49 protein-coding genes and 2 pseudogenes (1 of these 51 running past the window's edge) are annotated in these 57,671 nt (G+C 45.8%); 32 read left to right on the top strand and 19 right to left on the bottom strand.

Annotation, left to right across the window (positions count from 1 at the left end; translation table 11 throughout):
• Positions 1-710: the 3' portion of a GAF domain-containing protein gene (locus QUA58_RS15155; protein WP_333252435.1), read on the top strand. The gene continues 100 nt to the left of window position 1, outside the view; 710 of the gene's 810 nt are visible here — the last part of the coding sequence; its start codon lies off the left edge, out of view; its stop codon occupies positions 708-710.
• A 591-nt stretch (positions 711-1,301) separates the two neighbouring features.
• On the opposite strand, the gene QUA58_RS15150 is transcribed toward QUA58_RS15155, so the two are convergent.
• Positions 1,302-2,852 (bottom strand): PAS domain S-box protein, encoded by a 1,551-nt coding sequence (locus QUA58_RS15150; protein ID WP_333394660.1) that lies wholly within the window; start codon positions 2,850-2,852, stop codon positions 1,302-1,304.
• A gap of 517 nt (positions 2,853-3,369) precedes the next feature.
• Between QUA58_RS15150 and QUA58_RS15145 the strand changes: the two genes are divergently transcribed.
• From QUA58_RS15145 to QUA58_RS15115, 7 genes are all read left to right on the top strand, one after another.
• Complete coding sequence (locus QUA58_RS15145; protein WP_333394658.1) at positions 3,370-4,020, top strand: DUF3386 domain-containing protein; 651 nt, start codon at positions 3,370-3,372, stop codon at positions 4,018-4,020.
• Between the two features lie 280 nt (positions 4,021-4,300).
• Positions 4,301-4,537 (top strand): NifU family protein, encoded by a 237-nt coding sequence (locus tag QUA58_RS15140; protein ID WP_006632519.1) that lies wholly within the window; start codon positions 4,301-4,303, stop codon positions 4,535-4,537.
• 235 nt (positions 4,538-4,772) lie between these two features.
• Complete coding sequence (locus tag QUA58_RS15135) at positions 4,773-7,019, top strand: glycoside hydrolase (RefSeq protein WP_333394656.1); 2,247 nt, start codon at positions 4,773-4,775, stop codon at positions 7,017-7,019.
• Between the two features lie 230 nt (positions 7,020-7,249).
• Positions 7,250-9,823, top strand: coding sequence for a PAS domain S-box protein (locus QUA58_RS15130; protein ID WP_333394686.1), 2,574 nt, complete (start codon positions 7,250-7,252; stop codon positions 9,821-9,823).
• Positions 9,824-10,182: 359 nt separating this feature from the next.
• Positions 10,183-10,575 (top strand): response regulator, encoded by a 393-nt coding sequence (locus tag QUA58_RS15125; RefSeq protein WP_242715629.1) that lies wholly within the window; start codon positions 10,183-10,185, stop codon positions 10,573-10,575.
• A 462-nt stretch (positions 10,576-11,037) separates the two neighbouring features.
• On the top strand, positions 11,038-11,256 hold the full coding sequence (locus QUA58_RS15120; protein WP_190655558.1) for a hypothetical protein: 219 nt from the start codon (positions 11,038-11,040) through the stop codon (positions 11,254-11,256).
• Positions 11,257-11,362: 106 nt separating this feature from the next.
• A complete protein-coding gene (locus QUA58_RS15115) occupies positions 11,363-11,575 on the top strand; it encodes a hypothetical protein (protein ID WP_333394654.1) in 213 nt (70 codons plus the stop codon).
• Between the two features lie 193 nt (positions 11,576-11,768).
• Here the strand turns inward: QUA58_RS15115 and QUA58_RS15110 are convergent, their stop codons facing one another.
• The 3 genes from QUA58_RS15110 to QUA58_RS15100 all read right to left on the bottom strand — a co-directional run bounded on the left by QUA58_RS15110 (position 11,769) and on the right by QUA58_RS15100 (position 13,002).
• Positions 11,769-11,912: a chlorophyll a/b-binding protein gene (locus tag QUA58_RS15110; RefSeq protein WP_333082210.1), complete on the bottom strand. Its 144-nt coding sequence runs from the start codon at positions 11,910-11,912 to the stop codon at positions 11,769-11,771.
• Positions 11,913-12,313: 401 nt separating this feature from the next.
• The gene (locus QUA58_RS15105; RefSeq protein WP_015176458.1) at positions 12,314-12,568 is read right to left on the bottom strand and encodes a hypothetical protein; all 255 of its coding nucleotides are present in this window, start codon (positions 12,566-12,568) and stop codon (positions 12,314-12,316) included.
• Between the two features lie 74 nt (positions 12,569-12,642).
• Positions 12,643-13,002, bottom strand: coding sequence for a hypothetical protein (locus QUA58_RS15100; RefSeq protein ID WP_333172864.1), 360 nt, complete (start codon positions 13,000-13,002; stop codon positions 12,643-12,645).
• 518 nt (positions 13,003-13,520) lie between these two features.
• On the opposite strand from QUA58_RS15100, the gene QUA58_RS15095 reads away from it, so the two are divergent.
• The 3 genes from QUA58_RS15095 (at position 13,521) to QUA58_RS15085 (ending at position 15,653) form a co-directional block, all read left to right on the top strand.
• Positions 13,521-14,141 carry an NYN domain-containing protein gene (locus QUA58_RS15095; protein WP_333394652.1) on the top strand — a complete coding sequence of 207 codons (621 nt, stop codon included), beginning with the start codon at positions 13,521-13,523 and terminating at the stop codon, positions 14,139-14,141.
• Between the two features lie 93 nt (positions 14,142-14,234).
• Positions 14,235-15,005, top strand: a complete 771-nt coding sequence (rnc, locus tag QUA58_RS15090; RefSeq protein ID WP_333394650.1) for a ribonuclease III — start codon at positions 14,235-14,237, stop codon at positions 15,003-15,005.
• A 219-nt stretch (positions 15,006-15,224) separates the two neighbouring features.
• Positions 15,225-15,653, top strand: a complete 429-nt coding sequence (locus QUA58_RS15085; protein ID WP_194070672.1) for a DUF1824 family protein — start codon at positions 15,225-15,227, stop codon at positions 15,651-15,653.
• Positions 15,654-15,884: 231 nt separating this feature from the next.
• On the opposite strand, the gene glgA is transcribed toward QUA58_RS15085, so the two are convergent.
• The 5 genes from glgA to QUA58_RS15060 all read right to left on the bottom strand — a co-directional run bounded on the left by glgA (position 15,885) and on the right by QUA58_RS15060 (position 22,504).
• Entirely contained in the window at positions 15,885-17,312 is a 1,428-nt protein-coding gene (gene glgA / locus QUA58_RS15080) for a glycogen synthase GlgA (protein WP_333252444.1), read from the bottom strand.
• A 598-nt stretch (positions 17,313-17,910) separates the two neighbouring features.
• The gene (locus QUA58_RS15075) at positions 17,911-18,735 is read right to left on the bottom strand and encodes a S1C family serine protease (RefSeq protein ID WP_333252446.1); all 825 of its coding nucleotides are present in this window, start codon (positions 18,733-18,735) and stop codon (positions 17,911-17,913) included.
• Positions 18,736-19,086: 351 nt separating this feature from the next.
• Positions 19,087-20,058 (bottom strand): hydroxymethylbilane synthase, encoded by a 972-nt coding sequence (gene hemC / locus QUA58_RS15070; protein WP_333252447.1) that lies wholly within the window; start codon positions 20,056-20,058, stop codon positions 19,087-19,089.
• Positions 20,059-20,522: 464 nt separating this feature from the next.
• On the bottom strand, positions 20,523-21,551 hold the full coding sequence (locus QUA58_RS15065) for a hypothetical protein (RefSeq protein WP_333394648.1): 1,029 nt from the start codon (positions 21,549-21,551) through the stop codon (positions 20,523-20,525).
• Between the two features lie 392 nt (positions 21,552-21,943).
• Entirely contained in the window at positions 21,944-22,504 is a 561-nt protein-coding gene (locus QUA58_RS15060; RefSeq protein WP_333252449.1) for a hypothetical protein, read from the bottom strand.
• A gap of 189 nt (positions 22,505-22,693) precedes the next feature.
• Between QUA58_RS15060 and QUA58_RS15055 the strand changes: the two genes are divergently transcribed.
• The 5 genes from QUA58_RS15055 to QUA58_RS15035 all read left to right on the top strand — a co-directional run bounded on the left by QUA58_RS15055 (position 22,694) and on the right by QUA58_RS15035 (position 27,690).
• Positions 22,694-23,779 carry a T4 RnlA family RNA ligase gene (locus QUA58_RS15055; protein WP_333394647.1) on the top strand — a complete coding sequence of 362 codons (1,086 nt, stop codon included), beginning with the start codon at positions 22,694-22,696 and terminating at the stop codon, positions 23,777-23,779.
• 156 nt (positions 23,780-23,935) lie between these two features.
• Positions 23,936-24,784 (top strand): phosphatase domain-containing protein, encoded by an 849-nt coding sequence (locus QUA58_RS15050; protein WP_333394646.1) that lies wholly within the window; start codon positions 23,936-23,938, stop codon positions 24,782-24,784.
• Between the two features lie 205 nt (positions 24,785-24,989).
• The gene (locus QUA58_RS15045; RefSeq protein WP_333252453.1) at positions 24,990-25,232 is read left to right on the top strand and encodes a hypothetical protein; all 243 of its coding nucleotides are present in this window, start codon (positions 24,990-24,992) and stop codon (positions 25,230-25,232) included.
• 135 nt (positions 25,233-25,367) lie between these two features.
• Complete coding sequence (locus tag QUA58_RS15040) at positions 25,368-25,952, top strand: Uma2 family endonuclease (RefSeq protein WP_333252454.1); 585 nt, start codon at positions 25,368-25,370, stop codon at positions 25,950-25,952.
• A gap of 769 nt (positions 25,953-26,721) precedes the next feature.
• On the top strand, positions 26,722-27,690 hold the full coding sequence (locus QUA58_RS15035; protein ID WP_333394645.1) for an IS110 family transposase: 969 nt from the start codon (positions 26,722-26,724) through the stop codon (positions 27,688-27,690).
• Between the two features lie 59 nt (positions 27,691-27,749).
• Here QUA58_RS15035 and QUA58_RS15030 read toward each other — a convergent pair whose 3' ends face one another.
• The gene (locus tag QUA58_RS15030) at positions 27,750-29,285 is read right to left on the bottom strand and encodes a mercuric reductase (RefSeq protein WP_333394644.1); all 1,536 of its coding nucleotides are present in this window, start codon (positions 29,283-29,285) and stop codon (positions 27,750-27,752) included.
• A gap of 16 nt (positions 29,286-29,301) precedes the next feature.
• Positions 29,302-30,033: a TVP38/TMEM64 family protein gene (locus QUA58_RS15025; RefSeq protein WP_333394643.1), complete on the bottom strand. Its 732-nt coding sequence runs from the start codon at positions 30,031-30,033 to the stop codon at positions 29,302-29,304.
• 77 nt (positions 30,034-30,110) lie between these two features.
• On the opposite strand from QUA58_RS15025, the gene QUA58_RS15020 reads away from it, so the two are divergent.
• Entirely contained in the window at positions 30,111-31,139 is a 1,029-nt protein-coding gene (locus QUA58_RS15020) for an isochorismatase (RefSeq protein WP_333394642.1), read from the top strand.
• A gap of 270 nt (positions 31,140-31,409) precedes the next feature.
• Complete coding sequence (locus tag QUA58_RS15015; RefSeq protein WP_333394641.1) at positions 31,410-31,898, top strand: hypothetical protein; 489 nt, start codon at positions 31,410-31,412, stop codon at positions 31,896-31,898.
• A gap of 239 nt (positions 31,899-32,137) precedes the next feature.
• Here the strand turns inward: QUA58_RS15015 and QUA58_RS15010 are convergent, their stop codons facing one another.
• Positions 32,138-33,160 (bottom strand): cysteine peptidase family C39 domain-containing protein, encoded by a 1,023-nt coding sequence (locus QUA58_RS15010; RefSeq protein WP_333394640.1) that lies wholly within the window; start codon positions 33,158-33,160, stop codon positions 32,138-32,140.
• A gap of 467 nt (positions 33,161-33,627) precedes the next feature.
• Between QUA58_RS15010 and QUA58_RS15005 the strand changes: the two genes are divergently transcribed.
• The 7 genes and pseudogenes from QUA58_RS15005 (at position 33,628) to QUA58_RS14970 (ending at position 45,579) form a co-directional block, all read left to right on the top strand.
• Complete coding sequence (locus QUA58_RS15005; RefSeq protein WP_333252460.1) at positions 33,628-35,085, top strand: CHASE3 domain-containing protein; 1,458 nt, start codon at positions 33,628-33,630, stop codon at positions 35,083-35,085.
• Positions 35,086-35,612: 527 nt separating this feature from the next.
• Positions 35,613-38,381 (top strand): annotated as a pseudogene (locus QUA58_RS31540) (cation-translocating P-type ATPase).
• 235 nt (positions 38,382-38,616) lie between these two features.
• Entirely contained in the window at positions 38,617-39,204 is a 588-nt protein-coding gene (locus tag QUA58_RS14990) for a Uma2 family endonuclease (protein WP_333394639.1), read from the top strand.
• Positions 39,205-39,904: 700 nt separating this feature from the next.
• On the top strand, positions 39,905-41,290 hold the full coding sequence (locus tag QUA58_RS14985; RefSeq protein WP_333252463.1) for a CmpA/NrtA family ABC transporter substrate-binding protein: 1,386 nt from the start codon (positions 39,905-39,907) through the stop codon (positions 41,288-41,290).
• Positions 41,291-41,367: 77 nt separating this feature from the next.
• Positions 41,368-42,213, top strand: a complete 846-nt coding sequence (gene ntrB, locus QUA58_RS14980) for a nitrate ABC transporter permease (RefSeq protein ID WP_333252464.1) — start codon at positions 41,368-41,370, stop codon at positions 42,211-42,213.
• Positions 42,214-42,548: 335 nt separating this feature from the next.
• Positions 42,549-44,549, top strand: a complete 2,001-nt coding sequence (locus QUA58_RS14975; protein ID WP_333252465.1) for a nitrate ABC transporter ATP-binding protein — start codon at positions 42,549-42,551, stop codon at positions 44,547-44,549.
• 184 nt (positions 44,550-44,733) lie between these two features.
• Positions 44,734-45,579 (top strand): nitrate ABC transporter ATP-binding protein, encoded by an 846-nt coding sequence (locus QUA58_RS14970; RefSeq protein WP_333252466.1) that lies wholly within the window; start codon positions 44,734-44,736, stop codon positions 45,577-45,579.
• Positions 45,580-46,178: 599 nt separating this feature from the next.
• On the opposite strand, the gene QUA58_RS31535 is transcribed toward QUA58_RS14970, so the two are convergent.
• From QUA58_RS31535 to QUA58_RS14960, 3 genes are read right to left on the bottom strand one after another with little or no spacing between them, the layout of a single operon-like run.
• Complete coding sequence (locus QUA58_RS31535; protein ID WP_445243672.1) at positions 46,179-46,655, bottom strand: DUF6745 domain-containing protein; 477 nt, start codon at positions 46,653-46,655, stop codon at positions 46,179-46,181.
• Positions 46,621-46,956 carry a hypothetical protein gene (locus QUA58_RS31530; protein ID WP_445243673.1) on the bottom strand — a complete coding sequence of 112 codons (336 nt, stop codon included), beginning with the start codon at positions 46,954-46,956 and terminating at the stop codon, positions 46,621-46,623. The genes QUA58_RS31535 and QUA58_RS31530 overlap by 35 nt, the downstream gene beginning before the upstream one ends.
• A complete protein-coding gene (locus QUA58_RS14960; RefSeq protein ID WP_006632553.1) occupies positions 46,943-47,236 on the bottom strand; it encodes a hypothetical protein in 294 nt (97 codons plus the stop codon). The genes QUA58_RS31530 and QUA58_RS14960 overlap by 14 nt, the downstream gene beginning before the upstream one ends.
• Before the next feature lie 226 nt (positions 47,237-47,462).
• Here QUA58_RS14960 and QUA58_RS31525 point away from each other — a divergent pair, with 226 nt between their 5' ends.
• Together QUA58_RS31525 and QUA58_RS14955 are read left to right on the top strand one after the other, a co-directional pair.
• Complete coding sequence (locus QUA58_RS31525; protein ID WP_445301878.1) at positions 47,463-47,621, top strand: DUF6888 family protein; 159 nt, start codon at positions 47,463-47,465, stop codon at positions 47,619-47,621.
• Positions 47,621-47,827, top strand: a complete 207-nt coding sequence (locus tag QUA58_RS14955) for a DUF6887 family protein (protein ID WP_333394638.1) — start codon at positions 47,621-47,623, stop codon at positions 47,825-47,827. Before QUA58_RS31525 ends, QUA58_RS14955 begins: the two co-directional genes overlap by 1 nt.
• Before the next feature lie 126 nt (positions 47,828-47,953).
• On the opposite strand, the gene QUA58_RS14950 is transcribed toward QUA58_RS14955, so the two are convergent.
• The 4 genes from QUA58_RS14950 to QUA58_RS14935 all read right to left on the bottom strand — a co-directional run bounded on the left by QUA58_RS14950 (position 47,954) and on the right by QUA58_RS14935 (position 53,823).
• Positions 47,954-48,178, bottom strand: a complete 225-nt coding sequence (locus QUA58_RS14950; protein ID WP_333394637.1) for a hypothetical protein — start codon at positions 48,176-48,178, stop codon at positions 47,954-47,956.
• 18 nt (positions 48,179-48,196) lie between these two features.
• Positions 48,197-49,909, bottom strand: a complete 1,713-nt coding sequence (locus QUA58_RS14945) for a leucine-rich repeat domain-containing protein (RefSeq protein WP_333394636.1) — start codon at positions 49,907-49,909, stop codon at positions 48,197-48,199.
• A 188-nt stretch (positions 49,910-50,097) separates the two neighbouring features.
• Entirely contained in the window at positions 50,098-50,679 is a 582-nt protein-coding gene (locus tag QUA58_RS14940) for a Uma2 family endonuclease (protein WP_333394635.1), read from the bottom strand.
• 273 nt (positions 50,680-50,952) lie between these two features.
• On the bottom strand, positions 50,953-53,823 hold the full coding sequence (locus QUA58_RS14935) for a diguanylate cyclase domain-containing protein (RefSeq protein ID WP_333252473.1): 2,871 nt from the start codon (positions 53,821-53,823) through the stop codon (positions 50,953-50,955).
• Positions 53,824-54,338: 515 nt separating this feature from the next.
• Between QUA58_RS14935 and QUA58_RS14930 the strand changes: the two genes are divergently transcribed.
• The 5 genes and pseudogenes from QUA58_RS14930 to QUA58_RS14910 all read left to right on the top strand — a co-directional run.
• On the top strand, positions 54,339-55,022 hold the full coding sequence (locus QUA58_RS14930) for a class I SAM-dependent methyltransferase (protein WP_333252474.1): 684 nt from the start codon (positions 54,339-54,341) through the stop codon (positions 55,020-55,022).
• A gap of 321 nt (positions 55,023-55,343) precedes the next feature.
• Complete coding sequence (locus tag QUA58_RS14925; RefSeq protein ID WP_333252475.1) at positions 55,344-55,889, top strand: RNA 2'-phosphotransferase; 546 nt, start codon at positions 55,344-55,346, stop codon at positions 55,887-55,889.
• 71 nt (positions 55,890-55,960) lie between these two features.
• Positions 55,961-57,169: an AAA family ATPase gene (locus QUA58_RS14920; protein ID WP_333394634.1), complete on the top strand. Its 1,209-nt coding sequence runs from the start codon at positions 55,961-55,963 to the stop codon at positions 57,167-57,169.
• Entirely contained in the window at positions 57,144-57,290 is a 147-nt protein-coding gene (locus QUA58_RS14915) for a hypothetical protein (protein ID WP_333394633.1), read from the top strand. Before QUA58_RS14920 ends, QUA58_RS14915 begins: the two co-directional genes overlap by 26 nt.
• A 60-nt stretch (positions 57,291-57,350) precedes the next feature.
• A pseudogene (locus tag QUA58_RS14910) lies at positions 57,351-57,671 on the top strand (hypothetical protein); the annotation flags it as partial.

The raw sequence follows: 57,671 nt of genomic DNA, 5'->3' as shown, positions 1-57,671 counted from the left end.
TTAACAGTCTGGGAGAAACACTAGGTGTCAGCCGCTGTATCCTTTGTCCCTATGAAAGTTCTAGCCTGCAAGTCAAAGTAGCTGCTGAATACTGCCAAGAACCATTTTTACCGATGCTGGGAATGGAAATCTCGCTCACAGCAGCACCTCATTTCCTTCAAGCTCTAGCCACCCTCGAACCGGTGGTAGTAGACTCCTTTGCAGCTAATGACCATTTTGGGCCGCAGTCGCTGCTAGTGGTGGCTACCGCTTACCAAGAGCAACCTAACGGCATAATTAGCTTGCATCAGTGCAAAGGTCGATCGTCTGGGAAGGGTAATGCCGATCGACCTTGGACTCAATGCCAGATCGAATTCGCACAAGAACTTGCCGAGCAAGTAGGAAGTGCGATCGCCCTCGCCACCCTCTACCAAGAGCGCAGCAAGCGAGTACAAGGACTATCCCAGCTCAAAAAGCAATTTTTGTTGAAGGCCTCTCACGAGCTCCGCACTCCCCTAAATCACATCATCGGCTATCTACAACTAACCATAGACGACCAAGCTGACGATCCCATAGAAGAGAGAGATTTTATCCAAGAAGCTCACCGTTCGGCTATCCACCTTTCTCAGGTAATTTCCAATATCTTAGATTACATTGAGTTAAGTGAAGCTTGCCAAACTCACGCAGAGTTAGCCACTTTCAGGAGTCAGGAAAAATCTGGGCATCAGTAAACCTTCTAGTGGCGTATTTAACAAGTCTCATATTTACCCTTCCAACAAGTTTTACTCTGGAAAAAGCTGACACTTTATCGATAGATTCCCTCACTAAATTCGGTAGCTGGTTCATCAATTATTTTTAGGGAATTATAGTTTTATAGCAATCGCCACATCGGTAAGGACAGAAATAAGCTCATGAATAGATCCCTGACCCTTGTAGCATCAACGGTTTGATGCAGTTTAAAAACTGTCAACTGTCAACTGTCAACTGTCAACTGTCAACTGCTATACACAGTACAGCATAGCAACTACTACACGTAGTAGCCCGGTGTATTTATCAGATTATGTCCGCTCGAACGACTCCCATCAAATAGGTTATTTGACCGGAAAGGATATGGCAAGCATAAGATTGCACTTTCACACTTTTAATGCTTTTAACTTGTGCTTGATATAATTACCAGAAAAAATTGGTTTAAAGCCCCAAGCCTGATCGGGAGAAATTAAAAGAAGACTATTCATTACTCCAATCCTCTTCCTTCCAGGTAGAGGTCGCTACCCGTGCAGTCAACTGTCAACTGTCAACTGTCAACTGTCAACTGTCAACTGTCAACTGTCAACTGAACCACTTCCCTTTTTTTTCGGAGTTTTTTGAGGGCTGACATAGCGCGCCCAAAAAGGTTCCTCCATATCTTTCATCGCTGCTAGTTTTTGGCGCTCTTCCTCTATGCGCTTGCGTTCTGAAAGATTAGAAAATATGTTGATACTGCCGACAGCCTGACCGCCCGCATCTCGCACGCGTGCGGCAAACAGCCAAACATCGATCGAACTACCGTCTTTTTTCAACAAAGATATTTCCAAACCGTTTTGCGGCTTGCCATTAGACGCAGACTTTAGCAGCGCGTAAAAATCTTGCTTTTGGCCTTCAGGAATATTCGGTAAAGGTTTCCCTAAAACCTCAGCCGCAGTCCAGCCAAAAAGTTGTTCGGCGGCGCGGTTCCAAACAACGGTATTGCCGTCATTGCTGGTACAGTTAATCGCCAGCGGCGCCGATGCTATCTGCGCTTGCAAAACTTGGTTAACGAGTTGCAGTTTCAATTCTACTTGCTTGCGATCGGTAATTTCCTGACAAGCGCCCCACAAACGGACAACCCGTTCAGCAGTTTTGTCCCACACCACTTGCCAGTAGTCCCGCACCCAGCGCACCTCGCCTTTTTGATTAATAATGCGATACTCATTAGCTCCAGTGCGGCTAAAAGTACAGCCTTCTAACTGTTTAATTAACATTTCCCTGTCGTCGGGATGAACGAGTTCGGAGTTCCACCAACCAAACGATTCTAATTCTTCAGGAACGATCCCGGTGCAGCGCTCAAAAGCTTCTGTCGCCCACTCGCAGGCGAACTTGCCCTCGGGCAGTCCCTTAAAAGAATAGGCAAAATCCGAAGTAATTTGCGACATAACTCTGTAGTGGAGTTCCGACTCTCGGACTGCGATTTCAGCTTGCTTTCGTTCCCCTATTTCCCGCGAATTAATTATAATTCCCTGCACGCTAGAATCGGAAAGCAAACTGTTACCTATCGACTCCATGTAGATCCAAGAACCGTCAGCGTGGCGTTTCCGATATTCGATTGCCCCCCCAATTCCTGGAAATTCTAACAACTTACCAAAATACGTCTGCCAAGCCAGCAAATCGTCTGGATGGATTAACTCGCCGTGAAATTTGCCAATTCTTTCTTCTGGGTTGTAACCCAAAAGTCGCTGTAGGGCTCCGCTGTGGTATCGAACTCGCCCGTCGGAGCCAACAATGCTAATTAGATCGGGAGAATTACGCAGCATAGCTTGCAGTTTTGCTTCGCTTTTAATTAACCCTTGATTGTCCCTGCGATGCTGGCTGATTTGTTTTTCCAACTGCTCCCGTAGCTGTCTGATTTGCCCTACTTGCTGGGCTACAGTGCGTTCCAATAGGCGATTATTTTTTTCGATTTCAACCAGCTTTGCTGCGTTATATGTCGCGCTTTCAAACAAGTGGCTGCCTGCTATTTCATGTAGAGAATTTGATAAATTTCCCAAGATTTTTGTGAAAATTGCCTGTTGCGGATGTGGCAATTCCCTAGCTTGTTCCTGCAATGTTTCTAAGTGTTTGTAGACAGTTTCTAGCATTTTATTAAGGGGGGGGATCTAATAGTTGCCTGCGGGTGCAACCCCTAAAAAGCGGACACAAGTTTTTTCAACATAACCCATAATATCAATTCCGGCTGCGCCGGAATGATATCAAATCCGCGCTTCATCGTCGGGCGTAAAGTCGAATCAAGCTGCCAACAAATAATTCGCGCAATTTTCATTTTTTTGACTCACAGTCAACAGTCAACAGCGATGCCCTGAGCGAAGTCGAAGGGTCAACAGTCAACAATGATTCCGGTGCAACCGGAATCGATATAACTAAGACTGGTGTCTGGCGATCGACCGATCGCGCTCTCAATAACCAGGCATTTTGGGACTTTATTTTCAAATCATAGCAACCGATAGAGAAAGTAAATTCTTGTGGCGCCCTAATTGCCAGCCCAGCAGCACCCCCAAGAAGTGCTCGCCAGGAGTGCGGGTAACTCCCCTACCCAGTGAATGTGGGGCTTCTCGCGGTTAAGCTAAACTAGATGGGTGTCAAGAGAAAGAGGGATTTATGACAGAGCAAGCCAACGCTCGCGATTTGTTTCGCGCTGCTTACGAACACCGCTATACCTGGGATGCCAATTTTCCCGGTTATAGTGCCGATATTGAACTCAAACAGGGCGACGAAGTATATACGGGTCATGTTTCCATCAAACCCGACATGAGCGTGGAAGTCAGCGGCATTGAAGATGAGGAAGTGCAGCAGAGCGTTTACACCCAAATGCGGGACATTGTTACCCACCGCAAGCGCTCGACATTTGAAAAATCTCACGGCAAAAATAGCTTCACTTTGGGCGAGAAGGACAGCACCGACGCTGTGGATATTTTAGTGCAAGGCGACTCAATGGGGTCTAACTATAAAATCCGAGGTCTCTCAATTTGTCAAGTCAGCCGGGTGATGGGCCGCATGGCTTTCGTAATTGACACGCACAAAAGCTTAGAGACTCCCGAAGGTTCTTTGGCTAGCCACTACGATGCCGTTTTCCGCAACCCGCAAACCGACGAAGTCATCAAAGAACTCGAATTTGAAGATACCTTTGAGAAGATAGGCGACTATTATGTGATGACAAAGCAAGTAGTTCGAGCAAAAGAAAAAGGTCAACTGACAACAACCGAGTTCAACTACTCCAATGTCAAACTGCTAGAACCAGCAGTAGTGTAGCGCGATCAAAAACCCGATTTCTTAAATAAAACGGGTTTTTTTGGTTAACGTATCAGAATCAACTTGATTTGGCGGCAAGTAACGCTACGATCGAACTAGAGAGCGAATTGGGATCGAGCATCAGCGTGACAGAAACCGGGTTTCCTGCCGCGGGCTCACCTGAGTGCCTAAGTATTTTATCAAAAAACCCGGTTTCTTAAATCCCGCGCGGGTTGAGAATGCTGTCCTTGAGTCAAATCTAACTTTCATCAACTGCAAGAAATCATCACAGAGGCGAAATATGACACTAGCACTAACCAGAGATAACGTCGAAACAGTTCTCGATGAAATGCGCCCCTACCTGATATCTGACGGTGGCAACGTCGAACTCGTAGAAATTGACGGCCCAGTGGTACACCTGAGACTGCAAGGAGCTTGTGGCTCTTGCCCGAGTTCCACAATGACTCTGAGAATGGGCATTGAACGTCGCCTGCGCGAGGCTATCCCAGAAATTGCCGAAGTCGAACAGGTAATGTAATTAGTCAGTTGGCAATTGGCAGTTGGCAATTGGCAGTTGGCAGTTGACTGTTGACAGTTGACTGTTGACGTTTGACAGTTGGCAGTTGACTGTTGACGTTTGACAGTTGGCAGTTGACTGTTGACTGTTACAAATTACCAGTTGACTGTTGACTGTTACCAATTACCAAATTTAATTACCAATTACCCATTACCAATTACCAAATTCAATTACCAATTACCCATTACCAAATTCGATGTCTCACCCCCTTTACGTAGCCTTCATTTGGCACCAACACCAACCGCTGTATAAATCCCGAGTATCCGCTACAGCAAAAGAGGCTCAATACCGACTGCCTTGGGTGCGCCTGCACGGAGTCAAAGACTACTTGGATTTAGTGCTGATTTTGGCAAAATATCCCAAACTACATCAAACAGTAAACCTGGTTCCGTCCTTAATTTTGCAGATAGAAGACTGCATCGCAGACAGAGCATTAGACCCTTACTTGGCGGTGACATTAAAGCCAGTAGAAAATTTAAATATCGAAGAACAAGAGTTCATTTTAGAACACTTCTTTGACGCCAATTACCACACCCTGATTCAGCCACATCCCCGGTACGCTCAACTCTACACTCAGCGGCAGGAAAAAGGCATTCAGTGGTGTTTGGCAAACTGGAAATTGCAGGATTTTAGCGACTTGCTGGCCTGGCACAATTTAGCTTGGATGGACCCGCTGTTTTGGGACGACCCCGAGATTGCAGGGTGGCTGAAACAAGGACAAAATTTTAGTTTGGTAGACAGAAAAAAAATCTACTCAAAACAAAAAGAAATCCTCGCCAAAATCATTCCCCAGCACCGAAAAATGCAAGCTGAGGGACAGTTGGAAGTCACCACAACCCCGTACACGCACCCGATTTTGCCGCTGCTTGCCGATACCAACAGCGGGCGCATAGCTATTCCTAACATGACGCTGCCAAAACACCGGTTTGAGTGGGCAGAAGATATTCCCAGACACTTGAGAAAATCCTGGGAAATGTATCAAGAAAGGTTTGATTGTCAACCGCGCGGTTTGTGGCCGTCGGAACAAGCAGTCAGCCCGGAAATTTTGCCCTACATTGCTAAACAAGGTTTTAAATGGATTGTCTCGGATGAGGCAGTATTGGGGTGGACAATTAAACAGTTTTTTAACCGGGATGGGGCGGGGAATGTTTGCGAACCAGAATTGTTGTATCGCCCTTATCGTTTAGAAACTCCAGATGGCGATTTGGCGATCGTATTTCGAGACCACAGATTGTCTGATTTGATTGGGTTTACCTACGGTTCGATGGAACCGGAAAAAGCAGCGTCAGATTTGGTGGGACACTTGGAGGCGATCGGCAGAACTCTCAAACACCGACAGTCCGACGGCCAAACAGCTTTAGAAAATCCCTGGTTGGTGACGATCGCCCTAGACGGCGAAAATTGCTGGGAATTCTATCCCGAGGACGGCAAACCGTTCTTAGAATCGCTCTATGAAACTCTCAGCGACAGTCCAGATATCAAATTAGTCACAGTTTCGGAATTTCTCGACAAATTCCCAGCAACCGAAACAATACCCGCAGCCCAACTGCACACCGGTTCCTGGGTGGACGGTTCCCTGACAACTTGGATCGGCGATCCCGCGAAAAATCGGGCTTGGGACTTGTTAGGGGCGGCGAGACAAATGCTGGCCAACCATCCAGAGGCCACAGAAGAAAGCAACCCAGAAGCTTGGGAAGCGCTTTATGCGGCCGAAGGTTCCGACTGGTTCTGGTGGTTTGGCGAAGGCCACACGTCGAACCAAGATGCTATGTTCGACCAGCTATTTCGCGAACACGTAGCGGCGATTTACGAGGCTCTTGGCGAGCCCGTACCCCCGGAAGTGCGGCGGCAAGTAGAGGTGCATGAGGTTCAAGGCGACCACCAGCCGCTGAGCTTTATTCACCCGGTGATTGACGGTATCGGCAACGAACAGGATTGGGACAAAGCCGGTCGGATTGAAGTTGGCGGAGCAAGGGGTACGATGCACCGGAGTTCGGCAATTCAGCGGCTTTGGTACGGGGTTGACCACTTGAATTTTTACATTCGCGCCGACTTCAAGGCAGGGGTGCGGCCGGGAATTGATTGTCCTCCAGAGTTAAATTTGTTCTGGTTTTATCCCGATCGCACGATGAAAAACAGTCGGATTCCGCTGTCGGGTTTGCCCGACGAAGCACCGCTAAACTACCTATTCCACCATCAGTTAGAGGTTAATTTGCTGACGAAATCAATTGCGTTTCACGAAGCAGGAGAGGGGGATGAGTGGCAGCCCCGCCTCAGCCGGGCCCAAGTGGGATTGGATAAATGTTTGGAGATAGCAGTGCCCTGGGCGGATTTGCAGATTATGCCCGACTGGCAGGTGAGGCTGATTGCAGTTTTATCGGAAGGGGAGCGTTACTCTACCTGTATGCCGGAAGATGCTTTGATTCCGATCGGAATGCCGTAAAAAGACAGTTGACAGTTGACAGTTGTCAGTTGACAGTTGTCATTGGTCATTAGTTATTGGTCATTGGTCATTAGTCCTATTGTGTCCGGTCGTTCTACCGCTATAAAATTGGTTCGAGCGTTAGGACTTCAGTCCTCTGTCTTATGAGGACTGAAGTCCTCACTACAAACCTGAGACTGGGTGAATTTACCGAACATCACATCATTAGTCAGTGGGAAATTAACAAACTAATGAGTCGCATTTTGCTATTGGTCGATCGCCACCAACAACCTAATTTGCCGATCGCACACCTCAACATCGAGCATGAGGTGATTGTACTCGATCGCGCTTTAGATCCCAACTCCGAATTTCCCTTTCCCCAAATCGCTTTTGACTTGTGCATTCTCGACGAGGCAAATTTCGATCGCATCGGGCCGCTGGTAGAATCATTAAAAGCTGCCGCCGAGCCGATATTTTTACCGTTTTTGCTTGTTAGTAAATCCCAAACGCCTGCTCTTTCTGAGCAGCCATTTTCGCAGCAGGCAAAACAACTCGAACGCAGAATAGACGATTTGATAGTAAGTTTAAGTCCCGTCGAACCCACCCAACTGCACTTGCGGGTAGAGAATTTGTTGGCCCGCAGGCGGCTGTCGCTAGAACTCCACAGACTTCAGGAAGCAATTAAAGAAAGGACTTTTACAGAAAGTTTGTTAATCGATTCGCTGCAAACGGCAAACGAAAACCTGCAACGGGAAACCGCCAAGCGGGCGGAGGTAGAAGCTGTACCGCCAGAAAACTCCTATCTCGACTCGCTGATGAATGCCATGCCAGATATTGTCTGCTTCAAAGATCACGAGGGCAGGTGGCTGGAGGCAAATAAAGCGATATTGGAAGTGTTCGAGCTAGAAAAAATAGACTACCACGGCCTCACAGATTCTGAGCTAGGAGAATTCAGCAGTTTTTACCGCGAGGCCCTACAGGCGTGCGAGGTCAGCGATCGAGAAGCGTGGGCAAAAGGTAAGCTTTCTAGGGGGGAAGAAATGATTCCCCGATCGGACGGTACTGTGAAAATCTACGACGTGATTAAAGTACCCGTATTTCACCCCGACGGCAGACGCAAAAGTATCGTGATTTTGGGCCGCGACATCACGGAATACAAGCAAACTAGAGACGAACTCGTGCGCTTAGCCTCGATTGTCGAGTCTTCCGACGACGGCATCGTCAGCAAAACCCTCGCCGGGACAATTCAGAGCTGGAACGCAGGAGCAGAGAAGATTTACGGCTACTGTGCGGCGGAAATCAAGGGGAAGTCGATCGAGATTTTAGCCATACCCGAACGCCCCAAGGAAATGCCCCAAATTCTGGAAAATATTAGGGCTGGAGCCAGCATCGACCATTACGAAACCGTGCACTTGCGGAAAGACGGCCAACAGATAGATGTGTCTCTGACTATTTCTCCAATTAAAGACGCCACTGGAGCGCTAACGGGCATTTCGACAATCGCTCGCGACATCAGCGACAGCAAGCGAGTCGAAAAAGCCTTTGAACAACTCCGCCACCAAACAGAAATGATTTTGTTCTCCGCAGGAGAAGGAATTTGCGGGTTGAACAAACAGGGAAAAGTAACTTTTGTCAATCCGGCGGCGGTGAGAATGGCTGGGTGTGAATCGAAGGAATTGATTGATCGACCAGTCTATGAAAGCTTACACCGTTCACATGAAAAATTCTCAAAGGCGATCGAGCAACTGTCACCTGCAACAAACATCAATTCAGGCTCTGAACTTGTCCCACACTGCGCCGCACAGCAGGCGGACAAACTGCTGCCGAACCGGGTAAGTTCTCAAATTTTAGCCACCTTGGAAGACGGAGAGGCGCGGCGCGTCACCGATGAGATTTTTTGGCGGCGAGACGGCAGCAGTTTTCCGGTTGAGTACGTTGTTGCTCCGATGCGAGAAGAAGGCGAAATTATTGGAGCTGTGGTGAATTTTAAAGATATCACGGAGCGGCTTGCCGTCGAGCGCATGAAAGATGAATTCATCTCTGTGGTCAGCCACGAACTGCGGACGCCCATGACCTCGATTCACGGCGCCCTCGGCCTCCTCAACAGCGGCCTGCTGGACGCTTACCCCCAGAAAGCTAAGCGGATGCTGGAGATTGCTGTCACTAATACTGACCGCTTAGTGCGGTTGGTCAACGACATCCTGGATTTAGAGCGGATGGAGTCGAGTTACAGCACTGTCATCAAACAAACTTGCAATGTGGCTGAGCTGATGTTGCAGGCGACTGACGAGATGCAGGGAATGGCTCAGCAGGCGGGAGTTACTCTGTCGGTGAAGCCTGTGGGGGCGCAATTGCAAGCTGTTCCCGATCGGCTAATTCAAGCCTTGACAAATTTACTCAGTAATGCTATAAAATTTTCTCCCTCCGGCGCTACTGTTTGGCTGAGTGGGGAGTTGACCCACAATCTGGATGTGGCAGAAAAAGCAGCGCACAAGTCGGTGTCGTCTCCGTCTTTGTTGTCTCCTGAGCCTGCCGCCGCGCCTCCGCACTTGCCAGTTCCGAGCTCGTGGTACATCGTGATTGCTGTGAAAGACCAAGGGCGGGGTATTCCGCCAGACAAGTTGGAGATGGTCTTTGAACGCTTTCAACAAGTTGATGCTTCTGATTCTCGCCAGAAGGGAGGTACTGGTTTGGGGCTGGCTATTTGTCGCAGTATCGTACAGCAGCACGGGGGGCGGATGTGGGTGGAGAGCGTTGTGGGGGAGGGCAGCACTTTTTTCTTAAGTCTGCCACTTCTGAGGGAGGGGCTGGCAACTGAAAGTTAATTTCTACGCAGGTGTACCCAAAGTTACTGATTTTGTGCAGATTGTTTGTCGATGACTCGATAAAACAATCTCAGCCTTTTCTGCTGTTTGGGGACTGCGGGCAAAAAGCACAATTTGAGGTCGAAAAGCGGCTTTTTTTGGGTGGGATATTTTACAGCCACCGCGCCAGACGGTTAGGACGTTCTTAGTTGAAACCCTGGCTGTCGATGGCAACTTAGGTCTTCCTTGTTCCTTCTTCCTTCAACATTTGCTATACAGTTTTGAAAATTTACTGTACAGTCCGATCGGGTAAGATAATTTGCTTTACAAAATATTCACATTTGACCTCTAATCTGTGATCAGTTCTCATTACTAAAAAAATGTTAATTTTGACTGCCAAGCGCATCTTGGTTATTGACGATGCGGAAGATATTCGGGAAGTAGCTCAAGTCAGTCTTGAACTGGTGGGGGGCTGGGAAGTCCTGACAGCGAGTTCGGGCCGCGAGGGCGTTGCTAAGGCTCTTGCCGAACAGCCTGATGCTATTCTATTGGACGTGATGATGCCCGACCAAGACGGGCCTACTACTTTTCTACAGTTACAAGCTAATAATGCTACGCAGCACATTCCGGTAATTTTATTGACAGCTAAGGCTCTGGCTGGGGACAGGCGGATGTTCGCTGATTTGGGGGTGGTGAGCGTGATTGCTAAGCCTTTTGAACCGATGTTTTTGGCGGCTCAGGTCGCTGAGGCTTTGGGCTGGGAGCAAGAATAGATCGATCGCGCGCATTGAATTGTGCAGCTTTTCAAGCAGTAGTTTTGCAGGCAAAGAGAGTTAAAAAAACTTGGTTTCTTTGGTATGGTTCCTTAGATCCAATCGGGGCGATCGGACAGCATATATGTAGCGACTTAGGCGCCGTACCTTTCGTCCTGTCAGCTTAAGACTAAAAACCTCAGTCCGGTATCAGTTTCAACCCTGTCGGTATTGGGGTGAAATTGATACCAATTAGGGATGCCTAAATCCCTATGGGTAGTGAGTTCATTTAACCGAATTCGGCCTCAGCCATGAGAACAGTATTCCTACTGATGTATCGGGAAAATATAAGCTAGCAGGATTATTTTACTTTTTGTAACAACTCACTCGTCTTCATAAGTTCTTCAGGTTTTAGTTTTATGTTTAAGCAGAACGTCAGGGATCGCTCCTGACTGTTGGCAGACACATTGGGAGAAGACGACTATGCCCTCAGCTTACATTTTGCTACTAATAGTTTCTCTGGCAGCAGTCTGGGTTTACTGGCAAACCTCTCAAGATATTTTTGTTCTTGTGGCTTGGGCCGGGCTGGGTTGTTTTATTTGGGGTTTCTCTTGGGCTCCTTGGAGCGTTCAGCTTTTGATTGTGGTGTTACTCTTGGGCCTCCAAAAGTGCTACTTGCGCGACGCTCAAAGCTGTGAGTGAAAGAGATTTTTTATTTTGGTGCCTGGAATTGAGATGTGCAGGCATTCGTGAATCTCTCTAATGATTGGGTTATCGCTCCATATCTTCAAAAAAGGTTTAAAATATCATGAATAGTTGCCCTTGTTGCTCCTCTCAATTGCTCCGCCACGCTCGCCACAATCGCGTTTACTGGTTCTGCTCGCACTGCTGGCAGGAAATGCCGGATCTGTCGGAGATGATTTTACGTAACAGCGCCCGCACTCACAAACGCGACGGTTTGGTGAAGGTTGCGAATTTGACTCCTAAATTGAGGATTTTGGATTCCGTAGGAATTGCTTAGTTTGCTGGAGTTAGTCTCGCGATAAATATTGAGACAGAAAAAAGTTTTGATTGTGCCATCTGTTGGATTTTTTCATAAAAAATGCAAAAGCCCCTTCAGCGTGATGAAGGGGACTTATTAGCGGGGGGCTTTTGCACTTGTGATGGGGTCGATCGCCCGACTGAATTTCAGCTATTGTATGCAGTTAAGCTGATTACATCAAACCAATTTGAGAGAGAATGCCTTGACCGGTGAGGAATTCGGTAGCTAGACCGATAACGAAGCCCAACATTGCCAAACGGCCGTTCCAGGTTTCAGCAAACTCAGTGAAGCCAACTTTTGCGTTTTTGTTTTCCATGACCAGAAACCTCGTTTAATTTCAACCTTATGTAACTAAACTTAACACAGCAGTACAAAGTTTGCAACATATTTTTACATTGACTGTTCAAATGCCGGAGATCAGCGGGATGATCCCGCAGGGAGAGGGGCGATCCTCTTCGAGGGCTTCGCTAACGGGCGATCGCATCGGAGGCGAGAAACCCGGTTTCTTCTTGTATTTTTTGTGACTCGTCGCAAAATCTCGTAGAAACCGGGTTTCTGAGGTCAGGGCGCGTGGGTCGAAGGATATCAGAAAAATAATTTTTAGTTAATATAAAATAGCAAAAATCTAGTGACACTCCGCCTGGGGGGCCCCGGAAGAGCAAACCCTAATTGTTTCCCACACAGCATAATTCCGGGGCACCATGCAATCTGAATCTATTAGATGCGAAGGTATTTCACAAAAATACTCATCACCTCACCACTTTTAGCAGTTGGTAGCAGGGGACTCCAGACACCAACCTCAGCGTACCCGCGCGCGTGGAGTAGGTAAATTGTACTCCTGACAGCTTGGGGAGAACCTATCAGCAGATGTTTGAGGGGTTCTTTCTCAGGATTTGCTGCGTCGGGAGTTAGCAGGGACGCGGGAAGTTGAATGGCGTCGCTGCTGGAATTCGATAAAAAACTCTGTGTCACAGTGATTAAAGGCTTTTGCTAGTTGAGTGCTACATCCAAAAAATACAACACCCAGCCCGCTTGACACCACCAATTCAGTGTAAATATTCCCCTATTTTCTTAGATTTGTTTTTGATTCGTTCTAGTACCTCCTCCAAAAAGTCTTCATTTTTGCCAGCAACCTCTATCATCTCTCGCAGCGTGTCAGCGTATGACAAGGTACGCTTGTGGTGGTCTGGCATTTTTTCAAAACTCGGGCCCCACCGCTTGACGGCATCAATATTAACGCCTAAAACCTTTACCAGAAGCAGGTTGCAACGCGCTTTGTAGCCTCTGGCTTTTTCTTCTTCTTGTGTGGCGTGGAACCACCGACGGCAAAAATCCCAAGCTTCCATTGACTCACTCAGCCAGCTAAACCATTTGTCGCGTCGCGACGTTCTGCAAGTTCGCAACATAGGGTAAAAATTACACTGTTTTAGGATTATGGTATCATCCCATTTGGTGTAATATTTCCCCTAATAGACTATAGCTGACAATTGATGCGACGATAGTACGGAACGAAGTTCGCGATCGCACTCCGCAGGCTTCCTCCGCAGCAGTCGATCGGGAAGGGCGATCGGCGAAGCATTTTAGCAAAATTAGTAATAAATACTCATTGCATTTAATTGTTATTAGTGCTTTCCTAGTAATAAGGCTGATTTTTCAGCATCCAAAAGCGCAAAGCTGTGGGATGTTGTTGCAGCCGCAGGAGTTCTGGTTACGACCGATCGAGTCGTCAACCGTGAGACTGGATGGACAGCTATATATTTTGTTAAAAAATGAGCTAAACCTTCAGATTTTTAATCCAATGTTTAGCTGTGTATCCATTCTCACGGTTGACCACTCGTTCAGTCGTAACCAGAACTCCTGCGGGTTCTGCAACTTTAGACCCACCCCCCCAGTAACACTTAAAAAAAGTTACTGGCGGAGAGAGTTGTTAGATTGGGGAATTTCCAAAAGGGAAATCCTCTCTTCAATGCTTCTTGTGCGCCAGATGCCTGATTTAAATGCCGTTAAGCAAACTAACAAATCTGGATGTACTAAAATGACTCACACTCGTTTAGAAATTGGCAAACAAATCAGTCATCAACAGCCTTTAGTTTCGGTTTATTGGGATTATCAAAACACCCCACATAAAAACCTAGCAAACAACTTGTTGCTTTTTGCTGATTTATTGGGATATGTAGTCAACATAAAAGTTTACGACAATTGGAAAAAAGACAACAAGGTCGATCAAAAAAGGAAAAGAACCTTAGTTCATCTTGGCTGGGAATGTGTTAATGTATCCCAGACAATCCCAAATGCTGCTGACTTTAGTTTGTTGTTCGACTGTTCAGGTGAAGCAGCAATTAGTCCATATTTACATACATTTATCATTGTGTCTGGAGACGGCTATAGTGAAATCTTGATTCCTAAGCTGCAAGACAAGGGTAAAAAGGTGATAATCTTGGCTCGACGAGATAGTGAAAATAAAAATCTGGAAAGTCTCGCCAATGAATTCTACTTTCTGGATAAATTACAGAATTTGATCGAGGCCTACAAACAAGTAGCTTAAATCTCCCTGTAATTCGCCTAACCGCAGATAGCAAAAATCCAGTTTATTTGATAAACTAGATTCTCCAAACCTACCGCTATCTGCGGCTATTTCATGTCTACTCCCGCAATAGCCCTTAACTCTGCCCAAAATGACAAGTATCAAACTCCCATGCAATTAACTAACCCAACAAAAGAAATACAAATGACCCTTCCCGAATTCAACAATGACAAACTGCTGCGCCAAGCGCTCACCCATCGTTCCTACGTCAACGAAAATCCCACATTCCGCGAAGCAGACAACGAACGCTTAGAATTTCTCGGCGATGCTTTGCTGACATTTCTCAGCGGCGAATATCTCTACCAGCGCCATCCTGAAATGGCAGAAGATAGACTTACTCGCCGGCGTTCTGCATTGGTAGATGAAAAACAATTAGCCAGATTTGCTACCGAAATCAGTTTAGACTTAAAAATGCGGCTCGGAAAAGGAGCTTTGCGAGAAGGCGGGATTACCAACCCCAATTTGCTCAGCAGCACCTTTGAAGCATTCATTGGCGCTTACTATCTGGACACGGAAGATATGGACAAAGTTCGGGAGTTTGTGTGGCAAATGTTTGATTCTGTTCCCGAAAATGTTGTGGAAACGCGATCGACTGTAGACTCGAAAAATCGCTTTCAAGAATGGGTACAAGCCAACGGTGACACGACTCCCCCCAAATACGTGACAGTCCAAGAAGGAGGCACACCCCACAAGCCGGAATTTCTCGCTAAAGTGTATGTTGCAGAGAAACTCTATGGAGAAGGTAAAGGCAAAAGCAAAAAAGATGCTGAGAAAAATGCGGCTGAAGATGCGCTAGCAAAGCTGAAAAAACGCGGACTGATCTAAACTTGAAAACATTGGTAAAAACTACTAGCTTTTTTGTGGGATTCCGGCGTTGGCGCAGCCCTCGAAGACGATCGCCCAAAATGATTTCCCGATCCACAATTAGGCTATAATCAGGGCTGGCGCGACTGTTACCACCGTCGATCGAGGGTTGCAATAGCAGAAATTCGTTGACGAGTGCCAGATTGTCGATCGTACTTTTGGTAAATATCAGAGCAATTCATGTCTACTCAAAACCCGACTACCCTGACTGTTGAAGCAGCACAGCAAATCCTCAAAGATTTTACTTGTCTGGATATGCAATCTGTAGCGTCGCCGCTGGAAAAACAGGCGTTACGTCAAGCGATTTTGCTAGTAGCAAGTTTGTCGGATTATCAAATGCTGGGAGTTTGCGCTGCTTCGACGGATGAGGGTTTTTTAGCTTTAGAAACTTATTTGAAAGCTTTCGGATATCAAGCTGTTTTAGATCCAAATACTGGTTCGACCTTTACCGGTTCGGTTTATATTAAGTTCAATACTTTGAAGGGTTCCTATTATGTTGATGGTTATCCGGGAACTTACCGAGGAGTTTTAGTGTCGTGTCAATTTTCCTCGGAAGATGGAGTTAGCGGGACTTACGGCCATTTACCTCTCGATTTATTTGTTGATTAATTGGGCATTGGGCATTGGGCATTGGGCATCGGGGATTGGGCATTGGGGATTGGGGATTGGGCATTGGGCATTGGGCATCGGGCATTGGAGCAAAAAACTAACAACTAACAAAGAACAAATAACAAATAACAAATAACAACAGTCAACAGCCAACAGCCAACAGCCAACAGCCAACAGTCAACAGTCAACAGTCAAATGTCAACTGTCAACTGTCAACTTACTCATTACCAATTAACCCTTACCACCGCTCAATTCGGGTTCTGGTTCCGGTGCGTTTTCTTCGGGCGATATCCCCAAAATGTCGCTGTACAAATTGACATATTTCTTGGCAGAAATATCCCACCCAAAATCTTCTCTCATGCCGCGCTGTTGCAGTTCTTTCCACTTATCTTTGTAGCGGAAACCTTCCCAAGTTCTGATCATGCAGGTGAACAAATCGAGGGGTTCGTAGCGATCGAAACAGTAACCAGTACCAGTATTGTCGATCGGGTTATTGTGGGAAACGGTATCAACTAAACCGCCGGTGCGGCGCACCATTGGGACGCAGCCGTAGCGGAGGGCGAGCATTTGGCTGATGCCGCAGGGCTCGAAACGGCTGGGCATCAGGAAGGTGTCGCAGCCTGCGTAAACGCGACGGGAGAGGGCTTCGTTGTAGAGCAATTGAGTGGACATCCGACCGGGATAGCGGGCTGTCATTTGCCAGAGTTGGGTTTCGTAGTAGCGATCGCCCGTTCCGAGTACAATAAACTGAGCGTCGGTATAGGCCATGAACAGATCGAGCATTTGAATGATCAAATCCAATCCCTTCTGTTCTACCAGCCGCGTCACCATGCCGATTAAAAAGGCACCTTTATTCACTTCCAAACCGACTTCTTCTTGCAGGGCAATTTTGTTAGCTGGGCGCTTTTCTAGCGTATCAACACTGAATTGTTGATGGAGGTACTTGTCAGTTGCTGGGTTGTAAGATTCTGTATCAATTCCGTTCAAAATTCCCGAAACTTTGCCGCCGATGTAAGACAGCAAACCTTCCAAAGTTTCGCCGTAAGCTGGGGTTTTGATTTGCTCGGCGTAGGTTGGCGAAACTGTATTTACGCGATCGGCAAACTGTACTGCTGCAGCCATTGTATTGTGACCTTGCATATACCAAGGACACCAAGTCATCTGTTCCAAACGCCAGCGCCACGGCCCTTGATAAGCTAAATTGTGAATAGTAAAAACCGTGCTGATATCGGGGTCAGGCTTCATCCAAACAGGTATCATCCCCGTGTGCCAGTCGTGACAGTGGATAATCTGGGGTTTCCAGTAATTCCAGGCAAATTCAGCGGCAGCATTAGCAAAAAAAGTGAACCTCCAATCTTCATCTAAACCGCCGTAAACGCGGCGCGGCAAGAAAGATGGATGTTGCAATAAGTATAAAGGTACATCGGTTCCCGCCAAAACACTTTCAAAGACTGAGAAATTTTGGAACATCGCCGCCCCATTCCAAACAGGTTTTTTGGGAACGTCCATTTTGTCGGGAACGAAGCCGTAGTAGGGCATGAAGATGCGGACATCGTGTCCCATGCGCCGCAAAAACTTAGGCAAAGCGCCGACGACATCCCCCATGCCGCCGACTTTGGCGAGGGGTGCAGCTTCGGCGGATACAAATAAAATTCGCATTATTTTTGTGTGTTCCTTGAGATAGTTAGTCTAGATTCAGTTTAAATGGCGAGGGACACAATGTTAACGCAGCGTCCAAAAACAAGTATAAATCTCTATTGTCGGTGGTTAAGCAAAAAATATTAGCGCCCCCTTTAAACAGTTAGTCGAGGCTGTGAAGGAAATATCAAATCTTCAGTCTCAAATATCCAGTCTCAAATCGACTTTAAAGGTAGGAAGTATGGAGTTTCTGCCCTATCGGATACCTGCAGATAGTTGGGATACAAAAACTGCCAATTGCTAGAGCGATCGCACCTACTGTACCTGACTATCTATGTCGCTGGGGCGATCGTGTAAATTATTGTTACAAAAATTCGCACTGTGCGTAAAAATAAAAGGCTTTTTCCTAAATACCTACATCTCCTGAAATTTGGGGAGAAAAAAGCTATGGGGTTTTTATCAAATAACCCGGAACAATCATCCTCACCTCAGCGTTAAATTCAATTAATTGTTAATTTATGGGTGGGGTGGGGGCGGGTTTTGATCATTTGTCGTTTGGTGTCAAATATCTGGGTCAACCCGCCCCTACAAATCTGGAAAATCTATCAACAATTCCCGACTAATTTTGAGAATCTTCCTCAAAAGTTTCCTCAAATCCAGCTAAAAAGTCATCCAAAGCTTCAGAAGCGATCGCCAAATTAATACTATCAGCATCCTCCAATCCCCACACATTCACCCCAACCACTTGACCGGCCATATTAATCAGCGGCCCGCCGGAATTTCCCGGATTAATCGCCGCATCAGTTTGCAACACCTTCACCTCAGCAACCCGATCCTCTTCCTCCCCTTCCTCAGACTCGTCAGGTTCGCGAATTGCACTAATAATACCTTGAGTTAAAGTTGCAGCAAACTGTCCCAAAGGATTACCCACCGCAATTACCCGATCGCCCACTTTCACATCAAAAGATAACTCTAAAGGAGGATGTTCTTGGGGAGATTCCACTTGTTCCCCTGTTTCCGGATCGAAGGTAAAATCGCTAATCAAAAGTAATGCTAAATCTTCTTCAGCATTACCAGTAAACACCACCTCGGCCAATCTCAACTTTCCGTCATTAGTTTCTACTAAAACCTGTTCGATTTCATCTTCTTCATAGAAGTAATCTTCATCCGCAATATCTTCGATAACGTGATAGTTAGTGACAATTATGTCCGGCGATACAAAAAAGCCGCTTCCCGAAGAAATTTCTTGTTCTGTATCCCAATCCATCACGTAAACTGAAACTATCGACGGCAAGATTTGTTCGACGACATCCGAGAAACTTCCTGCTTGAGTTTTGAACTCTTTCAATTGCTGCTGCAAAGCTTTTTGGTCTGCCTGCATTTTGCGATAAAGTTCCTGAACTTTTTTCACTTCCAGCTTTAATTGAGTTGCTCTAGCGCTCATGTTTTTGCCTTTCCCTAAAATAGATTGCTGATTTATTTGGGATGTTTGATTGTAGATTTTGGATTGGTATGTTGACAAGAATCAGACTAAGACCCAAGAAACCCGGTTTTTCCGAAAAATCCTAGGCTTTGCACCTTGGCATCCATCCATAAACCTGGTTTCTCAACAGCAGTCCTCAATTAGTCAGATATTTGTGAAATCATCCGCAATTTTCTCTAAAATTCCCATCAAACACCTAGAAACATACTACTAATTTACTCATTTTTGTCAAAGCGAAACGCCAGTTATTATTTTTAAATAAAAGGCGATATTTCGCGTTTAAAAGCATTGACAAATAAATGCTGAATTGGTTTAGGAACCGCGTTTAACTTCGATAAAAATTTCCTCCAAAATTTCGCTGGCTCCCTGTTCGCGCAGGCGGTGAGCGAGGTCAATTCCCAGCATTTCAGCAGTCTCGGCAGCGCCGGAAACAGTATCTTTGACGAAGCGCTGGCCGTCGAGACTCGATACCATTCCGGTTAAGGTTAATTGACCGTTTTCTATTTTGGTATTGACGCCGATTGGTACTTGACAGCCGCCTTCTAATTCCCGCAGAAATGCGCGTTCGGCATAACATCTTTGGGCGGTTTCCGTATGTTCGAGAGCTTTGATCACTGCCATGATTTCTGTGTCTCCAGCGCGGCATTCGATGCCCAATGCACCTTGTCCGACGGCGTGAAGGGAGATTTCGGGAGCGATAACTTGGTGGATGCGATCACCCATTCCCAATCTTTCCAATCCTGCAACTGCTAAAATAATGGCGTCGTAACCGCCATCATCTAATTTAGCGAGTCGAGTATTGAGATTGCCGCGAATATCTTTAAATTCAAAATGAGGGAAATGGTGCCGCAGTTGAGCCAGCCGCCGCAGGGAAGAAGTGCCGATTACGGAACCTGCGGGGAGGGTATCTAGTTGCTTGTCTTTGTGCTTGGAGTGAACTACCAAGGCGTCAGCGGGATTTTCCCGTTCGGTGACGCATCCTAAAATTAAACCTTCGGGCAAATTGGTAGGTAAATCTTTGAGGGAATGAACGGCAAAGTCCGTTTCATTGTTGAGCATCCCCGTTTCTAATTCTTTGGTGAAAAGTCCTTTGTCGCCGATTTTAGCGAGGGCGACATCAAGAATTATGTCCCCTTGGGTGGACATGGTGTGGACTTCAAAAGTGTGTTCCGGGAAGTGTTTCTGTAGCTGTTCTTGCACCCAGTGGGTTTGCACTAGAGCGAGTTGGCTTTTGCGGGAACCGATGCGGACGGTTCGGGAGGGGGCAGATGTGGTTGGGGACATAAGATCGATTGGAGGATAGCTTGAAATCAGCCAATATATTGACCTGATCTAGCGTACCGCAGGTGGGGACTTTAATTGCTGGTTGGCACAATTAGGGGGATAAAACTGAGCCGATCGACCTGGAGAGCGAAAGGCAGCCGACGCTGTATGATTTGCCTAGGGTCGATCGGGCCTAAGCTGGTGCAAGCTGAAGAGTTTGCTCCCAGGTTGCAGGATTTGAGGAGAGAAATGTGGGAATAAGGGGAAAAGGGCAATGTAATTGCGATCGAACTTCTCAAGCCACCTAATAGCTTACCATCAACAGTGGACTTATTGCATAAATCACAAGTTCGATCGGTCAACCGCAGATGCCAGAAAGATAAACACCGATGGACGCAGATAATTTCTAGATTCTTTGCGAAAAAAGGCAATTCAAGTCTAGTGATAGCTATTACCAAATCTCAAATTTAAAATCTAAAATAGTATTAACGTGACCCAGCTTGAAGTGCAGAATTTGCTATTCCAACAACTGCTGACTGCCTTCCATTTTTGAGACTTACTCGGTAAAGTACACCCAGCCTTTGCCACTCTACATAAGAAATGCAGTAATTACCACAAGTCTGGAAATAAATTCCCCTCATTCCGCCTGCTAATTCAATGCTTCTATAAGTATCCCTAGGCAATTGCGATGGAGGCGAAAACGGTTCATTTTTTTTAGCTGTGATTGTGCCAAAAGCACAAGCTCCGCCGCGGCAGTCTTTGCCTAAATACATTTCAACAATGTAACCGTGGGAGCCAGCTTGCACATCAAAATCAAGTTGCTGAGTGTCAGATAAAGGAAGTAGGCTCGGTAGAAAAACAGGTACTCGTGTTTTGCCTTTGATTTGCTGAGAAATGTTACTTACTGGAAAACGAGTATTAGCTTGATTTGTACCTGAATTGTTGGGAATTGGGGGAAATTTTTGGACAAAGTTTCTCCATTGTACAACTCTAGTTTTCTCAACGTTCAGAGTAGGAATAGAATATTTTTCTACAGCAACAGATGGCTGGCCGCCTGGAAGGTCGAAATTGCGGCGAATTACTGTAATTTCTGGTTTCCCTAACCCGTAAGTTGTGGCTGTGGTACGGGCGAGATTGCAGCTAATTTTGAAGTTTCCCATGTCAATGTTGCCATTGGCGGCTCCGTATGACCAATTGTAACCGGCCCAAGTGCGATCGCGATCGCACAAAAAACGCGAAATCTCAAACATCTTGGCAATATGAACATCGTACAACCGCAACTTGGAGCTGCCGGCAGATTGTGTAGTATTGCGATCGGGCACAATAAATTGGGCGGATTGCCAGCCATCTTGAGAAGTATAATTAAACCAGCGAATTTCTGTGATTTGCGTTTCTGTCCTTGCTAGGGCTGAGTATGGTATCAAAACTGCGTTAGCGAAGCCATCGAAGAGGATCGTCAAAGCAGTAACCACACCAACAACAATCGCCCCAAATAGCCATCTTCCCCTCATCATAATTTCCCTCCAAGTAGATAAGTATAACAAACCATATTACATTCGGCTGCGGCTTGCTGTCGGTTAACATTTATAGCCTTTCTAAAACAGGTGAGAAGTCAATCGATTTTAAATTTAAGATACTTCGATTTCGCCCTACAAGTTTTAGATTAATGGATTGAGAAATTGAAGGATTGACTGCTCATATCCTGTCCGGTAGATTACCACCATAAAAAAGGTTCATAGCGCGGACTAAAGTCCGCATAATGAACAAAATTTTATCGTTGTCAATCGAACTGACTTGATATCAATACCTCATTTTTCACTCTAACTGCCATATCATACAATAACAGTAAGATACGCCCAAAAGACGCACCCTACATAATTATTTCCTGTATTCAAGACTGCAAAACTTAACGTTTTCTCGCTAAAATAGCAGAATTAGCTGTTAAAATTAAATCCGATTCTCCTCCGTTTTTAATTGATATGGTATACATAAACCCCTGGTTTTTCCACTGAATAGATGCCGTGCAGTAAGCACCGCAACCGTTGTGAAAAACTCCGTTCATTCCGCCGGCAAGTTTAACATTTTTTAAAGTCTTAGTTACCCCTTCTACTTTCTTAGAAAATTCACCGCCTTTTTGAGCTCGAACTTCCCCAAAATTGCAAGCTCCCGCACCCCGGCAATTTGCTGTATAATCTATTGAAATAGCATAGCTATTTGGTTGCGCTTGGCTGTAATAGTAAAGCTTCCGCGAAACAATAAGCCGAGTGGGAATAAAAATCGGCACTTGTGTTTTGCCTTTTAATTTTGCCAAGATTTGACTTACCGGGACAGCAGTACCCGCTACAGCCACAGATTGGGTTTCCGGCAACCGCTGCGACAATTCGCCCGCACCCAAAACTCGCGATACAGGTACTAAAGCAGTCAACACGCACGCAGCAGTCGCCAAAAGTAATAATTTATTGTTCACTGTTTTTGTCCTAGATGTTGAAACATTCCCTTTTTGTCCCCAACTGCATTCACCTATTTACAACGATACTCCACAATACAAAAATCATCAGATGGCTCCCAGAAAAAATAGTTTAATTTTTGTTTACAAATTCGCCAAAATATACAGTTGCCGATAAAATAGAGCAAGCGACAAACTTAGGAGTCGAACGTGGAACTGCAAGAGTATTTACGCCAGCACGGATTGGAAACTTTGTGCGAAACTTATCATATCAAAGTTACCCGCCACCGCCAATACCCCAATCTAGTCTGTTTGAAATACTCGCAGATAGAATCTCCCCTGGGAGAAAAAATAGTCCAGCAGTGCCGCGGTATTATTTTAGATGAGTCTCAAGATTGGCAGATTGTTTCTTATCCCTACGACAAATTTTTTAATTACGGGGAAGGCCACGCCGCGGCAATTGATTGGAGTAGCGCCAAAGTTTACGAAAAACTAGACGGTTCTCTGATTACCATGTATTTTTATCAGGGAGAATGGAGAGTTCAATCTAGCGGTACTCCCGACGCAGCCGGCGAAGTTAACGGTTTTGGATTCAGCTTTGCGGAACTGTTTTGGAAAGTCTGGAAAGAATTAGGCTATGAATTACCGGAAGCAAGCGATGAGTGTTTTATCTTTGAGTTGATGACACCTTATAATAGAATAGTAGTTCAGCAAAAATACAATGATATCGTGCTGCACGGGGTTCGCAATACTGAAACGTTGCGAGAAACAGATCCCCTTTTTTGGGCAAACAGATATGCCTGGAAAGTAGTCAAATCCTATCCTTTGACTAGCTGGAAAGAAGTTATCGAAGCATCTCAACATTTAGATCCGATGGATTCGGAAGGGTATATTATTTGTGATGCTAACTTCAACCGAGTTAAGGTTAAGTCTCCGCAATATGTCGCGATTTCCCATCTCCGCGAAGGATTTTCGACGCGCAGGATGATCGAAATTGTTTTGACGAATGAAGGAGAAGAGTTTTTAGCTTATTTTCCCGAGTGGATTGATTTGTATCAAAAAGTTAAGAGTAAATATGAATTGTTGGTTCAAGAAATCGAGGAAGTTTACCGACAGCACGAACAGATTGAAGTGCAGAAAGATTTTGCTTTGGCTGTGAAACATTTGCCGTATTCGGGGATTTTGTTTTCTTTGCGAAACCGCAGAGTTACGGGAGTCAAAGAAGCTCTCCGCGATGTTACGATTCATAAAATAGAGGAGTTGTTAGGTTTGGATTACATCCATTTAGGATTGTAAACTAACCGCTCGATGATTTGTAGTCGCATCAAGTAAGATGCGAGTGTACAATTTCCAGCCTCCCCAGTAGGCACAGGTGCGTCGCCATGAGATTGTCGATGAAATTTAGAGATTTTTGAGGGCGACGCACCCTACCAGTTACTATTATTTATTGCAATGAAAAGAGTTGTTGTACTTGTCGGTTTACCTGCTTCTGGAAAATCTCAATTCGCGCGAGACTTGCTGCTGTCTGAGCCTGCAAGATGGGTGCGGACGAATAAAGATTTGTTGAGAGAAATGGCTCATGCTTCTCATTGGTCGCCTGCTAATGAAAAGTTTATTTTGCAGTTGAGAGATACGATTATTTTGATGGCTTTGGAAAGCGGCAAGCACGTAATTGTTGATGATACTAATTTTGGGCCTCATATCGAGCAGATCAAACAGTTGGTGAAGGGGAAAGCTATCGTTGAGGTTAATGATTCTTTTCTGCAAGTTCCGGTGGAGGAATGTATTAAACGGGATTTGAAAAGACTTAATTCGGTGGGGAAAGATGTGATTTTGAAGATGTACAATAAGTATGTGCGGGTTCCTGTTGCGCCGCCGGAATATAACCCGGATTTGCCGGATGCAATTCTTGTGGATATGGACGGTACGCTGGCACTTCTCAATGGTAGAAATCCTTTTGATGCTTCAAAGTGCGATCGCGATTTACCGAATCAGCCCGTCTTAGATACCGTCCGCAAGTGGCAGTCCAGCGCTAATATTATTGTAGTGTCGGGAAGAACCGATGACTGTCAGCCTCAAACTGAACAATGGTTGCAGCAGTATGAGGTGAATTATCACAGTCTTTATATGCGGAAAACTGGGGATATGAGGAAGGATGCAATTATGAAGGAGGAGTTTTACTGGCAGCATATTGCAGGGAAACATAATGTGAGGTTTGTGTTGGACGATCGCCAGCAGGTGGTTGATATGTGGCGAAGCTTGGGATTGACGGTATTTCAAGTAGATGAAGGGGATTTTTAAGGCAGGGTTTGTTTGGGTTTGGCGATCGCAATTAGGTTAACATAGTTAAACGTAAAATGTGACATATCTTAAATGCGCGACATCCAAGAAACCGGGTTTCTGCGATAATCTCAACATCCCCACCAAATTTTACAAAGAAACCGGGTTTCTGACTCTCCACGCGCGAATCTACTTGCAGGATATAATATTACTTGGCAGTTAAATTATGAGAACCAAAATTAAAAAAGAAATTTTACAGTTGGTAGCTCAAAATGATGGTAAGTGGTATTGGTATCAAATTGACCGCTACCTTAGTATCCGTCATCCAGAAACGCCTGGTCCGTACTTTAACGAAATTAAAGCACTTAAAGAAGAAGGATTGATTGATGAGCGGAAATATTCGGGTTCTAAATTTATAGGAGACTGGATGACTGATGCAGGAAGAGCGCGATTACAAGAATTGGGTTAATTGAAAGCAAATTAATTATCTTTATGCTAATGCTAATTCGGTTTGCTATGTCGATTCAAAAGGTTTGTTTACTGCGGGTGATGCTCAAACCAACTTTAATGCTAAAATCAAACTAAGATTGAAAAAAAAATTGTTATGATAGCCATTCCCCAAGCACCCAAAAAAATGACCGTTGAGGAATACCTCGAATGGGAAGCTCAACAAGAGATTCGCCACGAATATGTCAACGGCGAAGTTTTTGCCATGACAGGCAGTACAATTCCTCATAACGATCTTGCACTCAACTTTTACACTGCATTGCGCCCGCATCTGCGTTCCAGAGGCTGTCGGATGAACGTGTCAGATGTGAAATTGCAAGTCAGTTTTCAAAGCCGTTACTACTATCCTGATGTGATAGTCAGTTGCGATCCTGAAGACTTGAATTCCCGCACATTCATTCAGAATCCTAAAATAATTGTGGAAGTTCTCTCCCCTAGTACAAGTGCTAAGGATAGGGATGAAAAATTTACTTGTTACCTGAAAATTCCGACTTTGCAAGAGTATATCTTGATTGATTCACAAAAGATTTTTGTTGAGCGTTACTGTCGGGGAGAAGGCAGAATGTGGCTGTACTATTCTTACAATGCTGGGGAGATTATCACTTTATCAAGTATTGGGTTTGATTTGCCGATCGCACTTTTGTATGAAGGTGTTGGATTTGAAACAGAAACAGAAACGTAAATGGGAATGTTGAAAACCGCACATTTCGTAGGGGCGGGTTCACCGAAATCTCGAACACAAATCGAACAATCTGTTAAACCCGCCCTCCACCGCCCAATTTTACATCAACATTTTATCCCATACATTAAGGCGAGATTTGTATTTGCGATCGGGTGGGGGCGGGTTTGCGAGATTATTCATTTTTCCCAGAGATGGTTGGCGAACCCGCCCCTTGTATCTTAAAAGAGTGAGTCAGGCGATTGCCACCTCATTGATTCGATCATACCGATAATCAGGCGATCGTACCGACAATCAGGAGATCGTACCGACAATCAGGAGATCGTACCGACAATCAGGAGATCGTACCGACAATCAGGCGATCGTACCGATGATCAGGCGATCGTACCGATGATCAGTTGATCGTACCGATGATCAGTTGATCGTACCGATGATCAGTTGATCGTACCGACAATCAGTTGATCGTACCGACAATCAGTTGATCGTACCGATCGACGAAGTGAATCTAAAGAAACAAGGAAAGTTTTGTAGAAACGGTTCTGTAACAGGCGAAAGTGTGAGCAAGAGGACATCAGAAATCGGTGAAGTTGGCCCGCCCCTTAGACTAAACAAGTCTGTTGTGTAGATAAGCTCCCATTACTGATGACAGGCGCACCAAGCTGGACAGTATCTTAGGCTCTCGATCGAACGATCGAGAAAGCCTGCATTCACAAGGTTAGTATTAATTGCCTGTCAAGTTCTTTAATAGATCGGAGTACATGGAGAGCAAATAATGACAACAGTCTTAGGCATAGACATCAGTAAAAAAGACTTTTATGTCTCATTACTGACCGAAAGTCGTGCGACTAAACCCAAAAAGTTTACGAACAATACTCAAGGGTTTGAGAGTTTACATAACTGGCTCAAACAACAAAGTGTAGTCGAACTCCATGCTTGCATGGAAGCCACTAGCATTTACGGCGAAGCCTTAGCCGAATTCCTTTATGGGGTTGGCTTTCAGGTAAGTATCGTCAATCCGGCTCGTATTAAAGGGTTTGCCAAAAGCGAACTTCTGAGAACTAAAACAGACTCCGTAGATGCAGCACTGATTGCTCGTTTTTGTGCGGCGATGAAACCATCATTATGGACACCTACTGCACCCGAAGTCAAGGAATTACAAGCCTTGTTACGGCGACTCGAATCAGTCACAGAAATGATGACGAGCGAACAAAACCGTTTGGAAACAGCTACGCCAACAGTTGCTGCCCTTACCGAGGAACATTTGGACTATCTAAAACAGCAACAACAACTAATCAAAAAACTGATTAGTGACCATTTTGACCAACACCCACATTTAAAACAACAGCGCGAGCTGTTAACCTCAATTCCTGGCATTGGCGATTTAACAGCTTCTATATTATTAGCTGAAATTGGTGATGTTTCCGATTATGATAATGCTCGTCAATTAGCAGCCTATGCTGGTTTAACTCCCAGCGAACGTACTTCTGGGACTTCGGTTAAGGGCAAAACTCGTTTGTCTTGTACCGGAAACGTCCGACTGCGAAAAGCTTTGTATATGCCAGCGGTAGTGGCGATGCGTTATAACCCTTTGTTGAAAGCGATGAGTGAGCGATTATTGGGTCGTGGAAAGGTGAAAATGCAGGTAATTGGTGCTTTGATGCGGAAGTTGGTGCATTTGGCTTTTGGTATTTTAAAGTCCCAAAAGCCTTTCGACCCCAATTATTTGACTGCTACCCCTTGACAGGTCAAGACAGTATCTACGGTTCAATTTTATCTGGTGTTGATTCGGTACATTTCAAATTACCGCGTCCAAGCCAGCCATTTATTGAACAAATTTTTCACAAACGGCGTTAACCGAGTGCGATTGTACGCATCCCCAGCTTTGCGAATTGCTTCCGCTTGCGTCGGATACGGGTGAATTGTGCTAGCAATCTTTCCCAAACCAATATTGTTAACCATTGCCAATGTAATCTCGCTGATCATATCGCCAGCGTGTCGCCCTACAATTGTTGCACCTAATATTTTGTCGCTGCCTTTCTTGACGTGAATTTTCACAAAACCTTCCTCTTCGCCGTCAATAATTGCCCGATCGACTTTATCGAAAGGAATCAAAAATGTATCGACATCAATTCCTTGGGCTTGAATTTCGCGATCGCCCATTCCGACGCGCGCAATTTCCGGATCTGTATAAGTACACCAAGGTATCGTCAAAGCGCTGAGCTTTTTGCGCCCGAAAAACAGAGTGTTTTGAATCACCATTCTCGCGGCAAAATCAGCAGCGTGAGTAAATTTATGCTTCATGCAAATGTCCCCAGCGGCATAAATGCGGGGATTGGTAGTTTGCAAATTGTCATTGACAAATACGCCTTTTTGTGTATCGTATTCTACGCTGACAGATTCCAGATTCAATCCTTCCACATTGGGCGATCGCCCCACACTCACAATAATTTCATCTACTATTACCGATGCTTCCTGGTTTTGCGATTGATAATAAATTACTTTGCCTAAATTTGTTTGCTCAACGCGAGATATTTGGGATTCAAGTATTAGTTGAATTCCTTCCCGCAGAAAAACCTGCTGCACAATTGTCGCAGCATCCGCATCTTCCTCGTCCAAAATATGAGCATTTTTGTGCAGCAACACGACTTCCGAACCCAGCCTGCGAAAGGCTTGAGCCAATTCGCAGCCGATTGCCCCAGCGCCAATTACGGCCAAACGCTGAGGCTTTTGAGTGAGGTTAAATACGGTTTCATTTGTCAAATATCCAGCTTCCTGTAAGCCGGGAATTTGTGGTTGTCGCGCCCTTGCACCTGTGGCAATTACTGCTTTTTTAAAGCGCAGAGTTTGACCGGCCACTTCTATGGTAGAATTGCTAGTGAAACTACCGGAACCTAAGAAAACATCGACTCCTAATTTGTGCTGGTAGCGTTCAACTGAATCCACATCGCTGATTCCCGATCTGATCCGGCGCATCCGTTCCATGACTGCGGCAAAATCTACTTCTGGAGTGTTAGAAACATTAACGCCAAATTTACTCGCATGCCAGATATCGCCGACAGCGCGGGCCGATCGAATCATGGCTTTTGACGGGACACAACCGACATTCAAACAGTCGCCGCCCATCAAATGTTTTTCAATTAAAGCAACTTTTGCGCCCAAACCTGCGGCACCCGCAGCAACAATTAATCCAGCGGGCCCCGCGCCAATTACTACTAAATTATAAGAACTAGCCGGCTGCGGATTCACCCAATCGGGCGGATGCAAATAGGAGACTAATTTCTGGTTGTGTTCGTCCATCGGGGGGACAGTTACGCGATCGACTTTTGACTGCGGCATTCACAAATCCTCCTAATTAAATACTTTCTTCCAAAGCTTTGCTGGCTATGCGAGTGATAAAGACAGTAACAGCGACTGTAGCAAGAAAACTGATAATATTAATCAACCATTTTATGGCGAAATCTTGAGGACTTGCATACAGAGTTTCCGTGCCTATCGCAGCAACCTCTCCCACCAAAGAACCGGAGTAAACGTACATAATTGTACCCGGTATCATGCCAAAGGAACCCAGCACGTAATCTTTCAAAGAAACCTGAGTAATTCCCAGAGCGTAATTCAATAAATTGAAAGGAAATAAAGGACAAAGACGAGTCAAAAAAACTATTTTTAATCCTTGTTGGGAAACAGCGCGATCGAGAGCTTTAAACTTGGGGTGAGATTCCATATATTTTACCACGCGATCGCGGCACAAATAGCGCCCGATCGCAAAAGCAAATACAGCACCTAAAGTCGAAGCCGCAAAGACGTAAACAGAACCCCACCACAAACCAAAAATCGCCCCGCCTCCCAGCGTCAGTACCGAACCCGGTACAAACAGCACAGTAGCCAAGTTGTAAGTAGCTACGAAAGCCACTGGCCCCCACCAGCCTAAATCCTCAATCCGCATTAACAGAGTTCTCAAAACATCTTGAACGTAGGCAGATCTAGTTGCTACAATCAAGAGAGCAAGCAAAAGTGCGATCGAAAAAAACAACACTATGCGTTTAAATTTTACCCTAGCATAATCTTGGATTCGTTCTTTTGCCATGATTAACCCGCAAATATTTATCAGCATTATACTCCAAACTTAAATTATTGCTGTAAACTACCCTACAAGCGATCGTCATGACACCAAAAGCCCAACTTCCAATCCCCGAACATTTTGACCCCAAAAAATTAGGCGAAGTCTGGCGAGTCCCCTACCCAGAACGTGCCGCCCAAGCGAAAAAGTGGGCAAAGCAGCACAGCATCCAGCCAGCATCCAGCGACAAAAACCGCATTTGTTTGCTGATAATCGATGCCCAAAATACCTTTTGTTTGCCCGAATTTGAACTATTTGTTGGCGGACGTTCCGGTAGCGGTGCAGTTGATGACAACCTGCGACTGTGCGAATTTATCTACCGCAATTTAAACGCAATTACAACCATTGCACCCACAATGGACACCCACACCGCCATGCAAATTTTTCATCCAATCTTTTGGATCAATGAAGCAGGCGAACACCCCCTACCCGCCGCAACTTCTATTACACTCGAAGAAGTAGAAAAAGGTATTTGGAAAGTCAATCCCGCCGTCGCCGATAGCATCAGCGGGGGCAATTTTTCAGCACTGGAAAAACAGGCTTGCCACTACGTCAAAAAACTTAGCGCCGATGGGAAATATCCCCTAACAATTTGGCCTTATCACTCGATGTTAGGTGGCATCGGACACGCGCTGGTTTCGGCGGTGGAAGAAGCAATATTTTTTCATACTATAGCGCGCAACAGCCAAGCACTTTTTGAAATCAAAGGCGGGAATCCACTAACAGAAAACTATTCTGTTTTGCAGCCTGAAGTTTTAGATGGATTCGACGGTTATCCGATTGCGGAAAAGAATGCTAAGTTTATTGATAAATTGCTCGATTTTGATGCAGTAATTATTGCCGGACAAGCCAAAAGTCACTGCGTTGCTTGGACAATTGATGATTTGTTAACGGAAATTTTGACGCGAGATCCGAATTTGGCAAAGAAGGTTTATTTGCTGGAAGATTGCACTTCGCCTGTGGTTGTTCCGGGTGTTGTTGATTTTACGGAACAAGCAGATGCAGCTTATCAAAAATTTGCGGCTGCGGGAATGAATATTGTTCAATCTACTGAGTTAATTCTGGGCGATTAAATACGAGTGGTTTCTCTTGGGGTTTTCAGTGGAAAAAAGTATACAGGATTAGGCAGAGGCGGTAATTTTTGTTTGCTTGGCACTCGGCTGCGATCGCATTTAACTGATAGCTTATGATATCATATCGGGTAAGCTGTTACGCATTCAAATTGGAAATTCTGGACAGGCTATAAGCCCGTCCCACAAGAGTTTTATTGATTTTTGACACACAGTTTAAATGTAGAATAGCTTAAATCACTTACGACAGAAGCGTAGTTAAGGAGTTTCCCGATGGCTGAAAGCGAAATTTATAGTGTTGTTCTGTTTCGGGATGCGAGTGTGCGAGCAATTTCAAAACTATCGGTGGCCATAGCCACGACTCTTCTGAGCACAGTTGTAACTGCAACCCAAGCCTACGCAGTTCCAGTTACCTACGATTTCACCATCACTGTTAGCAAAGGCGGGTTAGCGGGCAATTCATTCAACGGTTCTTTCACCTACGATGATGCGAAATTGAAGGGAAAAGGAGTGGAAGAATTGGGAATTGATGAGGGATTAATGACCTGCATGAATTACCTGGGACGCACTTACCGCGAAACCGATGATACCAGTTATCCTACCTTTCCCAAACTCAGATTTGAGGATGGCAAAATCGTGCAACTAAACTTCTGGATTCAGCCGAATCAGCGAGTTAATTGGTGGAATTTACCTGGATGGGAAGTCAAGCTGTCTGAGCCTAAAATGAGCGATTCAACTGTTCCCAATTGTCAAAAACGGTGAGGGGTTGCCAAGGTGTGATCGACCGTAAGAATATAGGAGGAATTAGATGCAACTGCCTACGCTTACGGTAATTTCATGCAGCCACCCTACCAAGGTGCGATCGTCGATCATCTGCTGGGGCGATCAAATATTGGCGATCGCTATGAACAAATGACTCAAAAAATGTTTGAGAAAAAACCGCATGATTCCTATTTTAGGTCGGTCAATAGTGCGTCTGCCCTTGATATTTTTTTTAATAACTATTTCCCATCCAATCTCGGCACACCCTCCAAAAAACTGCCGCTCAACATTAACTCAGTCATCCGGTCTAAGTTGCCGCTGACTTGCAATTTTTTATCTGTTTGAAAGCGCTCGATATCTGCTTTTAAATCGCCGCTATTATATCCTAATTTACTCAAATAGTCAATCGCTTGTTTGTCACTTAACAAGATATCCGCCGAACGGAAAATCGGCACGTATTCCTGCCGCCAAATCTGGGCAAAAGTTGCCCTATCTAAATAGAAAATCCTGCCCCGCGCCGGGTCTCCAATGGCAGCTACACTGTCATTCATTCCCAGCAAAGCCACCGCGTGCGGTAGCTTCCGAGGGCCGTCTAACAGCCAAACTGCTAGCACTCCGGGGCGATTAATTTGCTGAATTTGCTCCCAAGTCGGCGCTAGTTCGATCGCATTTACGCCCAAAGCTCTTGCTGCTATTATTAACTGTGGCATCGAAGTTCCCAAGCGACTCGTGCCGGCAAAACGCGCTACACTCGATTCCGTCGCATCCATTCCCCAACGCCTTAACACTGTTGCTAGGGCGGCGGGGGCGCAACTGCTGTTGGATGTTTGTCGAAATACACCGTTTGGCTGCAAATTATCTATTAAATCATCGTAAATGGGCGCCATAAAATAGTTTTCAGTGCCTGTAAATCCTCCCAATCCCAACAAGCAAATTAAAATTACTGCGATTACTTGCGATCGCGCCGTCAACCAACTTATACTAAACCCAATACCGCAGACTCCCATCAGCATCACTCGTAGCAAAGTCCAAGTAACTCGCATCCCGTGAAAGCGCCACTCGATCGGCAAAGCAGGCATTTGAGGCAGATTTAGAGCCAGTAGCAGCAAGGCAATATAAAAACCCAAAAACAGCAGGGCGATCGAATTTCTGCCCTTAAACAAATCATTAGCCGTCACTCCAGAGCGAACTAACACTCGCCCGAACCGCATTCCCCAGACAAACAGCACCGAACCCAGCACCAGCGTCACTACTATTTCCATGAACTCAAAATTTTGTTGCTTAACTAGGTTGTAACATTTATGCGATCGACTTGAACCCCAATCAATAGCGGGAGAGAGGAAGAGTGAGAGAAAGGAAGAGTGGGGAAGAGAATTTGACGATGTTTGGGTTTCCTTCCTGAATTTATCGCTACAATCGAATAAACAGGATTTATCCAACAAAATCGCAGCAGGTAAAACCACCATCAATCCTAAAGGCTTTGACCTGCATAGCTTGCTCGACATTAAGTTTTACCAGATTTTTCTTGATCAGTCTGAGTCAATGGTTGAGTGAGTAAAGCAAGGAAAGCAAAAAGAAGCGCTGGAAGTTTTTTTTCACAAAAAAAGGGGCATTAATTCTGAATGACTATTAGGAATTAAATAACTACTTGGGTTAAAAAGAGCAGGAATTTATTGATGCTGTAACTTACCCACAAAACCAAATAACTACTCAAGGAGTAAAAAGTGAAATGTCGCAAAATATTATTCGGCTTAGTAAAGTAGTTCCGTTGGGCTTCGGCTCCATTTTTTTGTTAATGATTAGCATCGGATTAGCCACTAAATTGAGTATGGATAATTTAGCCGAAGCTATTGAGTTGCAAACGCACACTTATGTAGTTAAGACAAATTTGCAAGCCATAGAAAAAAATTTAGTGGATGCTGAAACAGGACAGCGCGGGTTTATATTCACTGGTAAGGAGGAATTTTTAGAGCCTTACAAAAAGGGAACCGTCGCCTTTAATCAAACAGTAAATGAGACAAAAGAGTTAATAAAAGATAACCCTGAACAAGTTAACAAGTTGGAGGAAGTTGAAAATCTGGGTCAGCAAAAACTAGAGGAATTAGCGGAAACTATATCCTTGAAAAGAGCTGGGAAAGAACCAGAGCTAAGAGCCTTGGTGATTTCAGGTAAAGGCAAGATATTTATGGATGAAATCAGGGATAAGCTGGCAGAAATGCTTAAGCTAGAAGATAATCTACTGCTTCAAAGAACAAAAATAGCAAAACAGTCGGAGCAATTAGCGACGACTGTTTCTATAGGAGGTACCGTTGTTGCTGTAGTATTGGGTTCATTTATTGTATTATTTGTTTTTGATAAAATTATCCGACCAATCAATCAGGTAGCAAATACGATCGCCAGTTCTTCCACAGAGATTGCGGCCACAGTGGAACAACAGGAACGCACAGCCGCACAGCAATCGAGCTCTGTAAATCAAACGACAATCACAATGGATGAGTTGGGCGTGGCTTCCCAACAATCAGCCCAGCAAGCCCAAGCTGGTGCGGAATCTGCACGGCAAGCTTTAAAGATCGCTGAAAAGGGAACCCTAGCAGTGGAGCAAACCCTGGAATCGATGATAATTTTGAAAGAAAATGTCGGGGCGATAGCGACACAAATTCTGAAATTGAGCGAACAAACCCATCAGATTGGCAATATCTCTACTGATGTCACAGATTTAGCCAATCAAACAAATATGCTGGCCCTGAATGCCTCAGTAGAAGCAGTCCGGGCGGGCGAAAACGCCAAAGGTTTTACTGTCATAGCCACAGAAATCCGCAAACTAGCAGACCAAAGTAAGAAATCAGCCGAGAAAATTAACCGCCTAGTCGATGATATCAAGAATGCGATAAATTCCACCGTAGCGGTAACAAAGGAAGGTACTAAAACAGTAGAAGAAGGAACCAAAATCAGTCAAGAAACGGCAGCAGCTTTCTCGGAAGTAGCAAAGGCTGTTAACAATGTGGTATTGAACAATCAACAAATTTCTCTAACTGCTCAACAACAAGCCGTGGCAATTCAACAAGTAGTGGATGCGATGAACAGCCTCAACCTAGCAGCAAAAGAAACCGCTAGTGGGATTACTCAAACCAAAATAGGCACTCAACAATTGAACGATGCCGCCCAAAATCTCAATTCTATTGTCTAAAGGGCGCTCAGTTTTTTGGGCTAGCAGACTAGCAATTGATAGCATTGAGTCATGAATTGATCTGGCAGCCCTCCCAGCTTGTCAAACAGCCGGCATCGAAGTCAAAACGATCGCAGGCGATGGCATCGCGACAGCCAGGGCGAGGGAATTTCTGCCCTTAAATAAACTGCGATCGATAACTCCTGACTCGTGCTCAATAATGAATCCGTGTATCCGTGACTTCCGTGTCCTCCCTTTTTTCAACCGCACCTAAAATTTGCAAAATGTCAAGGGATTCGATCGACTTTTCCCCACCTTAACCACCCAGTCCCAAACAAGATGTAGCGCCGCAAATAATTCCCCAAATTTCTTGCCACAAACGACCACATCCGTTGTAATATAGATGTAAGTCACAGCCCGTTAAAGTAATCAACCAACAATTAAGCCGCTCAATATATTCACGCTCCAACGAGCGCTGAGTTGTATTGAGCGTGCCTATTAAGGAGCGATCGAAGCTCCTCACACACCCCCAATATTCAGGAAGAATCATGCCATCAAGAGCCGCCAACGATGTAGACGTAGCAGAGCAATATTGGCACTACCTAGAAATATCCAAGGTTGCAACTATCTTAGGAACCAACCTGGAAAGCGGTTTATAACCGACAGAAGCCAACCATCGCCAACAGAAATTCGGGTCCAACGAACTAACAGTTAAAGCAGGGAAACCAGCCTGGTTAAAATTCATCCTGCAATTCAACCAACCCCTCCTGATCATCTTACTGAGTGCCGGTTTAATCAAAGCACTGATTGGAGAATGGCTCAACGCTAGCGTAATTTGGGGTGTCACAACTACCAACGCGATTATCAGTTTCATCCAAGAAGCTGGGGCTGAGAAAAAAATCGATGCCCTAGCTAAAGCTGTCACTACAGAAGCCACAGTCATTCGAGGTGGCAAAAAATTAAGAGTTCCCTCAAAAGAACTCGTTGTTGGTGACTTAGTAACCTTGACTTCCGGCGACAAAGTACCGGCAGATTTGCGATTAGTTAAAGTGCGCGACTTGCAAATTGACGAATCTGGACTTACCGGGGAATCCGTTGCTGTCGAAAAGGAACTAGGACAGTCTGGAGACTTGGTTCTGCCACAAGAAACGCCACTAGCAGAACGGGATAACATGGCCTATGCGGGAAGTTTTGTCACTTTTGGGCAAGGTAGCGGGGTTGTAATTGCGATCGCCAATAAAACCGAAACCGGCAAAATCTCCCAACTATTAGACAGGCACATCGACCTCACCACGCCCTTAACCCGCAAATTCAACGAATTCAGTCAAAACTGGCTGTTATTCGTGTTGGGAATGGCAACCTTGACCTTCGCCGTCAGATTGGGGCGGCCAGTTCCTGCGGGAGTTTCAGCCTTTAAAGAAGCAGTCGAACCCGCAGTCGCCCTGATTGTCGGCGCAATTCCCGAAGGCTTACCCGCCGTCATTACCGTCACCCTAGCCGTAGGCGTTTCCCGGATGGCAAATCGCCACGCGATCGTCCGCAAATTACCCGCAGTCGAAACCCTAGGCGGCGCTACAGTCGTCTGTTCCGACAAAACCGGAACTTTGACGGAAAACCAGATGACGGTGCAAGAAATCTATTCTGGTGGCGAATCCTACTCGGTTACGGGTACGGGATACAGCCCTGAAGGGGAAATTCAGCTCAATCAACTGCCAATTAGTGTCAGTCAAGCTCCAACTTTGCAAGAATGTTTGCAAGCCGGAATGATTTGCAATGACTCTCACTTGGAATTTAAAGATGATGATTGGATTGTCGTTGGAGATCCGACAGAAGGAGCGTTAATTACTGTTGGCAAAAAAGCAGAATTGAGTCAGCAAGTTTTGGAAAAATCCATGCCACGACTGGATTCAATTCCCTTTGAATCTCAGTTTCAATACATGGCGACGCTGCACAAAACTCCCACTGGTGGCAAAGTTTTGTATGCCAAAGGTTCCGTAGAATCCATTCTGAGCCGCTGCGGTTCCAGTCTCGATACCCAAGGAAATCCCGCCGAAGTCGCGAGCGAACAAACTCACCATCAAGTCGATGAAATGGCAAAGCAAGGCTTGCGCGTCTTGGCTATAGCCAAAAAGGTAGTACCCGAAAGCCAAAATTCCGTCAATCATGCAGATTTGGAATCTGGGCTAATTTTCTTGGGACTACAGGGGATGATCGATCCGCCACGGGCTGAGGCGATCGCGGCTGTTCAAGCTTGTCAAACGGCTGGAATCCAAGTCAAAATGATTACCGGCGATCACATTGCGACAGCTAAGGCGATCGCCCGTCGCATGGGATTCCGCAAAACTAAACATAACAGGGAACTTGTCGCCTACACCGGCGCTCAACTCGCCGAAATGAGCAAAAACGAACTCGCCGAAGCCGTAGAAGCTGGTTCAGTTTTTGCCCGCGTCGCCCCAGAACAAAAACTCCGCCTGGTAGAAGCTTTGCAGCAAAAAGGCGAAATTGTGGCGATGACGGGAGACGGTGTTAACGATGCGCCCGCTCTCAAACAAGCTGATATCGGGATTGCGATGGGCAGTGGTACGGAGGTTTCTAAGGAAGCCGCCGATATGATTCTCACGGATGATAACTTTGCGTCGATCGAATGTGCGATCGAAGAAGGGCGATCGGTTTACAAAAATCTGCTCAAAGCAATCAGCTTCATTCTCCCAGTCAACGGCGGAGAATCGATGACAATTTTGCTCAGCACACTGCTGGGCCGAGAATTGCCGATTCTGTCGCTACAAATTCTCTGGTTGAATATGCTCAACTCGATTACGATGACTGTGCCGCTAGCTTTTGAGCCGAAGTCACCGGGAGTGATGCAGCAACAACCGCGATCGGCAAACGAACCTTTGCTGACTACAAATCGGATCAAGCGAATCATCGCTATTTCTCTTTACAACTGGACTATAATTTTCGGAATGTTTGAATGGGTGCGCCAAGCTCCTTGGGGAACGATCGAACTCGCCCGCACAATGGCTATTCAAGCTTTGGTAATGGGGAGAATTTTTTACCTGTTGAGTCTCAGCCAATTGTTGCCTTCTTTGATTGCTAAGTTTAGCGGTTCTAAGGAAGAAGTTAGCGGCGCTCCCGCTCTCGGTGTGGGAATTGTCCTGGCGGTGATTTTGCAGATTATCTTTGCTAATTCTCCGTTTGTCAATCAAATATTTGAGACTGCTCCGATGAATCTGGATCAGTGGCTAATTTGTTTTGGTGTAGCGCTACCGATGATCGGTGTTGCTCTGTCGGTGAACCGGTTCGACCCGCCCAACTAATCGAACTTGTAGGTACTGCCACCGATTAGTAATTTCGGGTGTTTAGAAACCCGGTTTCTTGAAGAAACCGGGTTTTTATGTTTTATATAGCGTTTCTCAAATAGATAAAGTAGGTTGGGTAGAGCGATAGCGAAACCCAACACCTGATTTTAAATAAAGAGTTGGGTTGAGGTCCCGAAACCCAACCTACATATATTTAGTCTATAATATTATCAACATAGAACGCCACTCAACTATGAACACAAATCTTCTCGAAAAACTCGATACTGAAACCGAACAACGCCTGATTTTACGAGGCATCAGTTGGCAGGACTATCTTACCATTGATTCTGTTCTCGAAGACGTACCGGGACTGCGCCTCACCTATTGCCAAGGACTCCTGGAAGTTATGACTCTATCTCCCAGACACGAACGCGAAAAAACAACCATCGGTCGCCTTTTGGAAACCTATGCCCTTGCTAAAGATTTGGATCGACATGGTTGCGGTTCTACCACCTATCGCAATCAAGCAAAAGCCAGGGGGTTAGAGCCGGATGAGTGCTATTGTGTCGGGGAATTAAAAGATATTCCAGATTTTGCGATCGAAGTCATTGTTACTAGCGGTGGCATCGATAAATTACAGGTTTATTTAGGTTTAAATGTGTCTGAAGTTTGGTTTTGGCAAGATGGGCAATTCTCGATTTATCGATTGTATAGTAGCAGGTATTTACAATGTGAGAATAGCGAATTTTTCCCGGAACTCGATTTGGTTTTACTGGCTAGCTTCGTTCAGCCAGATAATCAGCCCGCTGCGGTTCGAGAATTTTTTAATGGCTTGCATTGAATGCTAACTGTCTACTGGTTAGATTACCCACAATCAGGAGACGGCAGTGCCGTTTCCCTACAATTAATCACGGTAGGGACACGGCACTGCCGTCTCCTCTATCATTCCGGTGCAACCGGAATTGATATCACTCATGAGACCAAAATTTTGTCTGTATCCTAAACTACAATTAACCGCCACCTTAAAAAAAGTAGACATATATTAACAAAGTAAATGTGCGATCGCTCAGATATTTAGAGCTTATTGACAATCGATTTGAATTGCCCCCGATCGCCATTCGCTACAACCTTTACCCAGCAGGTCTTGGTTTGAACCAGTTTTGATAAGCAGACCCGATCGCCCTTCCTAACGGTTCGTTATCGATAGCGCACTCCTAAAAGATTTACTTATGAGTTAAATTTAATATTTGTTTTATAATTACAGCAAGAGTACGGTAAACTCAATGATTAAGCCAAGAAAATGTGGAGTTCGCTTTTTGCGAGTTAACGCAACTTGGTCGTTGGAGATATTGAGTTAATCAAAAGAGTCAAACCAGCAAGGAGAGTTGAAAAACTTATGGTAGCAATAATTTTTTTGCTCCTTCCTTGCCAATCTGCGCTAATAATAGTTCGCTAAACCCAATTAGCGAAGGAAAAAAGCACTTTGATAAACTTCAGTGATGTCGTTACAGAAGATTTATGAATAGGAGCGAACCTAGGCTATGACAAAATTTTCAGAGCAATTTTCCCGGCGTAAATTTATTGTTACCGCAGGTGCATCTGCCGTCAGTACAATACTCCTCAAAGGCTGTTTGGGAAATCCCCCAGAACCCGGTGCTACTGCCGGTGCTGACAGCCAAGTACCCGCTGCCACATCAGCAGTTGCTGTTGCCAACGAGAAAAGAGTAGAGGGTATCGAAACTACGAAAGTTATCTTGGGATATATCCCGATCGTCGAAGCAGCAGCTTTAATTATTGCCCAAGAAAAAGGCTTTTTTGCCAAGTATGGCATGACCGAAGTCACGGTTGCCAAACAAGCCAACTGGGGTTCGGCTAGAGACAACTTAGAAATCGGATCTGCAGGCGGCGGCATTGACGGAGGCCAGTGGCAAATGCCCATGCCTTATCAAATTAGTGAAGGTCTGATTACCAAAGGTAGCGTCAAAATTCCGATGTATGTTCTAGCCCAGTTGAACACTCAAGGAAATGGAATTGCGATCGCCGGAAAACACAAAGGCAAAGGCATCGGGCTCAAACTAGACCAAGCGGCCCAAGACTACATGAAAGGCCTCAAAAAAGCAGGCACACCCTTCAAAGCAGCCTACACCTTCCCCAAAGTCAACCAAGACTTTTGGATTCGCTACTGGCTAGCAGCTAACGGCATCGATCCCGACACAGAAGCCGAATTGCTAACAGTACCGTCAGCCCAAACTGTAGCCAACATGAAAACCGGCAGCATGGACGGTTTCAGTACCGGCGACCCCTGGCCCCTGCGGATCGTCCAAGAGGACATCGGCTTCATGTCCGCCCTCACAGCCCAAATCTGGAAAGATCACCCCGAAGAGTATCTAGCTATGCGCGGCGACTGGGTAGACAAACATCCCAAAGCCACCGAAGCCATGCTAGCAGGACTAATCGAAGCGCAGCAGTGGTGCGACAAACCAGAAAATCGCGCCGAATTAGTTGCCATTACTTCTGGCAGAAACTACTTTGACGTACCTCCGGCAGTTTTAACACCTCCCTACCAGGGCAAGTACATGATGGGTGACGGTCAACCAGATATCGACGATTTCAAAATGAGCCCGCTGTACTGGAAAGACGACCTCGGCAACGTTTCCTATCCTTATAAGAGTCACGATTTGTGGTTCTTAACCGAAAGCGTGCGCTGGGGCTTCCTGCCAACTAACACCTTGGCAGATTCTAAGACAATTATCGGCAAAGTCAACCGCGAAGATTTGTGGAAAGCCGCAGCAAAATTTGCCGGAGTTGCTGATGCTGACATTCCCAAAAGTACGTCTCGCGGCATTGAAAAGTTCTTTGATGGCAAAGAATTTAACCCGGAAAAGCCAGAAGATTACCTCAAGAGTTTGACCTTTAAAAAAGTTTGATGGGGTCTTAGCTTCCCATAATTTAGTCTCGAATTTTACGATCAAAAGAAATAGCGCAAACACAGGAGATTAATAGCATGGCTGTAAGTACAAATCGAAGGGATCGAGGCGCTGCACAAGGAGCGTTGGGAGAGTTTTGGCAGAAGAATTCACCAAATATTTTGCCGCCAATTTTAGGGATTTTGGGATTTCTGTTAGTGTGGCAATTCCTGTCGAGTACAGGACTGATCAAACTGCCGGGACCAATCAGCGTTTGGACTGACGAACGGACGCGGGTATTGTTGCTGTATCCTTTTATGAACTCCAAAACTTACGGAATCGGCTTGTTTTGGCAGACTTTGGCTAGTTTGGAACGGGTAGCAAAAGGCTACACTCTAGCCGCTGCTGTGGGAATTGCTGGGGGTGTTTTGGTAGGTACAAATCCGTTGCTGAACAAGGCTTTAGATCCGGTTTTTCAGTTTTTGCGGATGGTAGCGCCTCTGGCTTGGGTGCCGATCGCCCTGGCTGCACTGCAACAAAACGAACCTGCTGCTTTGTTCGTGATTTTTATCACCGCAGTTTGGCCGATTTTGATCAACACGGCTGAAGGTGTTCGCCAAATTCCCGATGACTATAACAACGTAGCGAAAGTGTTGCAACTAACTCGGAAAGAGTATTACCTGAATATTTTGTTTCCGTCGGCGCTTCCCTACATTTTTACAGGATTGAGAATTGCGATCGGGCTGGCTTGGCTGGCGATTATTGCAGCGGAAATTGTGATGTCGGGGATTACTGGTATCGGCTTCTTTATTTGGAACGCTTACCAGCAAAACTACATCAGCGAAATTTTGTTAGCGGTGTTCTACATTGGGGCTGTTGGTTTGTTCCTCGATCGCATGATGGCTTGGTTGCAGCACAAGATTGCTCCTTCTCAAGGCAAATAACTAACAGTTGACTGTTGACAGTTGACGGTTGACGGTTGACTGTTGACGGTTGACGGTTGACAGTTGACGGTTGACGGTTGACAGTTGACGGTTGACGGTTGACTGTTGACGGTTGACAGTTACAGGAATTACGAACTCCGAGGCTCAGAAACGAGTTTTTTAAACTATTGTTGAGGGATCAAACAAAGTATTTTGGTTAGTTTAAAGACCAGTTTTAGGCATCCAGGAATGTATTAACTATTAGCTGTTATGTATTAACAGCTAATAGCGAACAATCAACAATCAACAATCAATATCTAGCGAAATAACAAACCTACAAAAAAGGCAAGAAAATCATGTCTGTTTTGATTGCAGTAGAACAAGTCGGAAAAGTATTTAATTTGTCAGACGGCGGCACATACGTAGCCCTCAAAGGCATCGACTTAGAAATTAAAAAAGGAGAATTTATCTCCTTAATCGGACACTCCGGCTGCGGTAAATCTACGCTACTCAATATGGTGGCAGGTTTGGACTTGCCCACAGAAGGATTGGTGACGATCGACGGACAAAGAATCACCCAGCCGGGCCCCGATCGCATGGTAGTATTCCAAAACTATTCGCTGCTACCTTGGCGGACGGTCAGAGAAAACATTACCCTAGCCGTAGACTCGGTAATGAATGGCTTACCCAAAGCTGATCGCCTCGAAATCATCCAAAAACACATCGATATGGTAGGCTTGGGGCCCCACTCCGAGAAGCAACCGGCACTCCTCTCCGGCGGACAAAAACAGCGCGTGGCGATCGCCCGTGCTCTAGCTTTGCGCCCCAAACTGTTACTCTTGGACGAACCCTTCGGCGCTTTGGATGCTTTGACTCGCGGCAACTTGCAAGAAAAGTTGATGGAAATTTGCCAAGAGTACGAAATCAGCGCCCTGATGGTAACGCACGACGTGGACGAAGCAGTGTTGTTGAGCGATCGCATCGTCATGCTCACCAACGGCCCTGAATCGAAGATTGGCGGCATTCTCGAAGTAGACATCCCCCGCCCCCGCAAACGGATGGAAGTAGTCACGCACCCCAGCTACTACGCTCTACGTAGCGAAATGATTTACTTCCTCAACCAGCAGAAGCGCGTCAAAAAACTGCGGGCACGGAAAGTACCCGCGATCGCCCGCCACGGCCTCGAAAAAGTCAACCTCGAACTCGGCTTCATCCCCCTAGCCGCCTGCGCTCCCCTAGCCATCGCCAAAGAAAAAGGCTTATTTGCCAAACACGGACTCGATGAAGTCCACCTCGTGCGGGAAACAAGCTGGCGCGGCATCGTAGACGGCATCGCCGCCGGTTACTTAGACGCAGCCCAAATGCCCTCTGGGATGGCGGTGTGGTTGAGCTTGGGGGGCTACCAAGAGAAGCCGATTCCGACGGTTACAGCCCTCACCATGAGCCGCAATGGCAACGGAATTACCCTCGCGAGGCGCTTTTACGACCAAGGGATCTACACTCTGGCAGACTTTAAAGAAATGCTCCAGAGAACGCCCGCGCAAACGCACCGTATGGCGATCGTGCACCCTTCATCGATGCACAACCTGCTGCTGCGCTACTGGCTGGCTTCCGGCGGCATTGACCCGGATCACGATGTTTTGCTGAAAAACATCCCTCCGGCCCAGATGATCGTGGACTTGCAGGGCGGCACTATTGACGGTTTCTGCGTCGGCGAACCTTGGAATTTGCGGGCCTCGATGGAAGGAGTCGGCTTTACCGTGGCTACGGATTTGGAACTGTGGCCAGGACACCCGGCAAAAATTCTCGGAGTTCGGGAAGAGTGGGCGAATGCTTATCCCAACACTCACATTGCTCTAGTCAAAGCTTTGCTGGAAGCTTGCCACTATTGCGCCGATCCAAATCACGCCGCCGAGGTTTCGGAAATTGTCGCGGGAAGGGAGTACGTCGCTACTGATAAGAGTTACATCCAACTAGGCGACCCAAAATCTAATGCTTGCAACCTGGCTTCTCCGATGCGGGAATACGCCCACCACTTGTTCTCTGGAGATGGGGTGAACCGCCCAAGTCGCACCGAACAACTCTGGCACATGGTGCAGATGGCGCGCTGGGGCGATACTGTGTTCCCGCGCAACTGGGTGGAAATTCTGGAACGGGTGGTGCGAGTCGGTGCGTTCAGCACGGCGGCGCGAGAGCTGGGGATGGCTGATATTACTTACACTCGCGGTTCTCTCAGCTTGTTTGACGGCTCGGTGTTTAATGCTGACGATCCGATCGGCTATCTAAACAATCTCGCGATCAAACGCGATTTCACGATGGCTGAAGTGATTCTGGATTCTGGCCGCAGAGCTGCTTAGAGCGGTTTTTTGTTCGACAAAAACAGGGTAATTGCTAATTGTTAGTTGTTGGTTTTTAGCTGTTAATTGCTAGTGAGCAATTCCCTCTTCATGACCTCCGTTACATCCGTTAAATCCCGTACATTGCTCGCTCCCTAACTTCCTTCTTTCTTTGCGAATCACCCACTCACCATTTCCTAAACCCATGCTCAACACCACTAAAAACCAGACGAACACCAAAACTCAAATCCAGCCGGGAAAAGGCCGCCGCAAACCTTTTTTGGTGATAGACAATGTTTACAAAGAATATCCAAACGGTTACAGGGCTTTAGAAAACGTCAATCTGAATGTAGCTGAGGGAGAGTTTATTACTTTGATCGGACACTCGGGCTGCGGCAAATCAACACTGTTAAATATGGTGTCGGGTTTTAGCCATCCGAGCCAGGGCACCGTGTCGATTAACGGAGAGCCGATTACTAAGCCGGGCCCCGATCGCATGGTGGTGTTTCAGGGTTACGCTTTGTTGCCTTGGCGCACGGTGTTTGAAAATGTTTATCTGGCGGTTAATGCTGTATTTCCGAATAAGTCGAAGGTCGAAAAAAATGCGATCGTCAACGAGCATTTGGCGATGGTGGGATTGACAGAATCTGCCCAGAAAAGACCGCCGCAAATTTCGGGGGGGATGAAGCAGCGGGTTTCTATTGCCCGCGCTTTGGCAATTCGCCCGAAAGTGCTGATTTTGGACGAACCCTTTGGTGCTCTCGACGCAATTACCAAGGAGGAATTGCAGGAAGAATTGCTGAAAATCTGGAACGATCACCGCTGTACGGTGTTGATGATTACTCACGATATTGATGAAGCGCTGTTTTTGGCCGATCGACTGGTGATGATGACTAACGGCCCGTCAGCGACGATTGGCGAGGTTCTGGAGATTCCTTTTCCACGTCCGCGCGATCGGGTTCAAATGATGGAAGATCCAGAATACTACAATTTGCGGAACTACGCCCTAGATTTCCTGTTCCGTCGCTTTGCACATGATCACGATGCCTAATCAGTTGGGAAATCAAAGTTAAAGAGGAGAATTATGAGACTTCTCGAAAAATTTTAATTCTTGTGCGGAGTAGGGGTTGGGCATCCTGTCGGCTCAAGACGAGCTTTTTTGCAGAAGTCTATTGAAAAGTTGAAGCCCCAGCGTTCCCCGATTTCCGGGGAACATCGCTGCGGGCGCAATTTTCCCGATCCGGTTGGGTAAACTGAAGCTTAATGGTGGGCGAGAAGTTTTTTCGGACGTTCGGATCTTTTTCCCAGCTTTTACGTCTACCAGCGAAGAGACCCGATTGCCTAGCTGTCGGTAAGCTGGCATGAACTGAGCCCACCTTCGATCGAGGGTGGGCTTCTTCTTCATGTTATTAACTGTTTTTGGGCGATCGGTGGTTGGTGCATTCCACCCTGGGAACTGGCACACTGCGGGAACGTTTATCGGTGTTTCATGGGTTAAGGCTGTTGTCAATATAAAGGTTTTCAGTTGAGTGAACTACAGATGCTCGGCTAGGGAAACGGCTGAGCCTAAGTCCGGCGCGGGGTTCTGTGACTTTTAACAATTGGTATAAGAGTGATGATTGTAGCAAGACTTTTTTAAATTTGTATTACTCAGGTTTGTACGGAAAACTCCTCTGGGTCAATATCCCAATTTACCCAGCGAATTGCTTCTTTAGCTGATTCTATATCAGGCGGCACTCGCAACGCATGAATAAATCCCGTACTCGGACAGGTCATTTTTAACAAATAAACTGGCTTGGGATTACCCACGTCATCAAAATCATCGTCAAACTCGATGCTTAAGAGAGTGTATTCCTGCCAACTGTCTAATTCTGTCACCGCTAGTTCTTGACAAATGCGATCGTAAGTAATTCCCTGAATTAACGCGCGCCGAACTTCTGCATTCTGTTCCTTCAACACCCACTTAGACTGCCACTGGTGCGGGTGCAGCCTACCGTACCATTCGGGCAAAATCACGCCGTGATAGGCGTAAATCGAAACACCGTCGGCAAATTGTACCGCTGGTGTTCCTTCGGCGTGCAAGCGGTAGTTGCTATCTGCAGAAAGTGCGATCGGCTTTTCGCACACAACACAAACTCGCTCGAATGGATAAATCCAGCCGCAATCCCGCACAAGAGATTGAAAAACAATCCAATTTCTGCCGTAAGAATGAGGTAAATTTAGAACCAAAATGCAAAAATCCAACAAACTGCCAAATGATTTCCGGTGCTGTTTTGCCGATCACACTGTAAGCTGATTTAACTGTTTCCGCAGCTTGCGATCGATTTATCGGGCCAGTGGAAAGCGATCTCGCTCTCCACTTTTCCCGATAAACTGGAATCAAAGCTGCTTGTTCAGGCGTTAGTTTTTTAACCTTAGTCTGCGACATACCTCCAACCTTGTGGCTCATATTCCCGCTGAATTCGCACCATCCAATTACCTTCGGGAATTGCGATCGCATGGTGTTCTTCGTGACTCAATAAAGCTGTCGGTGAAAGCACCCGCAAGTACAGAGTGCCGTCTTTTTCGTACAGTTCAGCTTGTCCCTCAATAATCTGGTGAGAATGTCCGGTGACTTCACCTTCGGCGAGAGTTAGGTGAGGTTTTTTTTCTCCTTCGATTTTCGGTACGGGAGTGAGAATTACGTCGCCTTGTCGGATGGGTTGCATAGGTTTTTTCTCCATTTTGTTTGCTGGTGTCGAGCGAGCTTTTCTAGCGCCACTTTATACTACATTTGTAACACATAGCTGTCAAGAGCCACAAACCAAATTCCATAACTCTTTGCTGCACTGACAGGCGTTATCTTGGAAGGTGAAAGTCGCCTGGGTGAGGGCGGGTTTATAGATATTGTCGATGTGAATGAAAGATTGTTGGTGAAACCCGCCACTACAAATATTGTGGTTAATTTATGGAATCAGTTATTACTTGACATATTTGGCATTGCAACCTATTAACCTCATCTGTGTTGACGAGAGAAGCAAAAACTTGTTCGTATTGGCTGGATATGACGAGGAAATTGAGATTGAAATTGCTCCAAATGCGGAGGTAGTTTAATGAGCCAAGTAGATTATACTGCAATGTCAGATGGAGAATTGAAGCGTTATTTTCTTAAAAATCGCGGGGATAAAGCTGCACTGCAAGCCTACTTAGAACGGCGGAAAAAGCGCTCGAATTCAATTATAACAAAAGTGGGAGATTCGGATTTTGATACTAAGCTTGAGGCAGCCATTCGCCAGCAAATGCAAGAATATAAAGGTTAGTCTTCAGTCCGCGCACTTGGACGAAAGTTTGTGTAGGATAGGTTTCAACTGCCGACTCTTATCAACGAGGTTTCTAACTTGCCCTAAATTTCAAGTTGGCACCGAAAAATCCTCATAATCGACATCCTAATTCACCCAGCGAATCGCTCCCCTTGCAGATTGCATCTCAGGCGGAACCAGCAAAGCATGAATGAATCCGGTACTCGGACAAGTCATTTTTAACAAGTAGATTGCCTCTTTTTCAGGAACATCATCATCAGCATCGAAATTAGCAGGATCGAAGCCATCAATATCAGCATCAATTCTTAGCAGGGTGTATTCTCGCCAGCAATCTAATTTTGTGGCTTGCAATTCTTGGCAAATTCTGGCTTAACCAATTCCCTGAATTAACACTCGCCTTAATTCGGCATTTTCTTCTTCTAAAATCCAGGTAGATTCCCACTGATTGGGGTGAATTTGTCCGTATTTTGCGGGCAAGGTGACGCCGTGGTAGGAGTAGAGTTTGTAGCCGTCGCTAAATTCGATCGCGCTTTCTCCTTCTGCGTGCGGCCGATGTTCGCTGTCGAGGGAGAGTTTTAAAGGGCGATCGCACACATAGCAAACCTTGTCAAACGCAAAAATCCAGCCACATTCAACTAAAAGCTGCTTCAAGCATTCAAAAGCTTTTTGTGCATCTGGGTTGAGAACAATTCTAAGTACAGAGACACAGAAGTCAGCCACACAGATTTTATCCCACAGGGATGCCCGATTAACGATCGACGTTGAGTTGTCTCTACAATAGTCCCAAAAATCACGTTGCAATTCTTGTGTGAGCTGCCGCTCCCATTCTATTAATTGTGGCAAATACGAACTACTATATCTTATTAAGTTAAACGGCCTATATGCCGATTCTAGCTGTTCGTAAATAAGCTGGAAAAAAGCTGTTTTTGGCTGTGGTTGCTCACTTGTTAGTGCGAAATAATACAAGCACAAAAAAAATATATACCTAAACGGCAGACAGGCTGGTTCTAGCTGTTTGTAGATACGCTGAAAAAAATCATTTTTATTAGTGGGAGATTTCAATTTTTTTAACTGTGTTATGGCAGAGTGGGGACTCGAACAAAAAATAATTTTCGGGCAAGTCTTGCCGAGAGCTGTGTAGGCAAATTCGATCGCGGCTGCGGCACGAGTGCGATCGACTCGCTCTGTGGAATTGGCGATAGCTTTCCACAGATATTGGAGGGGTGTTAGGTCTGATAAAAGATTGTTAGGCAGAGACAGCTTTTTCAAATTGATCAGAGAGTGCAGGGGGGTGAGATCTGATATTTGATTGTTGTCCAGATTCAGCTCTATCAAATTGGTCAGAGATTGTAGGAGTGTCAGGTCTGATATTTGATTGTTTTCCAGATTCAGATATTTTAAACTGGTTAGAGATTGCAGGGGTTTGAGGTCTGCTATTTGATTGTTTACCAGATTCAGATTATTCAAATTGGTCACAGATTGCAGGGGTTTGAGGTCTGATATTTGATTGTTGTCCAGATTCAGATTATTCAAATTGGTGACCAGAGACTTCAGCGGCGTTAAGTTTGATATTTGATTGTTGTCCAGATTCAGATATGTCAAAATCGTCAGAGATTTCAGTGGCGTTAGGTCTGATATTTGATTGTTGTCCAGATTCAGATATATCAAACAGGTCAGAGATTTCAGGGGTGTTAGGTTTAATATTTGATTGTTGTCCAGATTCAGATATTTCAAACTGGTTAGAGAGTGCAGGGGTGTCAGGTCTGATATTTGATTTTTTTCCAGATTCAGATTAGTCAAATTGGTCAGAGATTGCAGGGGTGTTAGGTCTGATATTTGATTGTTGCCCAGATTCAGATTAGTCAAATTGGTCAGAGATTGCAAGGGTGTTAGGTCTGATATTTGATTGTTTTCCAGATTCAGATCTGTCAAATTTGACAGTATTTGTTCTAATTTATAAAAGCCAGACTTTCGTGCTGTTAACAACAGCACCTTAACTGTATGCTTCGCTTCTTGTGAAAGGCTGCCAAAGTGCAAGCGCCAGTCAGAAGTGGTCGTAGGGTTTGGTTGTTGAGAGGACATAGGGCAATAACCTCCTAGAAAAGTTGCTAAAATCTGATGTCGGTATCTACCTTAAATAACATATCTCTGGCGTTTTGGGGATTATGCCAGCGATCGCACGCACTTATTAACCACCCGATCGCGATCGCCAGTATTGCAATTTGTAACTCGGACTGCGGGCGATGTCGCACTCACAAAACACTTTTCATCTAATCTCCCGAAATGCCTCGCCTCCATTCTTTAACCGCTTCCACCCTTGAAGCAATCAGCAGACAGCGAGACAATAAATTAATATCTAAATCAGGCAATATTTCCCTTTGGTCAATTTTTTCATATCCGTGCGAGCGCAAATGATACAGGCTAAATACTCCCTCCTCCCAAAACCAAACTTCGGGGACTCCCAAGGCTTGGTAACGATTCAACTTGCTTTCGTTGCCGCTAGTAAATACAACTTCGATCGAGAGGTGTGCAATACCTCCCGATGCTTTGCCAATTAAGTAAGATTGGTCTGCTTGTGCAGAAGCTTTTCCTTCTTTTTCCTGGGTAAAGCTTCCTGTGGGAGTAAAATCGATTTCTTTTTTTACAAAATACGTACCCAGCAACAGGGCGATGACACCGCTGAAGACTTCATGTTCTTGCGAAACTGCCAAGATTTCTACCTCACCTTTGAAATAAAAAAGTCGGATGCCGGGGGAGTCAGAAAACCCCTGCTCGATTAGCTTGAATTGTTGCCAATCAATCGCGGAGTGAATTAGGCGCTGGTCTTTTGGTTTGTCTAAGGTTGCTGTCATGGCACGACCTCCTTTAACTATTTTCTATCAATTCCGGTTGCACCGAAATTATTGTTGACTGTTGACTGTTGACGGGCGGGTCGAAAACTGAATGGTTGAGTGTTAACTGTTGACTCTATTTTATTATTCCGATGCAACCGGAAACGATATTATAGCAATTTGAATTCGCACAACTTTGCAAGCACATTGGTATGGTGCGTCCGATCCAAAAAACTTGTTTAAATTGAAACTATAGATTTCTGACGCACCATACAAGTTGATTTAACTATTATATTATCCTTCAAATGCGGCAACCGAAACTCGATCGCGCCCTGCTTCTTTCGCCCGATAAAGCGATTCATCGGCGATCGCAATTAGCGCCCCCGGCTGCGACATCGGCGCCGGAATGCAGCAAGCTACACCCAAACTCAACGTCACGTATTCGCTGACAGCAGACTTAGCGTGAACTATCTGCAAACCCCGCACCTGTCGTGCGATCATTTCAGCTACGCAAGTCGCACCTTCAATATCCGTATTCGGCAAAACTACTACAAATTCTTCTCCACCGTAACGCGCTACTAAATCTGCCGGTCGCTTTACCGAATGTTGGATCACCGTCGCCACTTGCCGCAAACATTCATCCCCCGCTTGGTGACCATAAGTGTCGTTGTAAAGTTTGAAATAATCAATGTCGCACATAATTAAAGACAGCGGTGCTTCTTCCCTTGCCAAACGCCGCCATTCCGTATCGAGGTATTCATTAAAAGAGTGGCGGTTTCTTACCTCAGTCAAACTGTCGTAATTGGCCAAATACTGCAAGGCTCGATTCACTGTTTCTAACTGCTGTTTCTGCTGCTGCAACTGACGGTTGAGCTCCGCCAACTGCTGTTCGGCTGAGTGCGATCGTAACAAATTTCTCACCCTCGCCAGCAATTCCCTCTCGTCAAAAGGCTTGGAAATATAATCGTCAGCACCCGCATCCAAACTTTCGATCCGAGCTTCCATCCCCGATCGCGCTGTCAAAAAAATTACCGGAGTCGATTTCAATTCTGGCGTGTTCCGAATCTCCTTGAGCAAATCCAGTCCGTTTTGTCTGGGCATGATTTGGTCGCTCACAATCAAATTTGGCTGCAAAGTTTTGGCTTTTTCTAAACCTTCAACCCCGTCCATCGCCACAGCGACTCGATAGTACGGAGTTAATAAAGTTTGGAGGTAAGCCAGCAGAAAATTATTGTCTTCTACTACCAGCAACAGCGGTAATTCTCTGCTGTCACTTGTTAATTGTTCCAGATGATTTTTGTCGTCAAAACTGTTAGGTTCCGGTAGCAGGGCCTGGGGTGTGGTCGCCCGGATATTCCCCGAACCCCACTCTCCGGAGCCGAATCCAGTCAGTCCAGCCAATTGGGCGATCGCGCTCACCAACTGATTCGCTTCCACCGGCTTCGACAAATGCCTCTGAAACCCCGCCTCCAGCGCCGATGCCGAATCTTCTTCCTCAATGCCTCCCGTCAGCGCCACGGCCGGCAGCAGTTGCCTGTGCTCGGACAGTTCCATTGCTCTGATGCGGCGGATCAAATCGCAGCCGTCGGCTCCCGATACCGTCATATCGCTCACCAACACGTCAGGTCGCGACTGTTGCAACTCCGCCATCGCTTCGCAGGCGCTACCCACCGCTGTTACCTTGGCTCCAAATGCTTCGAGGCCAGTTTTGAGAAATTTCCGGATCTCGGCGCTGCTTTCCACCACCAGGACTTGCTTTCCCGCTAGGGGTTTGGAAACCGATCCGGGTCTGCTTTCACTTTGGGCGATCGCACTGCTGCGATCGTCGGGTGCATTTTTGTTGGCAATCGGTAGCAGCACCCCAAAGGTCGCCCCCTGACCGATACCGGGACTCGAAGCCCAAAAACTTCCCCCGTGCAGTTCTACCAACTGCTGCACAATTGAGAGCCCCAGCCCCAGCCGATTTTGTTCCTTGGTCTGGAAGTTGTCTGCAGGGCGGAAGTAGTCAAAGATGTGCGGCTGAAATTTGGGATCGATGCCGCAACCGCTGTCGCTGACCTGAATCAAGACGCCCGACGGAGTAGGCTCGATCCCCACTTGAACTGGGCCTGGTGTCGATTCTGGGGTGAATTTGATGGCGTTTGCAAGGAGGTTCCAGACTACTTGCTGCAAGCGTTCTGCATCTGCCAAAATGTAGCTGACGGCGGGGTCGAAATGTGTTTCTACGCGGATGTTTTTAGCATCGGCGGCGGGGCGGAGGGTGTCAATCGCAGATTCTATGATAGACGGGAGGTGAACTTGGCCGATGTTCAGGCACACTTTCCCTCGCAGCAGCCGCGAGAGGTCGAGGAGATTGTCTATTTGTCGGTTTTGTAATTTGGCGTTGCGCTCGATGATTTCCAAAGCGCGGCTGGTGGTGGCTTCGTTTAAATTGCGCGATCGGGCTAGCTGCACCCATCCCAAAATCGCGCTCAGGGGCGATCGCAGCTCGTGGGAGGCGATCGCCAGAAATTCGTCTTTTGCCCGGTTGGCTTCGGCTTGGGCTGCTTCAACGGCTTTGCGATCGGTGATGTCGAATCCGATCGCCAAATACTGACACGGTTTTCCCTTACAGTCCAACAGTGGAACTACTGCGGAGTACACCCAATAATCAGTTCCATTCTTAGCTTTATTCTGAATGTCTCCTTGCCAAACTTCACCTTTGGCAACAGTTGATAGCAGATTTTTAATTATTTCCGAAGATTTATATTCCGAATGGAGGATGCCGAAATGGCTGCCGATTAGTTCTACGCGCGAATAGTTGGAGATGGAGCAAACTCGATCGCTGACATAGTTAATAATTCCTCGCGCGTTTGTCCTCACCGCAAGTGCCGATCTGTCGATCGCTATTTTAAAATCTAAACATTCTTGTAGCGACGAATCTAGTTCTTTTGTCGTAGAAAATTGACCGAGCCGATCGGACGCGTTTTGTTGCTGGCGATCGGGCTTATCCTTACTCCGTTGTTGGATTTCCATTGCTTCTATCTTCCCCTGACGGCTGACACCTAATCTACTCGCATCCTGATTCATTATCACAATTTTCTTTCCCGCACCGGCGGGTGTAATATTTTGTATCTCTTCATCTTCCTGAAAAATTGGCAGGCACCACATCCACTCGGGAGTCACCTTAATTTTTGTTTATAGTTGGCTAAAGTTTGTCAATCTGAGGACTGATTTTTTCATGTCTAGCCGATCGTCGGCTGGTGGCTCATTCCTTTTTATCTGGTATCTTTTATATTTTACTAAGGGGAATCACTGAGAATTTTATGGTGTGGATCACACACCGACAGTTGCATTCTTGTTTGAAACGGGTATCATAACCGTCAACTTTTTGCTCACAATTACTCCTAGTATCTGGCACAAAGTCTCGTCTTCGGCAGGCTTTCGCGTCTGTGGCATTCTGCCTCATCTGCACTAAATGAGATATATGTGCATGGCTAGACAGTTCCCAAATCAGGGGCGGGTTTGGGCGCACAAAGTCCCTATCTGGCGATCGTCCGTAACTTCTTTTAAATTATTTTATTCTACATCTTGACAGGTATGTATATTTTTTGTATTATAAATGTAATATAACTTCCGAGAAGAGAACCACCCAACTGCATTGGCGTACTCAACTATTAAGAATTTGAGGAAAATAGTCTGTGAATTTAGACGCTGTACGCGAGCAATTTGAACAAAGAGCCTTTGATTATGACGGTTTAATTCCCCGCCTCATTCCGCGCTATCGCGAGCAACACGATGTAATATTGCAGTTAATCACTTCTGAAACTAATGGTAACATAAAAGTTCTGGATTTAGGCGCGGGAACTGGCATACTGTCGGCTATGATTCTGCAAGCATTTCCTCAAGCAAAAGTCCTAGCCTTTGACATCGCCCAAAATATGCTAAAAACTTGCCAAACTAACTTGTCCGCTTTCCGAGAACGGCTGACCTTGCAGCAAGGAAACTTTGCCGAAGATGATTTCGGCAGCGGTTACGATTTGGTAGTTTCAGGCTTGGCAATCCACCACCTCGACAGCGCAGGCAAACAACAGCTATTTCACAAACTTTTCCACTCGATGAATCCAGGGGGAATATTGCTAATTCGAGATATTGTCACAGGTGCTACTCCCCGGCTGACTGAGCAATACGAACAGTTGTGGCGGCAGTACATGAAAGCTAACGGAGAAGACGATGCAGCCTGGTTTAAAAAATATCGAGAAGAAGATATTCCATCCTCTGTGGAAGACCAGACAATGTGGCTTGCCGAAGCTGGTTTTGCCGACGCTGGATGTCACTGGCGCTATCTAAATTTTGCTATTTTTGGCGGAGTTATCCCAAGGTAGAAGGCATTCGGCATACGGCAAAGTTTTTGATAATTTTCAAAATATAAAGCTCGTAAAAAACGGCACACCAAACACTCTTTTGTTCCGGGCGCAGAACCGGGTTTTGTAGTCTTTAATGGCGCACATTACCGCTATAATTCGCGCGCCAGATCATTTTTTGCCTCCGGGAATCATTTTCCGAACACCTGTAGAGGCGGGTTCACTCAAGCGCCCTCTGGCAGTGCAAACAGATTCAACAAACCCGCATCCAATCAACGATATAACCCGCTACTGACATTGGGTAAAAGGTGATTCTAAAAGCTCAATAAAGAAAGTAAAATTATGAACGATTCTCGATTACTAAAAATCAGCAGATATCTCAGCAAACACCTGCGCCACGCGCCCGGGCGCATCGGTATTAAACTCGCTCCCGGTGGCTGGATTCCTGTTAGCGAACTCCTCGATGCGTGCCAAAAAAATAACTTTCCTGTTCAGCTTGCAGAACTCAAAAAAGTAGTCGCGCAAAACGACAAGCAGCGCTTTTCATTTGACTCCACAGGCACTCTAATTCGTGCTAACCAAGGACACAGCGTAGAGGTTGACTTGCAGTTAGAACCCGGTGTTCCCCCGGATATTTTATATCACGGAACAGGTAGCACTGCCGTCGAGTCTATTCTCAGTCAAGGAATTAGGAAAATGTCGCGGCATCACGTTCATTTGTCCGTGAATATTCAGACGGCGCGCCAAGTAGGTGCAAGACATGGCATCCCGGCAGTCTTTACTGTAGATGCCGCAGCCATGCAACGCGACGGTCATACATTTTACTGCTCGGAAAATAAAGTTTGGTTAGTAGATTTTGTGCCGCCCGCTTATCTCAAAATAAGTTGATTATTTTCACTTTTTTTGTAGAATGTGTACCACAAAAACTGTAAAATAAGAGTAAGTAGGAGTTTTGCAAAATGAGTGCGGAAGATATGGGTGATCGCGAAAACAATTTTCATCAAAACAATTCTCCCAATAGAGGTCTGCTAGGCTCTGGTTGGCGACCTTTTTACCGTCAATTTGATTTGGAACACCTGGTACATTTAGCGTCTAGCGACCCCTTAGAACTAGCTCAAAAAACTTTAGGTGCAGCTAGCGACATTGCCGACGCAATGGGACGACACCAATATACTTGGTGGGCAAATATTTTAAATGTATTCTCGGAAAATACTCGCTACGAAATTGATGAATTTTGGGATTACATTACTCCGCAGCCAGTTTACCCGGATTACCGCTACAAAGATGTTTTAGTTACCGAAACGCCTGTGGTGCAATTGGTCAGCCGCGCTAGCATTCCCATTGACTACGTTCTCAACAAACTCCAAGAGATTACTGTTTTTAAAGTTCTGGATTTGCTAGGGAAACCGGATGCAATTACCCAGTCTTTTATGGAGCGACATTTTTCTTATCCCCCGGAGCGATTTATTAGCTGGGAACGCTTGGAAGTTTTGGGTACTGTTTATGCTTCTTGGGCCCGATTCGGCTGCTGGCTGCAAATTGACAGCTACGACAGGGGAAGACGCTGCTACACTCTGATTTGTCAAGATATTGCGCCGCTCGTTAGCAAGGCAACTTATAATTTAGCGGTGATTCTGGGCGGGTACAAAAGCCGCGTCGGACAGGTTCACAGCCAGTTCCCAATTCGCACGTTTTCTGCGGAGGTTCAAAGTTTTACCGATACAGTTCAGCAGGCAATTTTGGATCAAAATCAGTTGGCTGTTTTGGTTAGTGGGGAACCGGGCACGGGCAAAACTGCTTGGACGCAAGCGGTAGCAAAGGAAATTTTAGTGCCGCTGGGTTATGTGATTTTTATCTTAGACCACGATGCTGTGGAAAATTTTGTGCCACCGAGTTATTTAGAGCGGATTTGTATTATTATCAATGAGGCTGATAATTTGGCTCAAGATCGATCGACCGCAGAGGGCCAACGCACTAACAAAACTGAACATATTTTGAGTTTGCTGGATGGAACTTTGTATCAAAGCGTCATCGACGAACACGGCATTCAATTTCAGCAAAAACTCGTAGTTTTGATGACTTGCAACACCACTGAAAGATTAGATCCTGCAATGTTACGCAAAGGGAGAGTGGATTTTACCAGTGAATTTACGCACAAATTTGTTTGAGCGCTCTCTTGCATTCTCAAGCTATCTGGCGATCGCACTGGCTACAGGATCTCATACCATGTTTGATGTGGGATTTTCAATTAAAGAATTGGGAATGACTGAGGAAGTATCGGCTCAATAAGTAGGGGTAGCACAGAAAAAAAAGTAAGCAGAGTGCACAAAGTGTCATAAAATAGGACACATGACGCAAAAGATTATTTCACCAGACAAGTCATCCTTCAAGATACTGCAAACCATCGACCCCCCAGGGATTGCAGACGAATCCATGCGTCATACAGTAGAGCTTTTACTGAACCTCATAGAACAATTACAATTAAAAGTCAAAGACTTGGAGTCAGAGAATCAACGGTTAAAAGATGAAAACAACCGATTGAAGGGAGAGCAAGGAAAACCAGACATCAAAGCCAAGTCCAAAGGATTCAAAAGCCAGCACTCTTCAGAGAAAGAACGAAAAACGCCAAAAAAGCACAGCAAAGGCAGTAAGAACGCCACGATTAAAATA

The sequence above is a fragment of the Microcoleus sp. N9_A1 genome, assembly GCF_036701795.1.
In the GTDB taxonomy this organism is placed as follows: Bacteria; Cyanobacteriota; Cyanobacteriia; order Cyanobacteriales; family Microcoleaceae; genus Microcoleus.
Note: the sequence above shows the minus strand (reverse complement) of the source record. Positions and strands in the feature narration are given on the sequence as shown.

Excerpts from the sequence above, each read along its gene's own strand:
- QUA58_RS15150 (WP_333394660.1), bottom strand. The coding sequence starts at position 2,852 with ATGCTAGAAACTGTCTACAAACACTTAGAAACATTGCAGGAACAAGCT.
- QUA58_RS15145 (WP_333394658.1), top strand. The coding sequence starts at position 3,370 with ATGACAGAGCAAGCCAACGCTCGCGATTTGTTTCGCGCTGCTTACGAA.
- QUA58_RS15140 (WP_006632519.1), top strand. The coding sequence starts at position 4,301 with ATGACACTAGCACTAACCAGAGATAACGTCGAAACAGTTCTCGATGAA.
- QUA58_RS15135 (WP_333394656.1), top strand. The coding sequence starts at position 4,773 with ATGTCTCACCCCCTTTACGTAGCCTTCATTTGGCACCAACACCAACCG.
- QUA58_RS15130 (WP_333394686.1), top strand. The coding sequence starts at position 7,250 with ATGAGTCGCATTTTGCTATTGGTCGATCGCCACCAACAACCTAATTTG.
- QUA58_RS15125 (WP_242715629.1), top strand. The coding sequence starts at position 10,183 with ATGTTAATTTTGACTGCCAAGCGCATCTTGGTTATTGACGATGCGGAA.
- QUA58_RS15120 (WP_190655558.1), top strand. The coding sequence starts at position 11,038 with ATGCCCTCAGCTTACATTTTGCTACTAATAGTTTCTCTGGCAGCAGTC.
- QUA58_RS15115 (WP_333394654.1), top strand. The coding sequence starts at position 11,363 with ATGAATAGTTGCCCTTGTTGCTCCTCTCAATTGCTCCGCCACGCTCGC.
- QUA58_RS15110 (WP_333082210.1), bottom strand. The coding sequence starts at position 11,912 with ATGGAAAACAAAAACGCAAAAGTTGGCTTCACTGAGTTTGCTGAAACC.
- QUA58_RS15100 (WP_333172864.1), bottom strand. The coding sequence starts at position 13,002 with ATGTTGCGAACTTGCAGAACGTCGCGACGCGACAAATGGTTTAGCTGG.
- rnc (WP_333394650.1), top strand. The coding sequence starts at position 14,235 with ATGTCTACTCCCGCAATAGCCCTTAACTCTGCCCAAAATGACAAGTAT.
- QUA58_RS15085 (WP_194070672.1), top strand. The coding sequence starts at position 15,225 with ATGTCTACTCAAAACCCGACTACCCTGACTGTTGAAGCAGCACAGCAA.
- glgA (WP_333252444.1), bottom strand. The coding sequence starts at position 17,312 with ATGCGAATTTTATTTGTATCCGCCGAAGCTGCACCCCTCGCCAAAGTC.
- QUA58_RS15075 (WP_333252446.1), bottom strand. The coding sequence starts at position 18,735 with ATGAGCGCTAGAGCAACTCAATTAAAGCTGGAAGTGAAAAAAGTTCAG.
- hemC (WP_333252447.1), bottom strand. The coding sequence starts at position 20,058 with ATGTCCCCAACCACATCTGCCCCCTCCCGAACCGTCCGCATCGGTTCC.
- QUA58_RS15065 (WP_333394648.1), bottom strand. The coding sequence starts at position 21,551 with ATGATGAGGGGAAGATGGCTATTTGGGGCGATTGTTGTTGGTGTGGTT.
- QUA58_RS15050 (WP_333394646.1), top strand. The coding sequence starts at position 23,936 with ATGAAAAGAGTTGTTGTACTTGTCGGTTTACCTGCTTCTGGAAAATCT.
- QUA58_RS15045 (WP_333252453.1), top strand. The coding sequence starts at position 24,990 with ATGAGAACCAAAATTAAAAAAGAAATTTTACAGTTGGTAGCTCAAAAT.
- QUA58_RS15040 (WP_333252454.1), top strand. The coding sequence starts at position 25,368 with ATGATAGCCATTCCCCAAGCACCCAAAAAAATGACCGTTGAGGAATAC.
- QUA58_RS15035 (WP_333394645.1), top strand. The coding sequence starts at position 26,722 with ATGACAACAGTCTTAGGCATAGACATCAGTAAAAAAGACTTTTATGTC.
- QUA58_RS15030 (WP_333394644.1), bottom strand. The coding sequence starts at position 29,285 with ATGCCGCAGTCAAAAGTCGATCGCGTAACTGTCCCCCCGATGGACGAA.
- QUA58_RS15025 (WP_333394643.1), bottom strand. The coding sequence starts at position 30,033 with ATGGCAAAAGAACGAATCCAAGATTATGCTAGGGTAAAATTTAAACGC.
- QUA58_RS15020 (WP_333394642.1), top strand. The coding sequence starts at position 30,111 with ATGACACCAAAAGCCCAACTTCCAATCCCCGAACATTTTGACCCCAAA.
- QUA58_RS15015 (WP_333394641.1), top strand. The coding sequence starts at position 31,410 with ATGGCTGAAAGCGAAATTTATAGTGTTGTTCTGTTTCGGGATGCGAGT.
- QUA58_RS15010 (WP_333394640.1), bottom strand. The coding sequence starts at position 33,160 with ATGGAAATAGTAGTGACGCTGGTGCTGGGTTCGGTGCTGTTTGTCTGG.
- QUA58_RS15005 (WP_333252460.1), top strand. The coding sequence starts at position 33,628 with ATGTCGCAAAATATTATTCGGCTTAGTAAAGTAGTTCCGTTGGGCTTC.
- QUA58_RS14990 (WP_333394639.1), top strand. The coding sequence starts at position 38,617 with ATGAACACAAATCTTCTCGAAAAACTCGATACTGAAACCGAACAACGC.
- QUA58_RS14985 (WP_333252463.1), top strand. The coding sequence starts at position 39,905 with ATGACAAAATTTTCAGAGCAATTTTCCCGGCGTAAATTTATTGTTACC.
- ntrB (WP_333252464.1), top strand. The coding sequence starts at position 41,368 with ATGGCTGTAAGTACAAATCGAAGGGATCGAGGCGCTGCACAAGGAGCG.
- QUA58_RS14975 (WP_333252465.1), top strand. The coding sequence starts at position 42,549 with ATGTCTGTTTTGATTGCAGTAGAACAAGTCGGAAAAGTATTTAATTTG.
- QUA58_RS14970 (WP_333252466.1), top strand. The coding sequence starts at position 44,734 with ATGCTCAACACCACTAAAAACCAGACGAACACCAAAACTCAAATCCAG.
- QUA58_RS31530 (WP_445243673.1), bottom strand. The coding sequence starts at position 46,956 with ATGTCGCAGACTAAGGTTAAAAAACTAACGCCTGAACAAGCAGCTTTG.
- QUA58_RS14960 (WP_006632553.1), bottom strand. The coding sequence starts at position 47,236 with ATGCAACCCATCCGACAAGGCGACGTAATTCTCACTCCCGTACCGAAA.
- QUA58_RS14955 (WP_333394638.1), top strand. The coding sequence starts at position 47,621 with ATGAGCCAAGTAGATTATACTGCAATGTCAGATGGAGAATTGAAGCGT.
- QUA58_RS14945 (WP_333394636.1), bottom strand. The coding sequence starts at position 49,909 with ATGTCCTCTCAACAACCAAACCCTACGACCACTTCTGACTGGCGCTTG.
- QUA58_RS14940 (WP_333394635.1), bottom strand. The coding sequence starts at position 50,679 with ATGACAGCAACCTTAGACAAACCAAAAGACCAGCGCCTAATTCACTCC.
- QUA58_RS14925 (WP_333252475.1), top strand. The coding sequence starts at position 55,344 with ATGAACGATTCTCGATTACTAAAAATCAGCAGATATCTCAGCAAACAC.
- QUA58_RS14920 (WP_333394634.1), top strand. The coding sequence starts at position 55,961 with ATGAGTGCGGAAGATATGGGTGATCGCGAAAACAATTTTCATCAAAAC.